Source organism: Franconibacter sp. IITDAS19 (genome assembly GCF_023079515.1).
Taxonomy (GTDB): domain Bacteria; phylum Pseudomonadota; class Gammaproteobacteria; order Enterobacterales; family Enterobacteriaceae; genus Franconibacter; species Franconibacter pulveris.
Window position 1 is genome coordinate 903,823 of the sequence record NZ_JALJCP010000001.1, and the last position, 55,175, is coordinate 958,997.

Annotated in this window: 58 protein-coding genes and 1 tRNA gene (2 of these 59 only partly in view); 28 read left to right on the forward strand and 31 right to left on the reverse strand. The window is 56.0% G+C overall.

Features of this window, described 5'->3' with window-relative positions:
* The 5 genes in view from lolC to cobB are tightly spaced (at most 15 nt apart) and all read left to right on the forward strand, a layout consistent with a single transcriptional unit that may run on beyond the window.
* Positions 1-874: the 3' portion of a lipoprotein-releasing ABC transporter permease subunit LolC gene (gene lolC, locus MT962_RS04420; RefSeq protein WP_024556725.1), read on the forward strand. The gene continues 326 nt to the left of window position 1, outside the view; the window shows 874 of its 1,200 coding nt (coding positions 327-1,200); its start codon lies beyond the left edge, outside the window; it ends in the stop codon at positions 872-874.
* On the forward strand, positions 867-1,571 hold the full coding sequence (lolD, locus tag MT962_RS04425) for a lipoprotein-releasing ABC transporter ATP-binding protein LolD (protein ID WP_024556726.1): 705 nt from the start codon (positions 867-869) through the stop codon (positions 1,569-1,571). Before lolC ends, lolD begins: the two co-directional genes overlap by 8 nt.
* Before the next feature lie 2 nt (positions 1,572-1,573).
* Positions 1,574-2,815 carry a lipoprotein-releasing ABC transporter permease subunit LolE gene (gene lolE, locus MT962_RS04430; RefSeq protein ID WP_029592537.1) on the forward strand — a complete coding sequence of 414 codons (1,242 nt, stop codon included), beginning with the start codon at positions 1,574-1,576 and terminating at the stop codon, positions 2,813-2,815.
* Positions 2,816-2,830: 15 nt separating this feature from the next.
* Complete coding sequence (nagK, locus tag MT962_RS04435) at positions 2,831-3,742, forward strand: N-acetylglucosamine kinase (protein WP_247364711.1); 912 nt, start codon at positions 2,831-2,833, stop codon at positions 3,740-3,742.
* Positions 3,743-3,756: 14 nt separating this feature from the next.
* Positions 3,757-4,578, forward strand: a complete 822-nt coding sequence (gene cobB / locus MT962_RS04440) for a Sir2 family NAD+-dependent deacetylase (RefSeq protein WP_247364714.1) — start codon at positions 3,757-3,759, stop codon at positions 4,576-4,578.
* Between the two features lie 117 nt (positions 4,579-4,695).
* On the opposite strand, the gene potD is transcribed toward cobB, so the two are convergent.
* From potD to potA, 4 genes are read right to left on the reverse strand one after another with little or no spacing between them, the layout of a single operon-like run.
* Complete coding sequence (gene potD / locus MT962_RS04445; protein ID WP_024555899.1) at positions 4,696-5,742, reverse strand: spermidine/putrescine ABC transporter substrate-binding protein PotD; 1,047 nt, start codon at positions 5,740-5,742, stop codon at positions 4,696-4,698.
* Entirely contained in the window at positions 5,739-6,530 is a 792-nt protein-coding gene (gene potC / locus MT962_RS04450; protein WP_024555898.1) for a spermidine/putrescine ABC transporter permease PotC, read from the reverse strand. Before potC ends, potD begins: the two co-directional genes overlap by 4 nt.
* Positions 6,527-7,384, reverse strand: a complete 858-nt coding sequence (gene potB / locus MT962_RS04455; RefSeq protein ID WP_024561780.1) for a spermidine/putrescine ABC transporter permease PotB — start codon at positions 7,382-7,384, stop codon at positions 6,527-6,529. The genes potC and potB overlap by 4 nt, the downstream gene beginning before the upstream one ends.
* A complete protein-coding gene (gene potA / locus MT962_RS04460; RefSeq protein WP_247364715.1) occupies positions 7,368-8,486 on the reverse strand; it encodes a spermidine/putrescine ABC transporter ATP-binding protein PotA in 1,119 nt (372 codons plus the stop codon). The genes potB and potA overlap by 17 nt, the downstream gene beginning before the upstream one ends.
* A 467-nt stretch (positions 8,487-8,953) precedes the next feature.
* On the opposite strand from potA, the gene MT962_RS04465 reads away from it, so the two are divergent.
* Both MT962_RS04465 and pepT read left to right on the forward strand, forming a co-directional pair.
* Positions 8,954-10,408: a sugar porter family MFS transporter gene (locus MT962_RS04465; RefSeq protein WP_247364718.1), complete on the forward strand. Its 1,455-nt coding sequence runs from the start codon at positions 8,954-8,956 to the stop codon at positions 10,406-10,408.
* A gap of 157 nt (positions 10,409-10,565) precedes the next feature.
* Positions 10,566-11,792, forward strand: coding sequence for a peptidase T (pepT, locus tag MT962_RS04470; RefSeq protein WP_247364721.1), 1,227 nt, complete (start codon positions 10,566-10,568; stop codon positions 11,790-11,792).
* A 107-nt stretch (positions 11,793-11,899) separates the two neighbouring features.
* On the opposite strand, the gene MT962_RS04475 is transcribed toward pepT, so the two are convergent.
* The 10 genes from MT962_RS04475 to rluE all read right to left on the reverse strand — a co-directional run bounded on the left by MT962_RS04475 (position 11,900) and on the right by rluE (position 23,068).
* Complete coding sequence (locus MT962_RS04475; protein WP_188723311.1) at positions 11,900-13,021, reverse strand: cupin domain-containing protein; 1,122 nt, start codon at positions 13,019-13,021, stop codon at positions 11,900-11,902.
* A gap of 49 nt (positions 13,022-13,070) precedes the next feature.
* Positions 13,071-14,576 (reverse strand): two-component system sensor histidine kinase PhoQ, encoded by a 1,506-nt coding sequence (phoQ, locus tag MT962_RS04480; protein WP_024555892.1) that lies wholly within the window; start codon positions 14,574-14,576, stop codon positions 13,071-13,073.
* On the reverse strand, positions 14,577-15,248 hold the full coding sequence (phoP, locus tag MT962_RS04485) for a two-component system response regulator PhoP (RefSeq protein ID WP_024555891.1): 672 nt from the start codon (positions 15,246-15,248) through the stop codon (positions 14,577-14,579).
* An 88-nt stretch (positions 15,249-15,336) separates the two neighbouring features.
* Positions 15,337-16,260 (reverse strand): haloacid dehalogenase-like hydrolase, encoded by a 924-nt coding sequence (locus MT962_RS04490; RefSeq protein ID WP_247365103.1) that lies wholly within the window; start codon positions 16,258-16,260, stop codon positions 15,337-15,339.
* 62 nt (positions 16,261-16,322) lie between these two features.
* Positions 16,323-17,693, reverse strand: a complete 1,371-nt coding sequence (gene purB, locus MT962_RS04495; protein ID WP_247364732.1) for an adenylosuccinate lyase — start codon at positions 17,691-17,693, stop codon at positions 16,323-16,325.
* 19 nt (positions 17,694-17,712) lie between these two features.
* On the reverse strand, positions 17,713-18,342 hold the full coding sequence (gene hflD / locus MT962_RS04500; RefSeq protein WP_024561530.1) for a high frequency lysogenization protein HflD: 630 nt from the start codon (positions 18,340-18,342) through the stop codon (positions 17,713-17,715).
* A 30-nt stretch (positions 18,343-18,372) separates the two neighbouring features.
* Positions 18,373-19,482, reverse strand: coding sequence for a tRNA 2-thiouridine(34) synthase MnmA (mnmA, locus tag MT962_RS04505; RefSeq protein WP_024555887.1), 1,110 nt, complete (start codon positions 19,480-19,482; stop codon positions 18,373-18,375).
* A gap of 193 nt (positions 19,483-19,675) precedes the next feature.
* Complete coding sequence (locus MT962_RS04510; protein WP_247364738.1) at positions 19,676-21,625, reverse strand: methyl-accepting chemotaxis protein; 1,950 nt, start codon at positions 21,623-21,625, stop codon at positions 19,676-19,678.
* 310 nt (positions 21,626-21,935) lie between these two features.
* A complete protein-coding gene (locus MT962_RS04515; protein ID WP_024555885.1) occupies positions 21,936-22,385 on the reverse strand; it encodes an NUDIX hydrolase in 450 nt (149 codons plus the stop codon).
* Positions 22,386-22,414: 29 nt separating this feature from the next.
* Entirely contained in the window at positions 22,415-23,068 is a 654-nt protein-coding gene (gene rluE / locus MT962_RS04520; protein WP_071788420.1) for a 23S rRNA pseudouridine(2457) synthase RluE, read from the reverse strand.
* A 115-nt stretch (positions 23,069-23,183) separates the two neighbouring features.
* On the opposite strand from rluE, the gene icd reads away from it, so the two are divergent.
* From icd to MT962_RS04535, 3 genes are all read left to right on the forward strand, one after another.
* Positions 23,184-24,434, forward strand: coding sequence for an NADP-dependent isocitrate dehydrogenase (gene icd, locus MT962_RS04525; protein ID WP_024555883.1), 1,251 nt, complete (start codon positions 23,184-23,186; stop codon positions 24,432-24,434).
* Positions 24,435-24,605: 171 nt separating this feature from the next.
* Positions 24,606-25,043 (forward strand): IS200/IS605 family transposase, encoded by a 438-nt coding sequence (tnpA, locus tag MT962_RS04530; protein ID WP_024560873.1) that lies wholly within the window; start codon positions 24,606-24,608, stop codon positions 25,041-25,043.
* 761 nt (positions 25,044-25,804) lie between these two features.
* Entirely contained in the window at positions 25,805-26,041 is a 237-nt protein-coding gene (locus MT962_RS04535) for a DUF4282 domain-containing protein (RefSeq protein ID WP_024558005.1), read from the forward strand.
* 89 nt (positions 26,042-26,130) lie between these two features.
* Here the strand turns inward: MT962_RS04535 and MT962_RS04540 are convergent, their stop codons facing one another.
* From MT962_RS04540 to MT962_RS04550, 3 genes are all read right to left on the reverse strand, one after another.
* Positions 26,131-26,481 (reverse strand): DUF3147 family protein, encoded by a 351-nt coding sequence (locus MT962_RS04540; protein ID WP_024558006.1) that lies wholly within the window; start codon positions 26,479-26,481, stop codon positions 26,131-26,133.
* 173 nt (positions 26,482-26,654) lie between these two features.
* Positions 26,655-26,999 carry an anti-adapter protein IraP gene (gene iraP / locus MT962_RS04545; RefSeq protein WP_024558007.1) on the reverse strand — a complete coding sequence of 115 codons (345 nt, stop codon included), beginning with the start codon at positions 26,997-26,999 and terminating at the stop codon, positions 26,655-26,657.
* Between the two features lie 336 nt (positions 27,000-27,335).
* Positions 27,336-27,803, reverse strand: a complete 468-nt coding sequence (locus MT962_RS04550; RefSeq protein ID WP_247364744.1) for a multidrug/biocide efflux PACE transporter — start codon at positions 27,801-27,803, stop codon at positions 27,336-27,338.
* A gap of 101 nt (positions 27,804-27,904) precedes the next feature.
* On the opposite strand from MT962_RS04550, the gene MT962_RS04555 reads away from it, so the two are divergent.
* Positions 27,905-28,804, forward strand: coding sequence for a LysR family transcriptional regulator (locus MT962_RS04555; protein ID WP_024558009.1), 900 nt, complete (start codon positions 27,905-27,907; stop codon positions 28,802-28,804).
* A gap of 48 nt (positions 28,805-28,852) precedes the next feature.
* Here MT962_RS04555 and MT962_RS04560 read toward each other — a convergent pair whose 3' ends face one another.
* On the reverse strand, positions 28,853-29,812 hold the full coding sequence (locus MT962_RS04560) for a VirK/YbjX family protein (protein WP_247364748.1): 960 nt from the start codon (positions 29,810-29,812) through the stop codon (positions 28,853-28,855).
* 987 nt (positions 29,813-30,799) lie between these two features.
* Between MT962_RS04560 and MT962_RS04565 the strand changes: the two genes are divergently transcribed.
* The 3 genes from MT962_RS04565 to MT962_RS04575 all read left to right on the forward strand — a co-directional run bounded on the left by MT962_RS04565 (position 30,800) and on the right by MT962_RS04575 (position 33,724).
* A tRNA-Ser gene (locus MT962_RS04565) sits at positions 30,800-30,873 on the forward strand.
* A gap of 193 nt (positions 30,874-31,066) precedes the next feature.
* The gene (locus tag MT962_RS04570; protein ID WP_247364751.1) at positions 31,067-33,466 is read left to right on the forward strand and encodes a phosphoketolase family protein; all 2,400 of its coding nucleotides are present in this window, start codon (positions 31,067-31,069) and stop codon (positions 33,464-33,466) included.
* Between the two features lie 102 nt (positions 33,467-33,568).
* Positions 33,569-33,724, forward strand: a complete 156-nt coding sequence (locus tag MT962_RS04575; RefSeq protein WP_167541496.1) for a hypothetical protein — start codon at positions 33,569-33,571, stop codon at positions 33,722-33,724.
* Between the two features lie 209 nt (positions 33,725-33,933).
* Here the strand turns inward: MT962_RS04575 and MT962_RS04580 are convergent, their stop codons facing one another.
* Positions 33,934-34,113: a general stress protein gene (locus MT962_RS04580; RefSeq protein ID WP_024558012.1), complete on the reverse strand. Its 180-nt coding sequence runs from the start codon at positions 34,111-34,113 to the stop codon at positions 33,934-33,936.
* A 335-nt stretch (positions 34,114-34,448) separates the two neighbouring features.
* Complete coding sequence (locus MT962_RS04585) at positions 34,449-34,697, reverse strand: DUF883 family protein (RefSeq protein WP_024558013.1); 249 nt, start codon at positions 34,695-34,697, stop codon at positions 34,449-34,451.
* A 184-nt stretch (positions 34,698-34,881) separates the two neighbouring features.
* Between MT962_RS04585 and MT962_RS04590 the strand changes: the two genes are divergently transcribed.
* Both MT962_RS04590 and MT962_RS04595 read left to right on the forward strand, forming a co-directional pair.
* Positions 34,882-35,079: a hypothetical protein gene (locus tag MT962_RS04590; RefSeq protein ID WP_024558014.1), complete on the forward strand. Its 198-nt coding sequence runs from the start codon at positions 34,882-34,884 to the stop codon at positions 35,077-35,079.
* Between the two features lie 195 nt (positions 35,080-35,274).
* Entirely contained in the window at positions 35,275-35,949 is a 675-nt protein-coding gene (locus MT962_RS04595) for a hypothetical protein (RefSeq protein ID WP_247364754.1), read from the forward strand.
* Here the strand turns inward: MT962_RS04595 and MT962_RS04600 are convergent.
* Positions 35,903-36,241: a cupin domain-containing protein gene (locus tag MT962_RS04600; protein WP_024558016.1), complete on the reverse strand. Its 339-nt coding sequence runs from the start codon at positions 36,239-36,241 to the stop codon at positions 35,903-35,905. The two genes, MT962_RS04595 and MT962_RS04600, sit on opposite strands and share 47 nt — an antisense overlap.
* A gap of 145 nt (positions 36,242-36,386) precedes the next feature.
* The gene (locus MT962_RS04605; RefSeq protein ID WP_247364757.1) at positions 36,387-36,878 is read right to left on the reverse strand and encodes a hypothetical protein; all 492 of its coding nucleotides are present in this window, start codon (positions 36,876-36,878) and stop codon (positions 36,387-36,389) included.
* Positions 36,879-37,851: 973 nt separating this feature from the next.
* On the opposite strand from MT962_RS04605, the gene MT962_RS04610 reads away from it, so the two are divergent.
* A complete protein-coding gene (locus MT962_RS04610; RefSeq protein WP_024558018.1) occupies positions 37,852-38,259 on the forward strand; it encodes an ASCH domain-containing protein in 408 nt (135 codons plus the stop codon).
* Positions 38,260-38,296: 37 nt separating this feature from the next.
* Positions 38,297-38,503: a hypothetical protein gene (locus MT962_RS04615; RefSeq protein WP_024558019.1), complete on the forward strand. Its 207-nt coding sequence runs from the start codon at positions 38,297-38,299 to the stop codon at positions 38,501-38,503.
* A 441-nt stretch (positions 38,504-38,944) separates the two neighbouring features.
* On the opposite strand, the gene MT962_RS04620 is transcribed toward MT962_RS04615, so the two are convergent.
* Entirely contained in the window at positions 38,945-39,184 is a 240-nt protein-coding gene (locus MT962_RS04620; RefSeq protein ID WP_024551786.1) for a DinI family protein, read from the reverse strand.
* A 197-nt stretch (positions 39,185-39,381) separates the two neighbouring features.
* On the opposite strand from MT962_RS04620, the gene MT962_RS04625 reads away from it, so the two are divergent.
* Together MT962_RS04625 and MT962_RS04630 are read left to right on the forward strand one after the other, a co-directional pair.
* Positions 39,382-39,918, forward strand: a complete 537-nt coding sequence (locus MT962_RS04625) for a hypothetical protein (protein ID WP_024559590.1) — start codon at positions 39,382-39,384, stop codon at positions 39,916-39,918.
* Positions 39,919-40,188: 270 nt separating this feature from the next.
* A complete protein-coding gene (locus MT962_RS04630) occupies positions 40,189-40,494 on the forward strand; it encodes a hypothetical protein (protein WP_024558021.1) in 306 nt (101 codons plus the stop codon).
* Here MT962_RS04630 and MT962_RS04635 read toward each other — a convergent pair.
* Positions 40,487-41,065 (reverse strand): hypothetical protein, encoded by a 579-nt coding sequence (locus MT962_RS04635; RefSeq protein ID WP_247364760.1) that lies wholly within the window; start codon positions 41,063-41,065, stop codon positions 40,487-40,489. The two genes, MT962_RS04630 and MT962_RS04635, sit on opposite strands and share 8 nt — an antisense overlap.
* Positions 41,066-41,141: 76 nt before the next feature.
* On the reverse strand, positions 41,142-41,489 hold the full coding sequence (locus MT962_RS04640; RefSeq protein WP_247364762.1) for a DUF488 family protein: 348 nt from the start codon (positions 41,487-41,489) through the stop codon (positions 41,142-41,144).
* Positions 41,490-41,763: 274 nt separating this feature from the next.
* Between MT962_RS04640 and MT962_RS04645 the strand changes: the two genes are divergently transcribed.
* A complete protein-coding gene (locus MT962_RS04645) occupies positions 41,764-42,471 on the forward strand; it encodes a CTP synthase (protein WP_247364764.1) in 708 nt (235 codons plus the stop codon).
* 33 nt (positions 42,472-42,504) lie between these two features.
* Here MT962_RS04645 and MT962_RS04650 read toward each other — a convergent pair whose 3' ends face one another.
* Positions 42,505-43,689: a CynX/NimT family MFS transporter gene (locus MT962_RS04650; RefSeq protein WP_024558025.1), complete on the reverse strand. Its 1,185-nt coding sequence runs from the start codon at positions 43,687-43,689 to the stop codon at positions 42,505-42,507.
* 102 nt (positions 43,690-43,791) lie between these two features.
* Here MT962_RS04650 and MT962_RS04655 point away from each other — a divergent pair, with 102 nt between their 5' ends.
* The 5 genes from MT962_RS04655 to MT962_RS04675 all read left to right on the forward strand — a co-directional run bounded on the left by MT962_RS04655 (position 43,792) and on the right by MT962_RS04675 (position 47,877).
* On the forward strand, positions 43,792-44,592 hold the full coding sequence (locus tag MT962_RS04655; protein ID WP_024558026.1) for a helix-turn-helix transcriptional regulator: 801 nt from the start codon (positions 43,792-43,794) through the stop codon (positions 44,590-44,592).
* 202 nt (positions 44,593-44,794) lie between these two features.
* Positions 44,795-45,619: an ABC transporter substrate-binding protein gene (locus MT962_RS04660; RefSeq protein WP_024558027.1), complete on the forward strand. Its 825-nt coding sequence runs from the start codon at positions 44,795-44,797 to the stop codon at positions 45,617-45,619.
* Position 45,620: 1 nt separating this feature from the next.
* Positions 45,621-46,439, forward strand: coding sequence for an amino acid ABC transporter ATP-binding protein (locus MT962_RS04665; RefSeq protein ID WP_188723328.1), 819 nt, complete (start codon positions 45,621-45,623; stop codon positions 46,437-46,439).
* Positions 46,436-47,185, forward strand: a complete 750-nt coding sequence (locus MT962_RS04670; protein WP_024559596.1) for an amino acid ABC transporter permease — start codon at positions 46,436-46,438, stop codon at positions 47,183-47,185. The genes MT962_RS04665 and MT962_RS04670 overlap by 4 nt, the downstream gene beginning before the upstream one ends.
* Positions 47,182-47,877: an amino acid ABC transporter permease gene (locus tag MT962_RS04675; RefSeq protein ID WP_247364767.1), complete on the forward strand. Its 696-nt coding sequence runs from the start codon at positions 47,182-47,184 to the stop codon at positions 47,875-47,877. Before MT962_RS04670 ends, MT962_RS04675 begins: the two co-directional genes overlap by 4 nt.
* Here MT962_RS04675 and MT962_RS04680 read toward each other — a convergent pair.
* Complete coding sequence (locus MT962_RS04680) at positions 47,857-48,303, reverse strand: DUF441 domain-containing protein (protein WP_024559598.1); 447 nt, start codon at positions 48,301-48,303, stop codon at positions 47,857-47,859. The two genes, MT962_RS04675 and MT962_RS04680, sit on opposite strands and share 21 nt — an antisense overlap.
* 86 nt (positions 48,304-48,389) lie before the next feature.
* Positions 48,390-48,884, reverse strand: coding sequence for a YbaK/prolyl-tRNA synthetase associated domain-containing protein (locus tag MT962_RS04685; protein WP_024558032.1), 495 nt, complete (start codon positions 48,882-48,884; stop codon positions 48,390-48,392).
* A 436-nt stretch (positions 48,885-49,320) separates the two neighbouring features.
* Here MT962_RS04685 and MT962_RS04690 point away from each other — a divergent pair, with 436 nt between their 5' ends.
* Positions 49,321-49,494 (forward strand): general stress protein, encoded by a 174-nt coding sequence (locus MT962_RS04690; protein WP_024551796.1) that lies wholly within the window; start codon positions 49,321-49,323, stop codon positions 49,492-49,494.
* 46 nt (positions 49,495-49,540) lie between these two features.
* On the opposite strand, the gene MT962_RS04695 is transcribed toward MT962_RS04690, so the two are convergent.
* The 3 genes from MT962_RS04695 to yeaG all read right to left on the reverse strand — a co-directional run bounded on the left by MT962_RS04695 (position 49,541) and on the right by yeaG (position 54,619).
* On the reverse strand, positions 49,541-51,097 hold the full coding sequence (locus MT962_RS04695; RefSeq protein ID WP_247364768.1) for an EAL domain-containing protein: 1,557 nt from the start codon (positions 51,095-51,097) through the stop codon (positions 49,541-49,543).
* A 227-nt stretch (positions 51,098-51,324) separates the two neighbouring features.
* Positions 51,325-52,626, reverse strand: a complete 1,302-nt coding sequence (locus MT962_RS04700; RefSeq protein WP_071788488.1) for a YeaH/YhbH family protein — start codon at positions 52,624-52,626, stop codon at positions 51,325-51,327.
* 58 nt (positions 52,627-52,684) lie between these two features.
* On the reverse strand, positions 52,685-54,619 hold the full coding sequence (gene yeaG, locus MT962_RS04705; RefSeq protein WP_024558034.1) for a protein kinase YeaG: 1,935 nt from the start codon (positions 54,617-54,619) through the stop codon (positions 52,685-52,687).
* A 433-nt stretch (positions 54,620-55,052) separates the two neighbouring features.
* Here yeaG and MT962_RS04710 point away from each other — a divergent pair, with 433 nt between their 5' ends.
* Positions 55,053-55,175 carry the 5' portion of a MipA/OmpV family protein gene (locus MT962_RS04710; protein ID WP_024558035.1) on the forward strand. Its footprint extends 624 nt past the window's final position, so only the first 123 of its 747 coding nucleotides appear in the window; it begins with the start codon at positions 55,053-55,055; its stop codon lies beyond the right edge, outside the window.

Below are 55,175 nucleotides of genomic sequence, written 5' to 3' on the forward strand. Positions count from 1 at the left end.
GTCGGTGGGTGTCATGCTGGGCATCGACCCGCAACAGCAGGATCCGCTGACGCCCTGGCTGGTCAACGTTAAGCAAAGCGACTTAGCGCCGGGCAAATATAACGTCATTCTGGGCGAACAGCTGGCCGGGCAGCTTGGCGTTAACCGCGGCGATCAGATTCGTGTGATGGTGCCTTCCGCCAGCCAGTTTACGCCGATGGGGCGCGTGCCCAGCCAGCGTCTCTTTACCGTTATCGGCACCTTCGCCGCCAACAGTGAAGTGGACGGCTACCAGATGCTGACGAACATTCAGGACGCATCAAGACTGATGCGCTACCCGGCAGGCAACATCACCGGCTGGCGCTTGTGGCTCGATGAACCGCTGAAAGTCGACGAGTTGAGCCAGCAGGCGCTGCCTCAGGGCACGGAGTGGAAAGACTGGCGCGAACGTAAGGGTGAGCTTTTCCAGGCGGTACGCATGGAGAAAAACATGATGGGGCTGCTGCTGAGTCTTATCGTCGCCGTCGCCGCGTTTAACATCATCACGTCGCTTGGCCTGATGGTGATGGAAAAGCAGGGCGAAGTCGCGATACTGCAAACCCAGGGGCTGACGCGCCGCCAGATAATGGCGGTGTTTATGGTGCAGGGCGCGAGCGCCGGGATTATCGGCGCGCTGCTCGGCGCCGTGCTTGGCGCGCTACTGGCCAGCCAGCTTAATAATTTAATGCCGATTATCGGCGCGTTTCTTGACGGCGCGGCGCTGCCTGTCGTTATCGAACCTTTACAGGTAATTGGCATTGCTCTGCTGGCGATGGCGATTGCGTTGTTATCCACGCTTTACCCCTCCTGGCGCGCGGCCGCCACCCAACCCGCTGAGGCTTTACGTTATGAGTAAGACTGTGCTGTTACAGTGCGACAATCTGTGCAAACGCTACCAGGAAGGCAAAGTGCAAACGGACGTGTTGCACAATGTCAGCTTCAGCATGAATGCGGGCGAGACGATGGCGATTGTCGGCAGCTCCGGCTCCGGCAAAAGCACCCTGTTGCACCTGCTGGGCGGGCTCGACACGCCCACCTCCGGCGATGTGATTTTCAACGGCCAGTCGATGAGCAAGCTCTCTTCGGCGGCGAAAGCGGAACTGCGCAATCGCGAGCTGGGCTTTATCTACCAGTTCCACCATTTGTTGCCGGACTTCACCGCCCTGGAAAATGTAGCCATGCCGCTGCTTATCGGTAAAAAGAAAGGCGCGGAGACCGAATCGCGGGCGCTTGAGATGCTAAAAGCCGTCGGCCTCGACCACCGCGCCGGTCATCGTCCTTCCGAACTTTCCGGCGGCGAGCGTCAGCGTGTGGCCATCGCGCGCGCGCTGGTCAATAACCCGCGCCTTGTGCTGGCAGATGAGCCGACGGGCAACCTGGACGCCCGCAACGCGGACGCCATTTTCGCCCTGCTCGGCGAGCTGAATAAAACGCAGGGCACCGCTTTTCTGGTGGTGACCCATGACCTTCAGCTGGCGAAACGCATGTCGCGCCGTCTTGAGATGCGCGACGGCCATCTGAACACAGAACTGACCCTGATGGGGGCGGATTAAGCATGTCGCCCTTATCGCTGTTAATCGGCCTGCGCTTTAGCCGCGGCCGCCGTCGTAGCGGCATGGTGTCGCTGATTTCCATTATCTCCACTATCGGCATCGCGCTTGGCGTGGCGGTGCTGATAGTCGGCCTGAGCGCTATGAACGGCTTTGAGCGCGAGCTGAATAACCGCATTCTGGCGGTTGTGCCGCACGGCGAGATTGAGCCGGTGAATCAGCCGTGGAACGGCTGGGGCGACGTGCTGCAACGAGTCGAGAAGGTAAAAGGCGTCGCTGCCGCCGCGCCCTATATCAACTTTACCGGGCTGGTGGAAAGCGGGGTGAATCTGCGCGCCATCCAGGTGAAAGGGGTGGATCCGCAGCAGGAGAAGCGCCTTAGCGCGCTGCCGAATTTCGTGCAGAACAACGCCTGGCAGAGCTTTAAAGCGGGCGAGCAGCAGATAATCCTCGGCAAAGGCGTCGCCGATGCGCTGAAGGTGAAGCAGGGCGACTGGATCTCCATCATGATTCCCAACGCTGACGCTGCGCATAAGCTTCTGCAGCCAAAGCGAGTCCGCCTGCATGTGGCCGGCATTCTGCAACTGAGCGGCCAGCTTGATCACAGCTTCGCCATGATCCCGATGCAGGACGCGCAGCAGTATCTGGAGATGGGTGACAGTGTCACGGGTATCGCCATTAAAGTTAACGATGTGTTTAACGCTAACAAGCTGGTGCGTGATGCAGGGGAAGTGACCAACGCTTACGTTTACATCAAAAGCTGGATTGGCACCTACGGCTATATGTACCGCGACATCCAGATGATCCGCGCCATTATGTATCTGGCGATGGTGCTGGTGATAGGCGTCGCCTGCTTCAATATTGTCTCTACGCTGGTGATGGCGGTAAAAGACAAGAGCAGCGATATTGCGGTGCTGCGTACATTAGGTGCAAAGGATGGCCTGATCCGCGCTATTTTCGTCTGGTACGGACTGCTGGCCGGTCTGCTTGGCTCGGTAAGCGGCGTGGTCGTAGGCGTGCTCGCCTCCTGGCAGCTCACGGGCATTATTCGTTTTCTTGAAACGTTGCTCGGCCATCATTTCCTCTCCGGCGATATTTACTTTATCGACTTCCTGCCGTCGGAACTGCACTGGCTGGATGTGGTTTATGTGCTGGTGACGGCGCTCTTGCTGAGCCTGCTGGCGAGCTGGTACCCGGCTCGGCGCGCAAGCCGCATCGACCCGGCGCGCGTGCTGAGCGGACAATAACTTTCAGGAGCGGCTATGTACTACGGCTTCGATATAGGCGGCAGCAAAATAGCCCTTGGCGTCTATGACGAGAACCGGCGGCTACAGTGGGAAAAGCGCGTCGCCACGCCGCATAGCGGCTACGCGCAGTTCCTCGCCGCTCTTCGCGAACTGGTGGAAGAGGCCGATAGCCGCTTTGCTGTTGTCGGGCGCGTCGGCATCGGCATTCCCGGCATGCCGATAACCGATGACGGCACCCTCTACGCCGCCAATCTCCCCGCCGCCAGCGGCAGGCCGCTGAAGGCAGATTTATCTTCGCTGTTAGGGCGCGAAGTGCGCATGGAGAACGACGCCAACTGCTTTGCGCTGTCGGAAGCCTGGGACGACGAATTCCGCCGCTACCCGCTGGTGATGGGGCTTATTCTCGGCACCGGCGTGGGCGGCGGCATTGTTTATCACGGCAAAGCGGTAAGCGGACGCCGCTTTATTACCGGCGAGTTTGGCCATATGCGGTTGCCTGTTGATGCGCTGGATGTCATCGGGCGCGATACGCCGCTTATACGCTGCGGCTGCGGTAAAACCGGCTGCATGGAGACGCTGCTTTCCGGCGGCGGCTTTGCATGGCTGCATCAACACTTCTACCATCAATCATTAAGCGCGCCCGACATTATCCACCGCTGGCAACAGCACGATGCGCAGGCGCGCGAACATGTAGAGCGATTTGTGGACCTGCTGGCGGTCTGCCTGGGCAACCTGCTGACCGCCATTGACCCGGATCTGCTGGTGCTGGGCGGCGGCCTGTCGAACTTTACTTACCTTGTGGAGCAACTGCCGCAACGGCTGGCGCCGCATTTATTGCCGGTGGCGAAAGCGCCGCGCATTGAAGCTGCCCGGCACGGCGATGCCGGCGGCATGCGCGGTGCGGCTTTCCTGCATCTGACCGATTAACTTCCGGAGTGGTTATGCTATCGCGTCGTCAACACCGGCTCAGCCGGTTTCGAAGGAATAAGCGTCGGCTGCGCGAGCGGTTGCGCCAGCGTATTTTTTTCAGAGACACAGGGGTGCCGGAAGTGATGGAAAAACCAAGAGTGGTGGTGCTGACAGGCGCGGGGATTTCAGCGGAATCGGGCATTAAAACCTTCCGTGCGGCGGATGGCCTGTGGGAAGAGCATCACGTGGAGGATGTGGCGACGCCCGAAGGTTTCGCCCGTAACCCGGCGCTGGTTCAGCGCTTTTACAACGAGCGCCGCCGCCAGCTTCAGCAGGCGGAAATCCAGCCCAACGCCGCGCACCTGGCGCTGGCGCGTCTTGAGCAAGCGCTGGGCGACCGCTTTTTGCTGATAACGCAGAATATCGACAACCTGCATGAAAGAGCGGGCAACGAAAATGTGCTGCACATGCACGGCGAGCTGCTGAAAGTGCGCTGCGCGCGCAGCGGGCAGGTGCTGGCGTGGACAGGCGACGTAACGACGCAGGATAAGTGTCACTGCTGCCAGTTTCCTTCGCCGCTGCGCCCGCACGTGGTCTGGTTTGGCGAAATGCCGCTCGGCATGGATCGCATTTATGAAGCGCTGGCGATGGCGGATGTCTTTATCGCTATCGGCACGTCCGGCCACGTCTACCCGGCGGCGGGTTTTGTTCACGAAGCGAAGCTGCAGGGCGCGCATACCGTTGAACTCAACCTTGAGCCAAGCCAGGTCGGCAGCGAGTTTGAAGAGAAACATTACGGACTGGCAAGCCAGGTGGTGCCGGAGTTTGTAGATAAGCTGCTAAAAGGGCTTTAAACGGCGGCGTGCAATAAGGTGGGGCGCTGCGCGCCCACCCGACAAAACATCCTGCGTTGCCAGCAGTGCAGGGCGGGTGCGCAGCGCGCCACCCGCCACGGTTGCCGCCGCTAAGGCTTAGCGACCCGCCTTCAGCTTCTGGTAATACGATTCGTAAATCGCGCTGGCGTCGCCGACGTCATTCTGCCATTCGCCGTTCTTGATAGTCGCGTCATCCGGATAGAGCGTTTTATCGTTCGCCACCTCTTTATTCAGCAGCTTGCGCGCTTCCAGGTTCGGCGTCGGGTAGCCGATGGTTTCCGCTACCTGTTTCGCTACGTCCGGGCGCAGCAGGAAATTGATGAGCTTCAGCGCGCCGTCGACGTTTTTCGCGTTAGCGGGAATGGCGAGGCTGTCCATCCAGAAGATGCCGCCTTCTTTCGGCCAGATAACGTCAAGCGGCGTACCGGCCTGGCGCGCCACAAAGGCGGAGCCGTTCCATACCATCCCCACGTTGACTTCGCCTTCCATGTATGGGTTGGCCGGGTTATCGGAGTTAAACGCCGCCACGTTAGGCATCAGCTTTTGCAGCTCTTTGTAAGCCGCTTCAATCTCTTTCGGGTCGGTCGTGTTGCCGGAAAGGCCCAGCTTGCGCAGCGCAATCTGGAACACTTCGCGGGCGTCGTCGGTCAAAAGCAGGCTGCCTTTGTACTCCGGCTTCCAGAGATCCGCCCAGCTGGTTACGGTTTTCGGATCGACCGCGTCGCTGTTAACGCCGATCGCCGTCGCGCCCCAGATATAGGGGATGGAGTAATCGTTAGCCGGGTCGAACGGCTTGTTCAGCATGGCCGGATCGAGGTTATGGAAGTTGCTGAGTTTGCTTTTGTCGATCTTCTGGATCATCCCTTCCTTGCGCATCTTGTCGACAAAATAGGTGGAAGGCACCACCAGATCGTAAGCACCCTCTTTGTAGGTTTTCAGCTTGGCGTACATGGTTTCATTCGATTCATAGGTCGAATAGATAACCTTAATGCCGGTCTCTTTGGTGAACTGTTCAAGCAGGCCCGGCGGCACGTACTCGGTCCAGTTGTAGAAATAAATCGTTTTGCTGTCATCAGCGTGCGCGGCGTTCATGCCGAGAGCCAGAGCGCCCGCCGCAAGCAGGTGGCGTGACCATTTCATCATTTTAACGTCCCCTGAATTTTCGTTTTATCACGAAGGATGAGCTGGCTTGCAAGCACAAGCGCCAGCGAGAGTACCAGCAAAATGGTGGCGAGCGCGTTGACTTCCGGCGACACGCCAACCTTCACCATGGAATAGATCTTAAGCGGTAAAATTTCATAGCCAGGACCTGTTACGAACGAGGAGACCACCACGTCGTCCATCGACAGGGTAAAGCTCAGCAGCCAGCCTGCGGCCACGGCGGGCATCGCCAGCGGCAGGATAATTTTGCGCAGAATAGTCACTTCGCTCGCGCCCAGATCTTTCGCCGCTTCCAGCATCTTCACGTCGAACCCTTTCAGGCGCGAGTAAACCGTCACCACCACAAAAGGCAGACAGAAGGTGATGTGCGAGAAGAGCAGGGACCAGAAGCCCAGCGAAACGCCCAGCAGCATAAAGAGCACCAGCAGCGAAATTGCCATCACGATATCCGGCGACATCATCACCACAAACAGCATGCCGCTGACGAACGGCTTGCCGCGAAAGCGGTAGCGGTAGAGCGCTACAGCGGTCAGCGAGCCGATAAGCGTGGCGAACGTCGCCGAAAACACCGCCATGGTGAGTGAGTGTTGCGCCGCCTGCAGCAGGCTGTCGTTGTTCATCAGCAGGCTGTACCAGTGAGTGGTGACCCCCTGCCAGTTGATGCCGAAGCGCGAGCTGTTGAACGAGTTCACGATCAGAATAATGATCGGGATATAAAGGTAAGCATAAATGGCGGCCATAAAACCGCCCTTGAGCAGTCGGCCAATCATTCCAGTTCCACCTTCTTATTAAGCAGGCGCGCGGCGCGCCAGTAAAAGAGCAGCATCAGCCCCATGACTGCGGTCAGCGTAATGCTGGTGGCCGAGCCAAAAGGCCAGTCGCGGATATTCAGGAACTGGCTCTTAATCACGTTGCCGATAAGCAAGTTTTTCGCACCGCCCATCAGGTCCGAAACGTAAAACAGTCCCATTGCCGGGAGCATTACCAGCAAGCAGCCGGCCACAATGCCCGGCATGGTCAACGGAATGATGATGCGAATAAAAGTTTGCAGCTTGCCAGCGCCGAGGTCTCTCGCGGCCTCCAGCAGCGGCTTATCCAGCTTTTCAATGCTGGAGTAGAGCGGCATCACCATAAATGGCAGCAGAATATAGACCAGGCCGATAATGACGGCGGAGGGGGTATACATAATGCGCATCGGCTCATCAATCACGCCGAGCCAGAGCAGAAAGGTGTTGAGATACCCTTTGGTGCTAAGAAATATCTTCAGCCCGTAAATGCGAATTAGTGAGTTCGTCCAGAAAGGAACAATCAGCAGAAACAGCAGCAGCGGGCGCACTTTTTCCGGCAGCTTCGCCAGAAACCAGGCGAAGGGGTAGCCGAGCGCCAGACAGGCGAGCGTTGCCAGCAGCGCCATATTCAGCGAGTGCAGCAGCACCTGGAAGTAGAGCGGGTCGAGCAGACGCGCGTAGTTATCCAGCGTAAAGACCAGCTTGACGAAATTCGCGTCGTCGCGGGTCAGGAAACTGGTTGCGATAATCATCAGGTTGGGCAGAAAAACAAACAGCAGCAGCCAGCCGACGATCGTGGCGATCACCACATTCTGGAATTTACGCGAGCTCTTCATCGGCCAGCACCACCTCCCAGCTCTCGACCCAGGTGACCGCCATTTTTTGGTTTAGCGAATGGTCAACATCGGGGTCGTCTTCATTGAAGAATTCGCTCACCTGCACCATTTTGCCGTTTTCCAGCTCCAGCACGGATTCCAGCGTCATGCCTTTGTAGTTGCGCTCGCGCACGTAACCTATCAACCCTTCCGCGTCGCAGGCGCCGTTAATCTCCTCAACGCGCAAATCTTCCGGGCGCAGCAGCACCTTCAGGCGCTGGCCTTTTTCGACGGCGAACGGCACGGTGATAAAACATTCACGCCCTTCCACGTCCGCCCGCACGCGATAGTCTGCGAGCGGCTCCAGTACGGTGGCGTCGAAGATATTAATCTCGCCGATAAAGCTCGCCACGAACAGGTTCTTCGGCTCTTCGTAAATTTCACGCGGGCTGCCGTCCTGCTCAATGCGCCCGTCGCGCATCACGACGATGCGATCGGACATGGTCAGCGCCTCTTCCTGATCGTGCGTTACGAACACAAAAGTGATGCCGAGCTTACGCTGCAGCGCCTTAAGCTCATTCTGCATCTGTTTACGCAGCTTATAGTCGAGGGCGGAGAGCGATTCATCAAGCAGCAGCAGGCGAGGTTTATTCACCACGGCGCGGGCAATCGCCACGCGCTGCTGCTGGCCGCCGGAAAGCTGGTGCGGTTTACGTTCGGCGAACGCTTCCAGTTGCACCATTTTCAGCGCTTCGGTAACGCGCGGGGCGATTTCGCTGGCCGGGGTTTTCTGCATGCGCAGGCCGAAAGCGACGTTTTCAAACACCGTCATATGCGGAAAGAGCGCGTAGCTCTGGAAAACGGTATTGACGTGGCGGTGTTCCGCCGGCACCTGAGTAATGGACTGGCCTTCGAGGGTTATCTCGCCCGCGTCGACATTCTCCAGCCCGGCGATAAGCCGTAACACGGTGGTTTTGCCGCAGCCGGAAGGCCCAAGGAGTGTCAGGAATTCGCCATGATTAATGGTGAGGGAGAAATCAGAAATGACGTGCTTACCATCAAAGCTTTTTTCAATGCCCGCCAGTTGCAGCAGCGGGGAAAGCGCGCGTGGTTGTGTATTCAATTTTTAACTCTGTCCCGTTAAGAACGCACCGGGAAGCTGACCGGATGCGGGGTTTGTGATGAACCACCTTAGGGTTTGGCACTTAATTAAGGGCAGGCATTCTACGGCAAACTATTGAAATCGCCAATGGTTGTGACGGTTTGCGGCTGTTACCTGCCGCAAAAGCGGGGCGCCGCCGCACAGAATGGCGTTTTCCGTTTTCCGCGACGCTTGCCTGGCGCAAAAAACAGAACCAGAAAGCGTCTGATAGCACCCTTACGCTTCTTCTTTTCGCTAAAAGCCTGGCACGCTTCACGGCTTTCGTCTGGTATGTCCTGCACCTAAGAGGATTCTGGGATTTAGTGATATCCATCACATAAATCTATTGAAAGCGAGGCGCTGCCTATAATTCATAAGGAACGTTAAATAATACAGGCGCCTGCGCTTCGGGTTTCGCCAGACTAAAGCCTTAACAGGGAAGGAATACTATGGAAACAAACGATTACGACAAAGAAACACCTGAACAGGCTTCAGGCGACAGCGTCCGCCAGCGCCTCTTTTTTGTGGTGCTGGTGGCGACAATGGGCTCGCTGGCATACGGGTACGATACGGGCATTATTTCCGGCGCGCTGCCGTTTATGACATTGCCGGCGGCGCAGGGCGGGCTGGGGCTGAACCCGTTTACTGAAGGTTTAGTGACCTCCTCTTTGATTTTCGGCGCCGCGCTGGGGGCGTTTCTGAGCGGCTATCTCTCCGACCGCTTCGGCAGACGCATTACCTTACGCAGCCTTGCGCTGCTCTTTGTGTTAGGCGCGCTGGGCACGGCGCTGGCGCCAACGGTCAATATCATGATCGTGATGCGCTTTTTGCTTGGCGTCGCGGTAGGCGGCGGCTCCTCTACCGTACCGGTTTTTATCGCCGAGATAGCCGGGCCGCGCAAACGTGCGCCGCTGGTCAGCCGTAATGAGCTGATGATTGTCTCAGGCCAGCTCGTGGCCTATATCGTTAGCGCGCTGATGAGCTATCTCTTAAACGATCCGCATCTGTGGCGCTATATGCTGGCGCTGGCGATGGTGCCGGGCGTGTTGCTGTTTATCGGCACTTTTTTCGTTCCTGCTTCGCCGCACTGGCTGGTTGCCGAAGGCCGGGTCAAAGATGCCTTACGCGTATTGAAGACCCTTCGTGAACACCCGCGCGAAGTGCAAAAAGAGATGTCGGATATGAAGCAGCAGGCCCGCGAATCGCAACAGGGGCCTTCAACAAAGGAATTGCTGAAACAAAAATGGGTGCTTCGTCTGGTGTTGACCGGCGCCGGTATGGGGTTTGTTTTACAGTTCACCGGCGTCAACGCCTTTATGTATTACACGCCGATCATTCTTAAAACCACCGGCATGGGCACCAGCGCATCCATCGCGGCGACGATTGGCAATGGCATCGTTTCAGTGCTGGCGGCGATTGCGGGCATTAAGGGCGTCAGCCGTTTTGGCCGACGTCCCATGCTGATGACTGGTCTGACAATCGTTATCTGCGCGCAGATAGCGCTAGGTTGCGTACTGGTATTTATGCCGCAGGATATGACGCAGAGCCTGCTGGCGCTCGGCTGCATCCTGGTCTTCCTGTTCTTTATGCAAATGTGTATCTCACCGGTTTACTGGCTGCTGATGTCTGAGCTATTCCCGATGAAGGTCCGCGGCGCGCTCACCGGCACGGCGGTCTCTTTCCAGTGGATCTGCAACGCCATTGTGGCCTTCGCCTTTCCTCCACTGCTGGCGGTGGCGGGCAATACCACTTTCTTTATCTTTGCGCTGATTAATATCGGCTCGCTGATTTTTGTCGCCATGGCGCTGCCGGAGACCCGCGGGAAATCCCTTGAGCAAATCGAAACCGCGATGCGCCAGCGCTTTGGCGAGCAGGAGCGCGCAGCCGCAGGCGAAACCGCCTGAAATAAAAAGGTGGCGTAGCCGCCGCTCTGGATGCTAAAGAGAAACAGATTCAGCGGAGGATTATTTCCTCCGCCGTCCTGCTAAAAGTGACCTGACGCAATAACTCTGTGTTGCGGGTTATTGATAATGAGGTCACAAAAATCAAGAGGGTGACACTATGGATAAATTACTCGAGCGGTTTCTGCAGTATGTCTCTCTGGACACCCAGTCAAAGCCTGGCGTGCGTCAGGTGCCGAGCACAGAGGGGCAGTGGAAGCTGCTGCGGTTGCTGAAAAGCCAGCTTGAGGAGCTGGGACTGGTGAACGTCACTCTCAGCGAGCACGGCACGGTGATGGGAACGCTGCCTTCCAACGTGGCGAAACCGGTGCCGCCGATTGGATTTATTTCCCACGTCGATACCTCCCCTGACTTCACCGCCAAAAACGTTAACCCGCAGATCGTGGAAAACTACCGCGGCGGTGATATTGCGTTAGGGACAGGCGAAGAGATTCTCTCGCCGGTGATGTTCCCGGTGCTTCATCAACTGCTGGGGCATACGCTGATTACCACCGACGGCAAAACGCTGCTGGGCGCGGATGATAAAGCGGGCGTGGCGGAGATAATGACCGCGCTGGCGACCCTCAAGCAAAAAAATGTGCCGCATGGCGATATCCGCGTGGCGTTCACCCCGGATGAAGAGGTGGGTAAAGGGGCGAAACATTTTGACGTTGAGGCGTTTGACGCCCGCTGGGCTTACACCATGGATGGCGGTGGCATAGGCGAGCTGGAGTTTGAAAACTTTAACGCCGCCTCGGTTACCATCAAAATTGTCGGTAACAACGTGCATCCCGGCACCGCGAAAGGGGTGATGGTGAATGCGTTGTCGCTCGCCGCTCGCCTGCATGCCGAAGTGCCTGCCGATGAAAGCCCTGAGTGCACTGAAGGCTATGAAGGTTTTTATCATCTCACGAGTATCAAAGGCACCGTTGACCGGGCGGAGATGCACTACATCATTCGCGACTTTGAGCGTGGCGGTTTTGAGGCGCGTAAGCGCAAGATGATGGAGATCGCCAAAAAAGTCGGCAAAGGGTTGCACCCGGATTGCTATATCGAACTGGCGATAGAAGACAGCTACTACAATATGCGCGAGAAGGTCGCAGAACACCCGCACATTATCAGCATTGCCGAGCAGGCGATGCGCGATTGCGATATTGAACCGATAATGAAGCCGATTCGCGGCGGCACCGACGGCGCGCAGCTTTCTTTTATGGGCTTACCCTGCCCGAATATTTTCACCGGTGGGTATAACTATCACGGCAAGCATGAATTCGCGTCGCTGGAAGGCATGGAGAAAGCGGTAGCGGTTATCGTGCGCATTGTTGAGTTAACGGCGCAGCGCGCGTAGCTTTACCTGTTTCCCGAAGTCGCGACGGGCGGCGCGTTGCTTAACCGCCCTGTAAAGGCTGTGCCCCTCACATCTTCGGGAAAGGGTAAGGGGCAAAAGCCAGCTGCTTAATCTTCGAAATACCAGTAGCCGCTGTTAACCAGCGCCGCCAGCGTGGCGAGGAAGGATGGGTCTTCCAGCGCGTCGGCAAACAGCGCGTCGCTCAGCACCACATGGTTTGCCAGCGCGTTAAGCGCCGGGCGATGCGGGCTGTCGATTTTCTCGCCGTTAACAAACACCTCTTCGCCGATGCGCAGTACGCGCAGGCCGCCCAGACGCACCAGCTTGTCGCCCTGCTTCAGGGCATCGTAAATCTCATCTGGCTGATAAGGCGGTTCCGGCGGCGCAACGTCCAGTTCGTGACGCGACTGGGTGATGAACTCGCCAAACCAGGCGTTGAAATGCTCCGGCTGATCAATCAGCTCAAGCATCATGCCGCGCAGCTTATCCAGCTCCGCCGGCACGATATCCGCTGGCTGCGCGCGCAGCGGCACATCCGGGTCGCTGTAACGCTGGCCGCCCAGTTCACGCTGCAGTACGTAATCCGCAAAGCCGCTGATAAGCTCCCGGCCGCTCGGCGCGCGAAAGCCAACAGAGTAGTTGAGGGAGTTTTCCAGCGAATAGCCTTCATGCGGAAAGCCCGGCGGAATATAAAGGATGTCGCCTGGCTCCATCTCTTCATCAATGATTGCATCAAACGGATCCACCTGCAGCAGGTCCGGGTGAGGGCAATGCTGCTTCATCGGCGTCTTTTCACCCACGCGCCAGCGGCGGCGGCCGGCGCCCTGAATGATAAACACGTCGTACTGATCGAGATGCGGACCGACGCCGCCGCCCGGCACAGAGAAAGAGATCATCAGATCGTCGATGCGCCAGTCGGGCAGGGCGCGGAAAGGGCGCATCAGCGCGGCCGTGGGTTCATGCCAGTGATCCACCGCCTGCACCAGCAGCGACCAGTCGTTTTCGCCTAAGTGATCGTAGCTTTCAAACGGCCCGTGGCTCACCTGCCATTTGCCATCAAGATGGCTCACCAGGCGGCTGTCCACTTCGTTTTCCATCGCCAGCCCCGCCAGCTCATCCGGGGAAATGGGGTCGATGAAGTTTTTAATGCCGCGCTTGAGCACTACCGGGCGTTTTTGCCAGTAGCGTTCAATAAAGTCGGGCCAGTTTATTTCTACGTGATAGTCCATATTGTGTTCCGCAGGCTCAGAATATGAGTCGGATTATAACGGACGCTGCTCACTCTGCGTGGCTGTTTAGGTTGTTTTTTCGCGAACTGGCGGAAGCTTCGCCAGCTATCGGCTGCTGACGGGCGAAAATCACCTCCATGCGCGCGCCGCCAAGCTCGCTGTCGCCGGTCAGGATCTCCCCGTCGTACTGCTCAACGATTTCGCGGGCGACCGACAGCCCCACGCCCTGGCCCGGGCGCAGCGTATCAACGCGTTGTCCCCGGTCAAAGACCAGCGCCCGTTTGCTGTGCGGAATGCCCGGCCCGTCATCCTCTACTATCAGGCGCAGCTGGTCATCGCTCTGACGGGCGCTCACTTCAACGAACTCCAGGCAGTATTTGCAGGCGTTATCCAGCAGATTGCCCATCACTTCCATAAAGTCGTTCTGCTCGCCGATAAAGGTTATCTCCGGCGAGATATCAAGCGTGATAGTGACCCCTTTGCGCTGGTAAACCTTGTTCAGTGCGGAGGTGAGGTTGTCCAGCAGCGGCGCGACGGAATGCAGCTCGCGGCTCAGCAGCAGACTGTCGCTGCGCATACTGGCGCGGTGCAGGTAATAACCGATTTGCTGTGAAATACGGCTTATCTGTTCAAGCATCACCGGCTCCGCTTTTTCCACATCCAGCTTGCCGGTGCGCAGCGAACGCAGCGTGCTTTGCAGCACCGCCAGCGGCGTTTTCAGGCTGTGCGTCAGGTCAGTCAGCGTATGACGGTATTTGTCGTAGCGTTCGCGCTCGCTTTTCAGCAGCCGGTTGAGGTTGCTGACAAGGCTTGTCAGTTCACGCGTCGTTTCAGGATTGAGCCGGTCACGGTGATGCTCTTCCAGCTCGCGCACCTCGCCCGCCAGCGCCTCGATAGGCCGTAAGCTCCACCAGGCCGCCAGCCAGAGCAGCGGAATCACCAGCAGCAGGTTGGCCATTAGCACATAGATAAACCAGTTCCAGACGGTGTAGCTGCCTTTGAGCTCCATCGGAATGGTATCCACCACCACCACCGTCAGTGCGGGCATTCTGGCCGTAGCGGGGTACTGGTTAACCGCCACCGAGTGGGTCATCTCGTTATCATCTTCTTCGCGGCGAAAATCGCTGAGCTGTTTTTGCAGGGAGTGGTTGGCGCCGAGCAGGTCGCTACTGGCGCGAAAGTTGGCCTCCAGCTCGTGGAAGCCGTTGGCGGTAAGCCAGTCGGGGCGAATTTTCTTGATAAGCCAGGGCAGGTTGCGCTGCGCCCAGAGCAGATGGCCTCTCTCATCGTAAATCAGCGCTATCGTCGGGCTCTGGATATCCAGATTTTCCGGGATCTCAACGCTAAGCCGGTTGTTTTGCCAGCTGGCGAGGGTATAGAACAGGTTGCTTTCGCCGCGCAGCAGGCGAAAGGTGGTTTTGTCGAAGCTCACGCTGTAGCCCACCAGCGCTACTGCGCCATAGGCAAGAGAGAGCACCAGCACCACGGCGGCGGTAGCCAGCAAAAAGCGGACCCGCAAGGAGAGCGGCAGAATATGCCGCAGCAGCGTTTTCATCTATCGCAGGTCGAAGCGGTAGCCCTGGCCGCGTACGGTGGTTATCACCTCGCCGGCGTGCTCTGCCTGAATCTTCTTACGCAGGCGGCCCATCAGCACGTCGATAGTATGGCTTTCACGCAGCTCGGCGTCCGGGTAAAGCTGAAGCATCAGCGACTCTTTGCTCACCACTTTGCCGACGTTGCGGATAAGCGTTTCCATAATGGTGTACTCAAACGCAGTGAGCTTGACAGGGTTATCATGGATGGCGAGTTCACGGCGGGAGAGATCGAGCTGAAAGGGCGGCAGGGAGATAATCTGCGAGGCAAGGCCGCTGTTACGGCGCAGCAGCGCTTGCATGCGCGCCACCACCTCTTCAATATGAAACGGTTTAGTGACGTAATCATCCGCCCCGGCGCCCAGCACCTCCACTTTATCCTGCCAGCCTTCGCGGGCGGTGAGCACCAGCACCGGCAGGGTGACATCGTGGTTGCGCCAGCGTTTGATAAGGCTCAGGCCATCTTCGTCAGGCAGCCCTAAATCCACGATGGCGATATCGGGCAGGTGTTCGTTGAGGAAATAATCCGCCTCTTTCGCGTCTTCCGCGGCATCGACCTGATGACCCAGTTCGCTCAGCTGCACCTTAAGATGGTGACGCAGCAGGGCGTTATCCTCCACAACCAGCACGCGCATCGTGAATCCTCTTATATCAATTGCATAAATAGTGTAACGCTAATTATGCCGCCAGCGTGATAAACATTCTTTAAACCGCCGGGGCGGCTTAGCGCAGCACCGAGCGGGCGATACGGCTGTAAGTGTGGCGTACGCCGCGTATTGCCACGCTATAGGTGAAAATGTTTTCCGGCAGGGCGAGTCCGAGCCAGCCGGTATCGCCGATATGGTGAAGATCCGCGCCTGCCATCTTGCTCATCAACGCCATCTGGCGGATGGTTTCGCGTTCGCCCCCTTCCTGCGAGGTGCCGATGGCGGTCATCGCCAGCGCCCCCTGCTGGTGGGTGAAATCAATGAGCTTCGCCACTTTCTCCTGCGACATGCCGGGGATCGTGCCGGGAGCCGGAAGCAGCACCACGTCGGCGCCATTTTCAACAAACAGCGCGATATCCCGCTCGCTGATAAGCGCGCTGCCGCTTTCGCGCACAATCCCCGCGCCGTGCATTTTCCCGGTAATCAGCACCAGCTTGTCGCCCACCGCATCGCGAATCGCTTTCAGCGCATCGGCGATGGCCTGGTTGCTGACGCCGTTGTTAGGGTTGCCGGTAAGCACCACGATGCGCGCGCCCATCTCATACAGCTTTTGCGCGTTTTCCACCGTTGCGGCGCGCCCGGCGGTCATTTGCCAAAAATCGTTATGCTCCGTGGCGTAAGCCGGGTCTACCGCTTCCAGGTTAACGCCAATCACCCGGCCGGTCAGGCGCTTAAGCTCGCGTAGCGTCTCTTGCGGCGCGATGCCTTCCGGCAGCCCGGCGATATGCGGCGCCTGTACGTCAAAAAGGTTGAGCAGCAGAATATCGGCGCCCTGGCTCGCCGCCAGCTCGGCGTTGGTGATGGTGTTAAGCAGCGGCTGGGTCGCCCCAATGCACTCGCTGACCAGAATGCGGCCCTCGCTGGCGCGAATAGCATAGAGCAGCTCTGCTTTTTCTATGTTCGCCAGTTCAGAGGCGCTGAGATCGAGATAGCGTTTCATCATCCTTCTCCTTTTAGACAGACAGGCAAAAAAAACGCCACCCGAAGGTGGCGCATGCTGGCTTACTTGAGGTCGTCCACCATCTGAATGGCGCGGCCGAGATAGTTGGCCGGGGTCATCGCCTTCAGGCGGGTTTTTTCTTCCTCCGGCAGCTCAAGGCTGTCGATAAACTGCTTCATGCCTTCGGCATCCACGCGTTTGCCGCGGGTCAGCTCTTTAAGCTTCTCGTACGGCTTCTCGATGCCGTAACGGCGCATAACGGTCTGAACAGGCTCCGCCAGCACTTCCCAGTTGCTATCCAGCTCTGCCAGCAGGCGATCGCGGTTCACTTCCAGTTTGCTTACGCCTTTAAGCGTCGCCTGGTAGGCGATGAGCGCGTAACCCACGCCGACGCCGAGGTTGCGCAGCACCGTGGAGTCCGTGAGGTCGCGCTGCCAGCGGGAAACCGGCAGTTTGCTCGCCAGGTGTTGCAGCACGGCGTTGGCCAGCCCCAGGTTGCCTTCGGAGTTTTCGAAGTCGATCGGGTTAACCTTGTGCGGCATGGTGGAAGAGCCTATCTCGCCCGCGATGGTTTTCTGCTTAAAGTGGTTGAGCGCGATATAGCCCCAGACGTCGCGATCGAAATCGATAAGAATGGTGTTAAAGCGCGCGATGCAGTCGAACAGCTCGGCGATGTAATCGTGCGGTTCAATCTGGGTGGTGTACGGGTTCCACTGAATGCCGAGCGAGGTGACAAACTCTTCGCTGAACTGATGCCAGTCCACTTCCGGGTAAGCGGCGATATGGGCGTTATAGTTGCCTACCGCGCCGTTGATTTTACCGAGGATCTCCACCTGTTCCAGCTGGCGGAACTGGCGCTCCATGCGGTAAGCGACGTTCGCCATCTCTTTACCCATAGTGGACGGGGTGGCGGGCTGGCCGTGAGTGCGAGAAAGCAGCGGGATATCGCGATACTGGTGCGCCAGGTCTTTCACCGCATCGATGATTTTGCGCCAGTAAGGCAGCACTACCTCTTCGCGGGCGGTTTTCAGCATCAGCGCATGGGAGAGGTTGTTGATGTCTTCTGAGGTGCAGGCGAAGTGAATAAACTCCGACACCGCATGCAGTTCCTGTACCTGCGCGACTTTCTCTTTAAGAAAATATTCCACCGCTTTAACGTCATGGTTAGTGGTGCGCTCAATGGTTTTGATGCGCGCGGCGTCTTCTTCACTGAATTGAGCAACGATTTTATCAAGGTAATCGTTTGCTTCTCTGGCAAAAGCAGGAACTTCCTTGATCGCTGCGTGCGCGGCCAGCTTTTGCAGCCAGCGGACTTCAACCTGTACGCGGAATTTCAGCAAACCAAATTCGCTGAAAATAGCGCGCAGCGCGCTGACTTTATCGCCATAGCGTCCATCAACGGGGGAAACGGCGGTCAGTGAGGATAATTCCATAATTCACAACTCCGGGAGGTTAACAATGAGCAAGAATCTGTTTCGCCTGGGTCACCAGACGATTACGGGAAAACATTAACTGCAGGCGGCCACCGCCTGTCTGACGCCACAGCACGGCGGCGCGAATGCCCGCCAGCAGGCAGGCGCGCACTTTGGCCTGCACCTGCGGGCTTTGCAGCACGGCGGGCGACCCCATCACCTGAATACGCGGGCCCAGCGGGCTTACGACATCCACATAAATCCCCGCCATGGCGCTTAGCAGGGTCTCGGATTCAAGGTCGAAGTGTTCAAGCTGGCGCTGCAGGCCAGCGATGCGTTCGCCAAGGGTCTCCATCGCCCCTTTGCTGCTTTCAAGCTTACGTTCCAGCACCATCAGGCTTAGGGTGTAGCGCGTCAGTTCGGCGCTGAGCCCCTGGCGGCTGCTGGCGTTGAGCACGCCGATAAGGGTTTCGAGGCCAGTGCGCAGGTTCGCTTCGTTGCCGCCAAAAACGCCGAGCGTGGAGGCGGGGTTGAGATCGATAACGCTGCTAAGCGAAACACGCATCGCTTCGCTGTCGCAGTGTCCCTGATGCGCCAGCTGTTGCACCAGACGGGCGGACTGACAGATGCCAGCCAGCGCCAGCGTAATATCATAATAATTCTTCGCCACACTTCCTCCTTTACGTGCGCTGTTTACCCGTTACACAGGCAGCGGCAGGCGCTGCTCGATGATGCCGCCGCCGAGGCAGACTTCGCCCAGGTAGAAGACGGCGGACTGGCCTGGCGTCACGGCGGCGACCGGTTCGTCAAAGCGCACTTCGATTCGCTCATCGTCAAGCGGGCGAATAGTGCAGGGAATATCCGTCTGGCGGTAGCGCGTTTTCACGGTGCAGCGCAGCTCAGCCGTCAGCGGCTCGCGGTCCACCCAGTGCAGTTGCTGGGCGATGAGCCCGACCGACATCAGGCGCGGGTGGTCATGGCCTTGCGCAACGATCAGGATATTGTTTTCAACGTCTTTATCTACAACGTACCACGGCTCTTCGCCGCCATCTTTCAGACCGCCAATGCCAAGCCCTTTACGCTGGCCCAGGGTGTGATACATCAGTCCCTGATGTTCGCCGATTTCATCGCCGTCGACGCTGACGATTTTACCCGGCTGCGCTGGCAGATAGCGGCCCAGGAACTCGCGGAATTTACGTTCGCCGATAAAGCAGATGCCGGTAGAGTCTTTCTTCTTCGCCGTTACAAGACCCAGCTCTTCGGCAATCTGGCGCACTTCGGGTTTTTCCAGTTCGCCCACCGGGAACAGGCTTTGGGCAATTTGTTCATGCCCCAGCGTATAGAGGAAATAGCTCTGGTCTTTGTTGCCGTCGAGACCGCGCAGCAGGCGGCTTTTGCCGTCAACATCCGCCCGGCGCACATAGTGGCCGGTGGCGATATAATCCGCGCCTAAATCTTCGGCGGCGAATTCCAGAAACGCTTTGAATTTGATCTCTTTGTTGCAGAGGATATCCGGGTTCGGCGTGCGTCCCGCTTTATATTCCGCGAGGAAATGTTCGAACACGTTATCCCAGTATTCTGCGGCGAAGTTCACCGTGTGCAGTTCAATACCGAGCTTGTCGCACACCGCCTGCGCATCGGCCAGGTCGGCGGCGGCGGTGCAATACTCCTCGCCATCATCCTCTTCCCAGTTCTTCATGAACAGGCCTTCCACCTTATAGCCCTGTTGTTGCAACAGGTAGGCGGAAACGGAGGAATCAACGCCGCCGGACATTCCGACGATCACTTTTTTCTGGCTGTTATCAGACATTGCACCACTCACGACTTAAAACAAAGGCGGCGTATTCTAGCACGCACTGACCGCGCAGACACCCCCTGCGCGCACCGCCGTGCCCGCGCAGGCCAAATTAAAGCCCTTAGCGGCAATAATTGCGAATAGCGCGGCGGCAGAGGCGTGAAGAGACGGGAAGGGGACGGGGGCCTGAAAAAGGCCCCGCGTCGTATTACGCGAAGCGTTCGTCGAGCGTGAACTGTTCGACGGTTTGCGCGAGTTGCTGAGCCTGTTCTTCAAGCGAGCTGGCCGCTGCCGCCATCTGTTGCACCAGCGCGGCGTTTTGCTGGGTGACGCCATCCATTTCATTGACGGCGATGGTCACCTGGCTTATGCCTTTAGACTGCTCATCCGAGGCGCTGACGATTTCGCCAATAATGGTCTGCACCGAATGCACCGCCTGCGTCATCTCCTGCATAGTTTTGCCCGCGTCGTTAACCAGCTGAACGCCGTTTTCCACACGCTGGCTGGACTCTTCAATAAGTGCGGCTATCTCTTTCACCGCGCTGGCGCTGCGCTGCGCGAGATTGCGCACTTCCGAGGCCACCACGGCGAAGCCGCGGCCCTGTTCGCCGGCGCGCGCCGCTTCCACCGCCGCGTTAAGCGCGAGGATATTGGTCTGAAACGCGATGCTGTTGATCATGGTGGTGATATCGCCGATTTTCTTCGCGCTGTCGTCTATCTGCGCCATGGTCTGCACGACCTGGCCTACCAGCGCTTCGCCCCGGCTGGCTATTTGGGTGGCGTTAGCCGTCAACGCCGTAGCCTGATGCGCGTTATCGGCGTTGTGCTTCACGGTGGCGCTGATCTGCTCCATGCTGGCGGCGGTCTGCTCCAGCGCCGACGCCTGCTGCTCGGTGCGGGAGGAGAGATTAATGTTGCCGCTGACAATCTCGCCCGCGCCTTCGCGCACCGAATTGCTGGCCGCTTTGATTTGCCCGACCATCTGGCGCAGCTGCGCCTGCATGGTGTGCAGCGCAAAGAACAGGCTGCCGCTATCGCCAGCTTTTACTTCGATAGCGTTATCAAGTTTGCCTTCCGCCACCGCCAGGGCGATGGTGGCCGCTTCCCGTGGTTCGCCGCCGAGCGGTTTAAGCACTTTACGGCTGAAGACTATCCCCAGCAGCGCGCTCACCAGCAGAATGCTCACCACCATCAGGATAATGGCGTTTCGTAGCTGCTGGTTGGCGGCGGCCATTACCTGGCTTACCGGCGCCACGACGCCCAGATACCAGTTATCGGTGCTGTTGCCGATGCTCACCGGCTGCCAGGTGACTAACGCATCTTCGCCAAGGACAGGATCGCGCTGCTCGGCGACTTTCGCGCTAAAACCTGCGGTATCGCCGGGAAACGGTTTGCTGGTGAGCTTTTTATCGGGATAGGAGATAACCTTACCGGCAGTTGAGAGCAGCACGGCGTAGCCGCCGCCTTCCCACGGCTTAATCTGATTCACTCGTTGCTGTAACGAGGCCAGCGAAATATCGGACGTCACCACCGCCTGTAATTTACCTTCGACCATAATCGGCGCCGCGACCGACGTGAGCAGCGTTGGCACGCCGTTATAGGCGTAGCTGTAGGGTTCAATCAGGGTATCCTTCTGCGTTTTTTGCGGGATCAGGTAATAATCCCCCTGGCCAGGCGTTGAGTAGGAGAGCAGAGGATGAAATTGATAATGGCCCGCCTGGTCGTGATCCACAAAGAAGGCGTAGCGGCCTTTTGGCGCCTGACCTGGCTTGTCGGCGAAATCCGCATCGCGCCCGTCAAAGGCGTTTTCTTCAAAAATTACTGACACGGAGAGGTAGTCAGGGTTATCGCGCAGCGCGGATTCCAGCAGTGTGTTGGCAACGTTGCGGTCGGTGATACCGGCGCGGGGCAGCGCCGCGATGCTGTGGCCGAGGTTATGCGCCACATCGCGGGCGTAGTTGAGCTCCTGCTGGATTTTAAGCGCTTCGCTGCGGGCTATCTGCTGTAAATAACTTTCCGCCAGCGATTTTTGCTCAGCACTGGATTGCCAGCTCAGTACCCCGATAGTCATCACAAAGCCCAGCGTGATGGTTAAGGCGCCTGTCAACAACATCTGCGCCCGGGTACTCATTTTCCTGAAAACATATTCTCTGGCCATCACGGCTCCTCAGGGTAAACCTTTATCAAGTCATTGCCATTCCTTATCAATAAACGCCTCCCTGTTACCGTTCTATCGGCGGCTGTTTTTTGTCCTTTAGCAGCGGCAAAGCGGCGGTGGGTGGCGTAATAAAGAGGCGTTTAGCGGGCAAAGCAGCAGGCAAATACAGGGGATGGTCGCGTGATGAACGAACGTGCTGATTGTAGCGCTGGTACGCAGCACGTTTAGCTGGCGTTAAATATTTCCGAAAGAAATAAAAAAGTGGACGAAACGGTGTTTAACGCCCCGGGCGGGGCGAGATAACGTGCGCTCAGTGAAACGGCCAGTTAAAGGCGCCAATCAGCGACAGCGGATAACGCTCGCCGCGCTGCCAGGTGCGGATGCTTTCCGCCACCAGCGGCGAGCGCAAATTATCCGCGTTCAGGATCTCATCGGCGCTGACCCAGCGGCAGCAGTCAATATCGCTGTCGTGCGGCTGTGTCGGCACGCAATCCTCAAGCTCAATGCTGAAGAGAAAACGCAGGAACGGCGTATTATCCGGCGCGAGCCACTGATGCAGACGTAAAAAATGCTGCGGTTCGGCTGTAATGCCCGTCTCTTCCCACAGCTCGCGGCGCGCCGCTTCCTGCAGCGTTTCATCCGCTTCCAGATGGCCTGCCGGCTGGTTCCACAGCGCTTTGCCGTTAATGGTTTCCTCAACAACAAGAAATTTGCCCTTCGCGTGCACAATGCAGGCGACCGTAACATGCGGTTTAAACATTCGCGTTTCCTTTTTCAGAGCGCCATTTTTCAGAGCACGACTTCGCGCCAGTCGCCGTTGGCAAGGTTATCCAGGGTATATTCGCCCATCGCATAACGGATCAGGCGCAGCGTGGGAAAACCGACATGGGCGGTCATCCGGCGGACCTGCCGGTTGCGCCCCTCGTAAAGGGTGATTTTAAGCCACGATGTGGGAATTGACTTACGTTCGCGTATCGGCGGGTTGCGCGGCCACAGCCAGTGTGGCGCGTCGACAAGCTCCACGCCAGCGGGCAGGGTAGGGCCATCGTTGAGCGTGACGCCGTTTCTGAGGGCGCTCAGCGCTTCATCGGTCGGCTCGCCTTCCACCTGCACGTAATAGATTTTGCCGGTGCGTTTGCCAGGCTGCGTGAGCGTTGCCTGCAGGGCACCGTCGTTGGTCAACACCAGTAACCCTTCGCTGTCGCGATCGAGGCGGCCTGCGGCATATACGCCTGGCACGGGAATGAAATCTTTCAGCGTTTGCCGGCCCGCCTCATCGGTAAACTGCGGCAGCACATCGTAGGGCTTGTTAAAGAGAATCAGGCGCTTCGGCCCTTCAGACGGGCGCTGTCGAGCGCGTTGACGTGTGCTGAAACGCTTAAGCTGGTGATTTTTCGAAGAAGTTTTTTGCATACTATTTTCAGATGTTATGGATTGCCGCATTATAGCTGAATCACAATAGCGTGGCATGGGGCACGACATTGAGTTAGTATTGACACGCCTATTACAAATCATTAACAAAATGAGTCACAACCAGAAGCGCTCGAAGGAGAGGTGAATGGAAAGCAAAGTAGTTGTTCCGGCGGAAGGTCAAAAGATCACAGCGCAAAACGGCAAGCTGAATGTTCCCAATAACCCGATTATTCCTTTTATCGAAGGGGATGGCATCGGTGTGGACGTGACGCCGGCCATGCTGAAAGTCGTGGACGCCGCGGTTGAGAAGGCTTACAAGGGCGAGCGTAAAATTTCCTGGATGGAAATTTACACCGGTGAGAAATCGACCAAAGTTTATGGCCAGGATGTCTGGCTGCCGCAGGAAACTCTCGATCTGATTCGTGAATATCGCGTAGCGATCAAAGGCCCGCTGACCACGCCGGTCGGTGGCGGCATCCGCTCTCTGAACGTGGCGCTGCGCCAGGAGCTGGATCTGTACGTTTGCCTGCGTCCGGTGCGCTACTACCAGGGCACCCCGAGCCCGGTAAAACACCCGGAACTGACCGATATGGTTATCTTCCGTGAAAACTCTGAAGACATTTACGCGGGCATCGAGTGGAAAGCGGACAGCGCTGAAGCGGACAAAGTTATCAAATTCCTGCGTGATGAGATGGGCGTGAAGAAAATTCGCTTCCCGGAACATTGCGGCATCGGCATCAAGCCGTGCTCCGAAGAAGGCACCAAGCGCCTGGTGCGCGCGGCGATTGAATACGCTATCACCAACGATCGCGATTCCGTTACCCTGGTGCACAAAGGCAACATCATGAAGTTCACCGAAGGCGCCTTCAAAGACTGGGGCTACCAGCTGGCTCGCGAAGAGTTCGGCGGCGAGCTTATCGACGGCGGCCCGTGGGTGAAAATCAAGAACCCGAACACCGGCAAAGAGATTGTGGTGAAAGACGTTATCGCCGACGCCTTCCTGCAGCAGATCCTGCTGCGTCCGGCGGAGTATGACGTTATCGCCTGTATGAACCTCAACGGCGACTACATCTCCGACGCCCTGGCGGCGCAGGTTGGCGGCATCGGCATCGCGCCGGGCGCGAACATTGGCGACGAATGCGCGCTGTTTGAAGCAACCCATGGCACCGCGCCGAAATACGCAGGCCAGGACAAAGTGAACCCGGGCTCCATCATTCTCTCCGCAGAAATGATGCTGCGTCATATGGAATGGTTCGAAGCGGCTGACCTTATCGTGAAAGGTATGGAAGGCGCTATCAACAACAAGACCGTGACCTATGACTTCGAACGCCTGATGGAAGGCGCTAAGCTGCTGAAATGCTCAGAGTTTGGCGACGCGATCATCGCGAACATGTAATCCGCCTGGCGGGTTAACGAAGAACGGGAGCCACTGCGCTCCCGTTTTTTATTGTCAGCCCTAAACCACCTCCTGAGGAGGTGGTGATTGTCCCTGTAAGGCTATAGCCTGAAGAAAGCCCATGCCGGAATATTTCTCCTTACTCACCACAAGTAAGAGGGAAAAACCAACATGGGCCTTTACAGAAGTTCATCACATGTATTCTGGCGCTGCAAATATCATATCGTCTGGACACCCAAGTATCGTTTCAAGATCCTGACGGACAAGATTGGTAAGGAGTTGTACCGGACAATCTATATTCTGTGCAACATCAAGGACTGCGAAGTGCTGGAACTGAATATTCAGCCTGACCATGTTCATCTGGTGGTTATCGTACCGCCCAAACTCTCTATTTCAACGCTCATGGGTGTTCTGAAAGGGCGCAGTGCAATAAGGCTCTATAACAGGTTCCCGCACATAAGAAAGAAGTTGTGGGGCAATCATTTCTGGGCGCGAGGATACTTTGTGGATACGGTTGGTGTGAACGAAGAGATTATCCGGCGATATGTGAGGCATCAGGACAAAAAGGAACAGGAACTCGACATGCAGATGGAGTTACTACAGAACTAATCAACCGGTTAGCAGCGGCCCCCTTTCAGGGGGCTCACTTTAAAGCCACCTCCTCTGGAGGTGGTTTTTTACTTGCATTCGAAAAAGGGCCCGGGGATAGCGTTGCTCCTTCGTTTATCGTTGACCGCAGGCGGGCATTCTTTATAAACGAATCGTCACCAGGATGCTTTTTCGCCGTTGCTGAGGATTGACATTAGCCAAATCAGGCTAATAATTCTGCAATCTGGTAAAACCCGTGTATCAGAACGCATCGGCACGAGTTTGTCTCCTGTTGCATGCGGACCACTACAACCAGCTGTGGTCTATCGAATGGTTTCCGGCACGGAATAAAGCTGCATGTGTGTTAATCGCCAGCTCTCAACGGGCTGGCTTTTTTTATGACCGTGTTGCTTGCTGCCACTCTCATCACGCGCTAAGGCTGAGTCAGTGCCGTCGGCAAGCCGGGTATCATACGGTGCATTAATTATCGAAAATTAGCCCTTTTGTTGGGCCACTGGCGGAACGCCAGAACAGGCCTGGAGCCATTATTTGTCATTAAAAAAGGGTTTCCGGCCAGGCGTAGACGCTACTTCAGCGCAGGAAATTTATTTTAGGATGCTTTTGTATCAACGTGTTGTGCGCATTTATATTTTTTCCACGCATGGATAATAAGACCGGACAAAACATATTATTCCGCGTTTGTGAATCCCCGGAATTGAGGGTTGTAGGATCAGGCGTGAAGCAATACGATGTTTTCTTTTTAAAATCAGGATGATTTCAGAATGTTTAGTTTTGATAAGTTAATAACCCCAAGAATTATCAGTGCGCTTTACATAATCACGCTTGCATTCTTAGTGATTGCAGCGGTATTAACCTTTTTTACTCGTGGATTTAACGCCGCCGGTATCATGTTGCTGATTATGGCTGTCTTCGCCCGTATCTTTTTTGAGTGCATCATGGTGACATTTAAAAACAATGAGTACTTGCGACGGATAGCAGAATCTCTGGAAAAAAAATGATACCAACCGCCTACGGGCGGTTTTTTTATGACCGTCACGATAAATAAGTTCGTATGTCTCCAATCAATAGAGGCAAAAAAACTCAGCGCTTATAGCAAGTGTATGCCAAACCTTTTCAGCAAGGCTGCCCAGCCGATAAATACCAGCATGGTCGTCGCACAACTGGCCGCCAGGGTAAGCCAAAACCCAAGCCGCTGGTAAAGAAAAGGAAACAGAATAAACATGGGTAGGGTTGGCACCACATACCAGAACGTGTACCAGGCATGGTTGGCAATTTTTAGCTGGCTTTGCCCTTCAAGTTTCATCCAGACAAGGACCAGAACCGTGACCAGCGGCAGCGCAGCGATGAGGCCGCCGAGGCGATCGCTGCGTTTAGCAACCTCAGAGATTAAAACCACAAGCCCTGCCGTAATTGCATATTTAGTGATGAGCCACAGCATCCCGTTCCTCCAGACATAACGTTAACGGCAGCAGGATAATATGCATCCTCAGGCATAATTATGAGCGCCCCTGAGATGAGTGTTAGCTGTAAGCGTAAGTATAAGCAAGCGTGTTTAGTGATAAAACATCAGGCATAAATCAGCAGAGGTAATTTAAAGGCATGGCGAGTTATTTAAGAGCTTTTATTGTCACCCGGTAAGGAAGGAATTTCTTGCAGCGCTTCAAGGTTTATTTCGGGGTCTTTTGTATCCAGCAGCGTGGTTATGGACAGCAATTCATTAAACTGGGTGAGCAGAAGTTCTGCGTCTGTTTTAAGGGGGCTGTCTGAGGAGTCCAGGGCTGCGTTAATTGCTTTTTTTACGCTTTCAATCATCTCGTCGGTGCCGCCCTGTTTTCCCAACGTTAAAAGCATGGCGCTGAGGAGCAGGGATTGAGCTTCAACTTGTGCTGTGAGTAATTTGGCTTCCGCATCCATTTTGGAGATCTTTGCAATCATACTAATAATTACATTTTTCATCACTGCCTCCTGTTTTTTAGACATACTAACCCTTTCAATGTCAGAGGCAATATCAGTAAGTCTTAAACAGGATCCGCGTTGCATTTAAATGAAGCAGAGGAAACGCTCTCATTGCGCAGTACTTGTTTATCCTGCACTTACCCTTCGCCTGAATGAAACGGCAGTCTTTTCATTAATCCGGCTGTGAAATAAGTGAAATGATTGTGCGGGGAGCCTGGGCGCCGGTTGACATCCTTGTCTTTACATCGCTCACCCCGTTGCCTTTCACCTGCTGTGTTCTGATTACAAAGGACGATTGCGGTGAATAAAAAGGACATTTCTGCGCTTCATTTTCGTTCATGCGGTCGCGTCTTTGCGGCTTCTGTTTCTGCGACGTTGCATCAGCCGCGCCCGCAGGATGTCGTATACCCAGTTATAAAGCATGGCGTAGGGCAGGAAGAAGAGAATGAAACCTATCTCCAGCAGGAACGCTTCTGTCAGGGAAATACCCAGGAAACCGGCGGCGATGGATACGCCAATCACGATAAACCCGCACTCAAAGCCTGCCGCATGCAGCGCGCGCACTTTTGCCGTGCGGGCGACCCGGTGCGCCGGCCAGAGTCTGTCGAATATCGCGTTATAAATAACGTTCCAGATCATGGCGGCAGTAGCCAGCAAAACGGTCAGCCCGCCCATTTCCATAACCTTGCGTCCCATCAGCCAGGCGGCGGTGGGAGCAAGAATGAGTGTGGCGATGCCTTCAAAGCAGACGGCATGGAATACGCGCTCCGCAAGGGCGCGCTTTTCAGGTTCGGAAGTTTGCATTTTCGTTCGCCTTTTCGTGTAGGATTAATCAACAAGGGTTCCGATTTTATCGATGATGATGATAACTTAAAGATAGGATCCATCGATAAAAGCGATACTTCATGCGTTACTCCCCTGAAGCTCTGACCGCCTTTGTAGAAACGGTTGCCGCCGGGTCGTTTTCTGCGGCGGCGCGAAGGCTGCGTAAAAGTCAGTCCACTATCAGTACAGCCATCGCCAATCTGGAGGCAGACCTTGGCGTGACGCTGTTTGACCGTTCTGCCAGGCAACCGGTGCTGACCGAGCAAGGCCATCAGGTATTTGGCTACGTTCAGGCGATTCTTGCCGCCAGCGAAAGGCTGGACGAGCTGGCTATCTCCTTAGCCGGCGAGACGGAACCGCGCCTGTCGTTCGTGCTTTCCGACACCCTCGATCCAAAAGTACTGGAAAACTTACTCGCCCGTTTCGACAGCGCCTTTCCCCATACCGAATTCGAGTGTCTGATTGGGGAAGATGAGGACGTTATCGATCTGCTGCAGAAAGGGCGCGCGCAAACAGGCTTAATTGAGGCAAGGGAGAGTTATCCGGTCGACATCGGCTTTAGCCGCCTGCCGCGCCAGACCCATATGGCTATCTATGTCGCTGCGCGCCATCCGCTGGCGCAGCGCAGGCAAATTACCTTTGATGAACTTCATGCCTGGCGCGAACTGCAGCTGAATACCTATCTCGAAAGGCCTGACAACCTCTGCCGCGGGCCGGTATGGTCGGCGCCAAACTATCTGATGCTGCTCAGCATGGCGGTACAAGGCTTTGGCTGGTGCACCTTGCCCTGCGCGCTGGTGGCGGAATTCGCCGCGCCTGGTAGCCTGGTCACGCTGCCGGTGCCAGGCTGGCCGCGGGCGTTATCCATTGACCTGTTATGGAACAAGCGAACGCCGCCCGGGGTGGCGGGAAGATGGTTACGTCAGTATTTACTTTATGAAAGCGCCCAGGAAGACGCGCCGCCTGAAGCAGGCCGTTGAAACTGGCCCTTTGCTTGAAGGACAAAGCTGGAGAACGCCTTGTCGTTATCAGGCGCGTGAAACAAACCGAGCGCTTAACTGCGCGCTCATACTATCCAGCAACTGAAAGCGGCGACGGTACTCCGCGCGTTTTTTGCTGGGAATGCTCTCCAGCGTTTTTCGCTCCAGTTGCAGCGGCAGACGCCAGCGAAACGCGCCTTCACGCACGCTTTCCACCGATTCCCAGAATTCGTCGTAGCTGGCATGGAAATGGCGGCCTTTGCTGAACCGGTAACGCAGCGCGCGAAACACATGCCCGTTGTTGCTGACGCCATAGATGGCGCGGATATCCGTAAGCGCCGCCAGTTGCCAGAGAAATTCCAGCAGCAGCCGTTTAGGAAACAAACCATAGCAGGCGCGCGTCGCTTGTTTAATCATTTCATGTGCAACGTTGCGGCGCGGCCCTTGTAAGCCGCCGATAACCAGTTGCCACTGCTTTTGCCGACGCGTGACGCTGAACGTCAGGCTGGCAAGCAGGGTCTGGTTTGCATCGCGTAGCCAGAGCGTGCATTCGCCTTCGCGCTCCGCCTTTCTGGCGCAGGAGGCGCTAAGAGTGAAGGCGGTTTCTTCTTTGCCCGGGAATTGCAGCAGCGGTGTCTCTGACATTGCCGTAAACGCGCTGGCGAGAGACGCCGGCAATGTGCTGAGAAACTGGTAATGGCTGACAATAGCATCAGCCCGCTGGCCCGCCGACAAACCGCGAACAAGATAAAGACGGTGTGTTTTGCCAGGCAGCGTAATTTGCGACTGGAGCAGTTGCCCAAAATCGGCCCGCTGCGCGAGGCCGGAAAGCATCCGGCGCGTAGAGGGGTAGAAGAGCAGGGAGCGAAGCAAAAATTTTAGTCGGTAATCCCATTTGCTCCATACAGGGCCGGGGATACATTTCCCGGTGACGAGCGCGGTAATGAGGTGCTCGCCCGGCTGCGGCGCGCAGGCAAAAGGCAGGTTGCTGTCAGTCAAAATAATCATCTCGTTCTGGGTTTGCGATGATTATAAGGACAGCCATTTAATAGCTTAACAGAAGCCGTAAATAATCCGCGGGGCCGTTTAGGGTTTATTTAGAAATAGCTATAATGGTCGGGCAGGCAAAGATGATTAAATCATTTTCTTTTTTTAACTCAGCGAAAACAATGGATTACTAAATTTTAGGTTTCATTGTGAATGTGGCGGGTTTTACGTGTGGTTTTGCATGAAGGCGTGCATGAAAATAACACATTCGCGATGGCGTTTTTATTTTCGTCGAAATCCCCGCGCCGATAATACCCTTTTTAGCATGCATTTATTTCAACATATCCTAAACGGCGCATTAATAGAGAAAAAAATAAAAGGCGGTACAAAAGAGTAGCCCACCAGCAAATACACCTGACAGCAGACGTTGCCTGCCCGTTACGCCATCTGCCGGTCGCCGCCTGTTTTCGCCTGCGGGCAAACCAGCCAGAAATGACGGTGCGGGATTGGCGCTGTAGAGGATCGGGTGCGATACGCCATGAAGCAGCAAAACTACTCCCTGAGGAGTAGAAATGCATTAGTAGAAAGCAATAAAATGTAAAAATGGTTAATTAAATTAATATTCGACACATTAATTTGAGTTAAGTATTGAATATCTGGCGTAACTCTCTATGTTTAATTTGTCGGTTTTCCTCTCTTGTTTAGAGTTATTCCTGATATTGCCCGCCTGCTCAGGCGGGTTTTTTTTTGCTTTTCTTTACCGTTGACCAATAAATAAGCGCAATCCTGTACGCATTATAATTTCATGTACAGTTTCAGGCGGGGGTAAAATAAAAAGTAGTGCGGCTATTTGCGCTTTGCTGTTTCTTAAGACATGCTTATCGATATGAAGTCAATCTGTTCATTAACCAGCCCCCTGTTAACGTTATAACGACAGTGGGTTAGCGGATTATTTGCGTGATGATTAAATCGATTAATGATGCTTAATTCCGAAATGGTAAATTTATTCCGCCGGTAGCTCACCAGGTAAGAGTAACTGTCAACTGAGCAGGGGGTACGAGGTTCGAGTCCTCGCCGGCGGACCCCTTTAGCGACGCTTCGCCACGCAGGCAGACGCCCTTGCGCAGCAGCGTGCAAAAGAGAACGTTTTATCCGCTCCGTTGAATCGCCGCCATTTTTTCGCCAGTCCGCCATTCTTCTAGTAGGGTTAAAGCAGTATTTAAATGCGCAGGGGCGAGCGCCCCTCGTCTGCATAACCACTACCGGAGGGAAAGCATGACGCAACCATCTTCACCGTCAGCCGCTAATGAAGAACTGCAGTTGCTCGACCGTTACTGGCGTGCCGCCAATTATCTGTCCGTTGGGCAAATCTACCTGATGGATAACCCCCTGCTGCGCGAGCCGCTGCGTCCCGAGCACATCAAGCCCCGCCTGCTCGGCCACTGGGGCACTACGCCGGGGCTTAACTTTATCTATGCGCACCTCAACCGGGTCATTCGCCACCGCTCTCTTGATATGATTTACATCTGCGGACCCGGTCACGGTGGGCCGGGAATGGTGGCGAACACCTGGCTTGAAGGCAGTTATAGCGAGATCTACCCGCACATCAGCGAAGATGCCGCGGGCATGCAAAAGCTTTTTAAGCAGTTCTCCTTTCCCGGCGGCATCCCAAGCCACGCAGCGCCGGAAACCCCGGGCTCCATTAATGAAGGCGGCGAATTAGGCTATTCGCTTTCGCACGCCTTTGGCGCGGTATTTGACTATCCGGATCTGATTGCCGCCTGTGTTATCGGCGACGGCGAAGCCGAGACCGGGCCGCTGGCTTCAGGCTGGCATGGCATTAAGTTCCTCAATGCCGCGCGCGACGGCGCGGTGCTGCCCATTTTGCACCTTAATGGTTACAAAATAGCCAATCCCACCCTGCTCGGACGCGCCAGCGACGACGACCTGCAACAACTCTTCAGCGGCTATGGCTACGAGCCGTTTTTCGTCAGCGGCAACGAGCCGGAAAAAATGCATCGGCAGATGGCGCAGACGCTGGACCAGGCGCTGGACAACATCCGCCGCTATCAGCAACAGGCGCGCAGCGGCGGCGAGGCGCAGGCTATCCCGCGCTGGCCGATGATCATTCTGCGCAGCCCTAAAGGCTGGACGGGACCGCAAACGGTCGATGGCAAAAAAGTGGAGGGTTTCTGGCGCGCGCATCAGGTGCCTGTCGCCTCCTGCCGGGAGAACGACGAACATCGCCAGATCCTGGAAACGTGGATGCGCAGCTATCACCCCGAAGATCTTTTTGACGAGCAGGGTAGGCTTAAGCCTGAGCTGCGGGCGCTGGCGCCAGAGGGCGATAAACGCATGGGCGCAACGCCCTATGCCAATGGCGGCAGGCTGCGGCGCGAGCTGCAAACCCCGGCTATCAGCGATTATGCCGTGGAGGTGACGACCCGGGGCGAGCCGCAGGTGCAGTCTACCGAAGTGCTGGGCAGTTACCTGCGCGATATCTTCACGCGCAACCAGGATAACTTCCGCCTCTTCGGCCCGGATGAAACTGCCTCCAACCGCCTCAGCAACGTGTTTGAAGTGACCAACCGCACCTGGCAGGAGCCGGTTGAGCCTTACGACGAGCAGCTGGCGCCGGATGGCCGCGTCATGGAAATTTTGAGCGAGCACCAGTGTCAGGGCTGGCTCGAAGGCTATCTGTTAACGGGCCGTCACGGCCTGTTTAACTGCTACGAAGCCTTTATCCATATTGTCGATTCGATGTTCAACCAGCACGCCAAATGGCTGAAGGTGACCCGCAAGCTGCCGTGGCGTGAGCCCGTCTCTTCCCTTAACTATCTGCTCTCCTCCCATGTCTGGCGACAGGACCATAACGGCTATAGCCATCAGGATCCGGGCTTTATGGATCATGTCGCGAATAAGAAAGCGGATATTGTGCGCATTTATCTGCCGCCCGACGCTAACACGCTGCTGTGGGTGGCGGACCACTGCCTGAAAACCTGGGACCGCATTAACGTCATCGTGGCCGGCAAGCAGCCTGAGCCGCAGTGGCTGACCATGGAAGAGGCGGTGAAGCACTGTGAAGTGGGGCTTGGCGTCTGGCCCTGGGCGGGCAATGAGCAGCAAGGCAAAGAGCCGGACGTGGTGATGGCCTGCGCAGGTGATGTGCCGACCATGGAGACGCTGGCCGCCGTCGATTTGCTGCGTCATTATCTGCCGGACCTGAGCGTACGGGTGGTTAACGTGGTGGATTTGATGGCGCTACAGACCCAGGAGCAGCATCCGCACGGCCTGAGCCAGGAAGCGTTTGATGCCATCTTTACCAAAGATAAACCGGTTATTTTCGCTTTTCACGGCTACCCGAGCCTTATCCACCGCCTGACTTACCTGCGCAATAACCATCGCAACTTCCACGTTCGCGGCTTTATGGAGGAAGGCACGACCACCACGCCTTTCGATATGACCGTGATGAACGAGCTCGACCGCTTCCATCTGGCCCAGGCAGCAATTCTGCGCGTTGACAAATTACAGGGGCAGGCGGATGAGATCCTGGATGAGTTGCAGGAAAAGATAGCCGCTCACCATCGTTATGTTCGGGAATATGGCGAAGACTTGCCGGAGGTGCGCGGCTGGAAGTGGCCTTCGCAGCAGGGCAGCGGCAACGCGCCAGAATAACTGCGCAAGCCAGGCGATGCCTGGCTTTTTTACCAGGCCCCGTTAGCGGGCAAAACGAGCTTCTCAGCTACACTTATTTCTCCAACATGCCAGGAGGTTTATATGGTCGACAAAGATTCCAATACGCATCGTAAAGAGGAAGGCGAGGCGAGCAAAGGCTTGCCCGAGGCGGCGCCGAAGGGAGGCAACGCTTATGAGGAAGACGACACGCTAAGCCATGACGACCACCGCAAGCCGCAGCGTACAGAGGACGAATAATCGGCAATAGCGACCGGCGCGGCGCGGCGACAATAGCTGCGCTTGCGTACGGTACGATGGCGAGCATCAAATTAAGTTATGGATGAGGCGGCGAGAAGAGGGGGATCGAACAAGCAGGCGCCCATAACGTTAAAGCCTCTCCCTGGAGGTTTTATCCAGGAAGAGGCTTTATACACTTTCTTTCCCTGAAAGGTAGCTATTTAGCGCACTTAGTCAGACTTACGTCCGCCGCCATGGCTATTCTGTCCACCTTTCTTACCTGCTTCAGAGGCTTTTTCGCGGTCATTAGCGAAGTTACCGCCGCTGTGCTGACCACCTTTTTTACCTGCTTCAGAAGCTTTCTGACGATCTTCTGCGAAGTTACCAGAACCACCACGATGTTCGGCCATATAAACCTCCAGATTTTCTTTTCTTCCAGGAAAGTAAAAGTAGCGTTAAATGCTACTGCATCGTTGCTACACGATTAAATATAGAAGCTGATTGCGCTTAGGGAAGTAAGAATAATCTGCATCGGCCATTATCTTGTTTTTCTTTTAAATACAAATAGATAACCGTGATGGTACAGGCTGTAGAATATATCTTTTTCGCGCTTAAAAACGACGTAAGAGGGCATGAGTTCATGAAAGACGTCAGATAACAAAAACTTATGAATTGACGGGGGAGAAAGAAAAGAGAAGACAGCGGGACGGGAAAAGAAGCAGGGCCGCATGGCGGCCCTGAGAAATTATTTACGCGCCAACAGGTAACCCAATACGACACCTGCGGCGGCTGCAATGGCCAGGCCGCTTAACGGGTTAGACGTCACCTGATCGCGTACGGTGTCAGCCGCATCGCGCACGGCGTAACTTGCCTGGTTTGCATACCGGCGCGCGGCGCCTTTTGCTTCATCATGATGGCTGTTGGTTGCGCGCCCGTAAGCTTCCTGGGCCAGACCTGAAACTTCTTTCAATTTATCGTCGGCTTTACCAAACATCTTTCCCTCCTGAAACGTTACTCGGTAAGTTTTAAGTGTAGCAGAGGGACAGACGCAGCCAGGGAAACCAGGATTTATGAACCTTTTTAGATGGCTGGAACAGGAGTCGATCCGGCTCACGTCCCGGTGCTTGTACGCAGTTCTATACTGCCGATAAAAAGAACCTGCGCTAACGGAGGTAAGTATGGAAGAGGGATTTTACTGGGTGCTTTACGCCGGGACCAAGCTGATTGCCTGGTACGCTGATGAAGAAACGCTGGATTATTTGACCGGGGAGCGCATCAGGGGCGTCTGGCATTTTACGGGCGCTTCCGATTTTATTGCCACCCGTCAGGAAGCCACCGTGTTGAGCGGCCCGCTGATGCCGCCAGCAGACAGATAAGCCAGCCGGTTGCTCCCGCATTGTCGCTACCGCTTAATGCTGAGTCTAAAAATGGCCGCGATACGATAATATTATTTGGCAAAAAGCGGCATTAAGCAGCATTTTATTAAAGTTATGCTCTATATTACGCACTTATCGCGAACCTCTGAGCAGCAACATCAGTACAATTAAGCATTTACTTAATTGCGAATAGTTATGGCATTTGTTTTAAAAAATATTCTCGCGTTTTTCGCCTCTGCTTTTCTTGTCGTTATCACCCTCAGCGCGTTGTATATCGATATCGCCTGGTTACAGGATGGGATTAAAGAAATGTCCGCCACTGAAATTGTGCAGGAACTCATGCTGGCGGCTACGGTGATGCTGTTTCTCAGTTATGGATCCCGCCCAGGTGAAATCAGACAAGGCGCCGTGCTGATCGCCGGTTTTTTTGGCTGTATGCTGATTCGCGAAATGGATTTTCTCTTTGACCAAATCCGGCACGGCTCATGGGTTTGGTTCGCGCTTCTCACCGCGCTTCTGAGCATCGGTTACTGCGCCAGGAAGCCTGTTGATACGGTGCGCCAGCTGGCTCGCTTTATGCGCCATCCCGCCTACGGCATGATGTTTTCCGGCTTGCTCTGCATTCTGGTTTTTTCCCGTCTTTTCGGCATGCATTTTCTCTGGCAGCAGCTGATGCAGGAAGGGTATGACCGGTTGGTCAAAAATATGGTGGAAGAAGGCGTGGAATTTTTCGGCTATGCGCTTTGTCTCTCTTCCACCTGTTGGTATTTTTTTGCAGGCGCGTGGGCGAGAGGAAAATTTGCCGACGCGCCATCAGGCACCGTTATGCAATATCAATACGATCGCCACGCGTCGTCGGGTGGGAAATAACCACAAACTCCACTGCATGTTGGCTGAGATTTTGCGCCTGATGCTTTGCCTGCGGCGGAATTTCAATGCCCTGATGCGCGCTAAGGGTATGAAGTTCCCCCTCCAGCTCCATGGTTAACTCACCGCTCAGCACCAGAAAAAATTGCCGCGACTGGCAATGATAATGACGAACCTCTTTTGTCACGGGCGGCATACGCTCGTGAATAATGCTCATATCCGATCGTTTGAGCAGATGCCAGCCGTCGCATTGTTCTCCCCAGTGATAATGCTCCGCCGTTGCTTTAGAAATCATCTTTCGCTCGCCATCTTAAAAAATGTGACGTTACGCTTTTCGCGCAGGGACGTCCAGCAAGCGGGCATTACAAGAAATGGCGGGTTGCAAAAAACGAAACCGCCCAAAGGCGGTTTTCATTCGATGTATCGCAATAACCCGTTTTTTACGCATGCTCGGATTTATCGGGGCCGCAAAGCATAATGGGTTCGCCCTCTGCAAGGCGTTGCTGAAAATAACGCTTCATCGTTTTGCTAATCCCGGCGCCGCACCACATAAAATGATGCTCATAGCGACGGGTCGCGACAGCAGGCATGGCCGCCGGCTGAGGCGATATTTCGACACGGAAGCCGAGCCCCGTCAGTCGGATGGCTTCCAGCCAGATTTCGGTTTCATCGTTGACGCTTACGGCCTCCAGAAAAAGCGGGGCCGCTTTTTGTCTGCCAATTGCCTGTATGTCGCGCAGCGCCTGCTGCATAACAGCACGATGAAACAAGGCTTTTCTTAACGCGCTGCCGGGAGAATGCTCTTCATGCAGCAGAACGTTGAGTGGTTTCAACAAATAATTTACGCAATCCTCGCTGCTGTAATCACGCATCATTCGCCGTAAATATTTATCCAGCGCGACATCATCAGCAAAGCTGAGCAGCATCAGCAACTCTTCCTGCCGATAACTCCAGCCGCTGTGGTGATAACGGCGAGGGGCATAAATCAGATTATAAATTTCGCGTAAGGTATCGCCGCGAGAAGTCAGGACAAGGATATGGTTAATTCTGATGTACTGGCTCCAGCTATATCCGCGCTTAAGATCTTCAGCGCGCGTGATTAAACCTGCACGCTTCCAGTTTTTAAGCGTAGTCGGCAATACGCCTGTCATGGCGCATACCGTTTCGGTATTAAGATATTTCATAGAGACCTTAGTCAGGAGGAATACAGGAAGTATTCCAGAACTCTTAGTCTGGCTGAATTTGAACCAATTTAACAGGCAAAAAGCCGGTTAATTTGCGTTAGGTTGTTATTTGCCGTGTCGCACATGCAATTTTGCGAGCGTAATCTCTTAATTACCCACCTTAAATATTCTGCAACCGGTTTCGGATAAATTTGTCAGGAAAAGTCAGTGTTTTTTACGGCTATGCGCTAAGGCGGATTGAGTTTTATTAGACCTTTTATTCAGACGAAAGTGCGATTTACCGTTGTGCCTTAAATTACTCCAGGTGATTATTTGTCCCTGTTATTAATAAGGGTAGAACCAGCGCGGCCCCATTCCTTTTTAACGGTAACGCTTTAGAGCAATCTTTCAGGCGGCAGATTAAAAAAAAGCCCGCACAGATAACGAGGCGGGCCAGAAATACTGGAAGCAATGTGAGCAATGTCGTATCGAATACCTGAGTGAAACACTCAACTACTCGATACGCAAAATATAATCATTCTCATTTTCGTTGTAAACCTTTTTATGCCCCTGAATGTGTTGTGCCTTAACAGGACCCGGTTAAAACCCACGGCCGCGCGAGTGACGGCGAGCGCCTGCATCCGATAGCTCACGCCCTTATATTTCGTAGGTGAATAGTCAACCAGCCTGCGGTTTAATGAGCGTTTTACGTTTTGTTCAGGCAAAGGGAATGACAAATAAGATGACAGAGGACGCGCTGCGCCAGAAATACCCTCACGCTTTCTGGTGGTCGTTTGGCGACTCCGCCACGATGGCCGATGAGCTGGCAGCACTGGTAATCTCCGGTAAGAAAAAGGCGACCTGCTGCTCACTGGCTGCCTTTGAGCAGGAGCAACTTCGTCCGTGGGTGGGAAGCTATCACATTGTGCTCAATGGCGCGCGACAGCCAGCATGCGTAATTCGTACGGTCGCTATGCAGCTTATCCGCTTTTGCGATGTTACGGCTGAGCTGGCGCAACAGGAAGGCGAGGGCGATTTAAGCCTGCGTTACTGGCAGGATGCGCACCGGGCGTTCTTTGAGCGTGAAGGGACGTTTGCGCCTGCCATGGAGTTGGTTTTTGAAAGGTTTGCGCTTATCGAGACGCTGTAAGTTAACGCCCAGGGCTTTCAGACTGCGGGAGAAAACGATGCTGGAAAACTATTACGGCGAACGAGCCACTGATGAGCAAAGAAAACGGCTGCTGGCTGTCGCGGCGGCGCTGGAGATCGCTAAATCTTCGGTGGGCGCGGGAAACGGCATCTCCGGCGCGCGAACCGAATATGATTTGCAGTCGGTCGCCACAGAGATAGCGACGCTTGCAGATGCCATTCAGGCGGCGCTTGAAAAGGCGTAACGCCTGGCCAACAACAGCGAAAAAAAACCCGGCCAGGCCGGGAGAATACACGGGGTCTTTTTTGTTTGTCTCTGGAGTATAGCGCCCGGGTGAGGATTGTCTGCCCACCATAAATGGCAGGCTGCCGTTACCACCAGCCGAGTCCTACGCCCGCCCAGGCGATAGCCGCCACCACAATCAAAATCAGCGTTGTCTTTCTCATTCTTATGCTTCCTTGTTCTGTTTACCCAAAGGAGGCGCTTTTATGCCATTAAAGAACAAACCCCTGCAACCCGTAAGGGCAGGAATAGCCTTGCCGCGCACGTTTTTCGCCGCGCGAGAAACAAATCAGCAGGGGAAACAGCAATTGCAGGAAGCGAATCAACAGAGGCAAACAGCAAAGGCGGGAGCAAAGCGAGGCCCGCCATGGATTATCAGCGAAGAGAAGCCGAAGCGCGCAGATTACTCGCTCACCAGCCACATATCCGCTTCCTCGAACATCTCTTCCAGCATGCGGTTGAGCTTTTCGCGGTCATTTTTGCTGGCGTCGGAGTTCAGGCCGTTAGTCTGCATCGGCTTTACGCGCACGTCTGCGTCAGGAAATATGCGGTGAACGCGGCGGGTCAGCTCGTTCAGGATAATCTCCTGGGCGCCGGGCAGACCGGCAACGTTACGTTTGTCATAGACAAGTTCAACAAACATTAAGGGAACCTCTGGTACTGGGTTTATATACAGCGGGAATGCACTATAAACGCGCGCATCGCAAAGGTAAAGATGGGAATGCAACCTCTTTTTTAAAGCGCGCGCCGTCGCCTGTTTTTTCATTTCTTACTCTGCGCTTCGTCCTGGCGGCTATAAATAGAGAGAACGCTAATGACTTGTCGTAAGGAGCGGTACCGATGAATATTGCTTGTCTGGGATGGGGATCGCTTATCTGGAAGCCGGGCCCGCTGCCGGTGGCGGGAGCGTGGCGGCAGGACGGGCCGCTGTTGCCGGTGGAGTTCTCGCGCATGAGCGACGGCGGCGAACTGGCTACCGCTATCTGCCTGAATGCGCCGCGGGTACAGGTTTTTTGGGCGCAGCTTGCGTTGAATTCTCAGGAGGAGGCGATTCTCGCGCTGCGAGAAAGGGAGGCCATTCCGCCAGAGCGAAAAGATGGCACCGGTCTGCTGCTCATTCATCACGAAGGCGCAGGTGAGCTTGCCAGCTGGGCGCGCGAGCGCAATATCGATGCGCTTATCTGGACGGCGCTGCCGCCGCGGGTGGGGCACAACGAAGGGCAAATCCCGACGGCGGAACAGGCTGTCGCGTATCTTGATAGCCTGCAGGGCGAAGTGCGGGAGCACGCCCGCGCCTATGTCGAGCAGGTTCCGGCACAGCTTGAAACGCCATACCGGCGCGTCATCCGTGAGCGGCTGGGCTGGGATAAAGCCTGAAAGCTCAACGTTGCTTTTCGCGGCGTGCCAAAAAAATGCCCCGCAGGGTGCGCGGGGCAACGTTAACTCAGTAAATTTGAGAATGGCGTCCTGTGGTTCAACGACAGAACCCGTTGAGCGTAAAACAGCCACCCTCTGCAAAAATGGAGAAATAGTGAATTTTGTCGCCGGGCGAGAAAAAAATGCGGCCTGCGGCGCACGCATTATTTACAAGAGCCTTTAGGAATGTTCTGATCGTCGCGTTCTTTTTCTGTTCTTGTGAGTGAAGCAATGTTCCAGTTAAAACCGGGCTCGCTTGCCATGATTATTGGCGCGCGCACCGCCGCCGGGCGGGTGAATATCGGTAAATCCGTTGAGCTTTTTGCGCTGTGCCAGCCTGGCGAGCGCTTTATCAATCCCGTAAACGGCGTAACAACCCAGATGCCGCAACAGGGCGGGCGGGCGCTGTGGCTGGTGACCGGCGACGTGGTGGCGTTTGACCGGCAGCACGGCTTTGCCTTTGTGCGCGCCGAACATTTGATGCCGCTGGAGGGCGATTTTTCCCCGGCGAAAGAAGAGACGCTTTCCCTCAGCTAAGGCCGAGCAGCGTATCCAGCGCCGGCATTCGCGCGTTCTGCCACCAGAGGTAGGCGCGATACCATTCGCTCTGGCTGTCGGAAACCAGCTGCTCCACGCTCCAGCTGCGGTTCAGCACCGCATGCAGACTGACGCAGGAGCGCATCATGCCATACAGCAGCCAGCCGGCGCCCAGCCCTACGCTCAGCAGCGCGAGCGACGGCGTCAGCATGCGCGACTGCACCAGCAACATCGCCATAAGGCCCACCTGAAGCGCGAGCCGTACGCTCAACGCGCTGGCGAAAAACTGCCTTGCACGGTCGGGGCTGAAAAAACAGGGATTAGTCAGGCTGCGGCGAAACCGCGCCTGGCGGGAGCCGTCCTGCGCGCTCTGGCTGCCCAGATATTCAAGCGGGATCAGCACCAGTCCCGATTCGGTGAGCTGGTGCAGGCGTATCGAGACCGCCAGCGGAAAAATCAAGCCCATCGCCAGCAGGAAAAACAGCCCCGCTGAGACGCCATTTTGCAATAAATTCAGGCAGACAAGTCCGCCCAGCACCACCAGTCCGGTTTGCCACCAACGCGCCGCCATCTCTTTCTCCTCCATCGAACCTTTCTCAGTATGGCAGCGCCAACACGTCGTGAGGCTAATTCTTTTGTCGCAGCGACTAAGCCAGTTCGCGTAAAAAATCTGCCAGCACCTGGGCGTGATTTTGCGTTGCGTCCCGCGCGCTATAAAGCAATGTCAGCCTCTGCTTGCGGGCGAGGGCGGCAAGCCGCCGGGCCGCCTCTGGCGAAGCCTCAAGTTCGCGGCGATACGCTTCGCGGAAAGCGGCGAAATCAATGGCTTCGGCGTGAAACGCCTTGCGCAGTTCGGCTGAAGGGGCGATCGTTTTGCACCATTCATCGCACTTCAGCGCCGCTTTCTTTACGCCACGCGGCCAGAGCCGGTCTACCAGCACGCGGTAGCCGTCCTGCGGGTCCGGCGCTTCATACACTCGCTTTGTTACGATCATTTACCTTTTCTCCGCTCGCCTCCTGCCTGCGCGAAAGCGTGTCGAGAACAACGGGTTTATCGAGACTGTCATAGCGGACACAAAACCCCATCAGGCAGGCGCTTACCAGAATGTGACTTTTCATCACGCCATGTTACTCCCCGCCATCGTCAGGGCACAAACGGCAATCTGCCTGATAAGCCTGCTATTTTTTGGTGTTGTTAGCTTGCGCGCAGATCTGTATGCTGAGGTTCCTTATGTTGTGCATCACCGATCTCTGCATAAGGAACTCCTCATGGAAAGCTCTCCCCTGAAATCCACTCTGCGTATCGCTCTGGTTGGCGACTATAACCCCGACGTGCTGGCGCATCAGGCTATCCCGCTGGCGATAGACGACGCCGCCGCGGTGCTGGAGGTGAACGCCGACTACGACTGGCTCGCCACGCCGGATGTCGCAAGCACGGAAGACCTGGTTGGCTATGACGCCATCTGGGTAGTGCCAGCAAGCCCTTATAAGAACGAAGAGGGGGCTTTTCACGCTATCCGCTACGCCCGCGAAAACAGCGTGCCGCTCCTTGGCACCTGCGGCGGTTTTCAGCACGCCATTATCGAGTACGCTCGTAACGTCATGGGCTGGGACGACGCCGCGCATGGGGAAACGCACAGCGAAGGGCGGCTGGTGATCGCGCCGCTGACCTGCGCGCTGGTGGAAAAAAGCGACGCCATTGAGCTTCGCCCCAATACGCTCATCGCGAAAGCTTACGGCAGACTGGAAATTGAAGAGGGCTACCACTGTAACTACGGCATTGCGCCGCTGTTTGCCGGGGCGCTCGAACAACAGCCGCTGAAGGTCACCGGCTGGGACAGCGAAGGGGAGATTCGCGCAGTTGAACTGGTGACGCACCCGTTCTTCGTCGCCACGCTGTTTCAGCACGAACGCGCGGCGCTGGCCGGGCGTCCCGCGCCGCTGGTGCAGGCCTTTTTACGCGCCGCCCAGCGTTAAGATGGTAAAGCCAGGGGCGCGCCCCTGGCCCGGTTAGCCGACGTGAATCTCTCTGTCGCGTCCGGCTAACGCGCCAAAGATCGCCATGATTATCGACAGCAGCGCGCAGAGGATAAGCGGCAGGCTCCAGCTTGCCAGTAAATCATGCAGTTTCCCCATGACTGGCGGGCCGCCCGCCGCCAGCAGATAGCCCACCGATTGCGCCATACCCGAAAGCGCCGCCGCCTGATGCGCTGAACTGGCGCGCAGGCCGATGAATGTCAGGCCCAGGATCATGGTCGCGCCGGAGCCAAACCCGAACAGCACAACCCACAGGCTGGCATGACCCGGCATTAACCACAGCCCAAGCGCGCTTACCGCGCAAAGCAGCGATACGCCAACGGCGAGGCCTCGCGGGTCTCGCAAACGCGAGAGGATAATCGGCACCGCGATACCGGGCGCCGCCGTCGCCAGCTGTAACACGCCGTGCAGCGAACCGGCCTGCGCCTCGCTGTAGCCCTGGCTTATCAGCATGCTGGGCAGCCACCCTATCACCACGTAATAAATAAGCGAGTTAAGGCCGAGAAAGAGCGTTACCTGCCAGGCGAGCGGCGAGCGCCAGAGCGCGCGCTGTTCACGCGGCGCCGGGCCGCGCACCGTCGAGGCGCTTTTTTGCCGCAGCTGCGGCAGCCACAGCAGCATCGCCAGCAACGGAAAGACCATCAGCGCCAGTAACGCGCCGCGCCAGCCAAAACCGAGCGCGGCCACCGGTACCACCAGCGCCGAACCCAGCGCCGCCGCCGCGCCCATCGTCAGGGAATAGGCGCCGGTGAGCCGCGCCACCTGGCCTGGAAAATCGCGCTTGATCATGCCCGGCAGCAGGACGTTGCCAATCGCAATGCCGCAGCCGATGACGGCGGTGCCAAGGAATAACCCGGCCGCGCCGCCCGTTGAGCGCAGCGCGATGCCGGCGCAAATCAGCAGCATCGCGCCAAATAAACTGCGCTCCATGCCAAAGCGGCGCGCCAGGCCTGCCGCCAGCGGCGAAACCACGGCGAAGGCGAGCAGCGGCAGCGTGGTCAGCACGCCCGTGCTGGCGGTAGAGAGCGTAAACGTGTCGCGAATGGCGTCCAGCAGCGGCGCCGCGCCGGTAAACGTCACGCGAAGCGTGGTGGCGAGAGTCAAAATGCCCGCCAGTAAAAGCAGGGCGCGGGGACGGGCAAGCGTCGTGGAAGTCATCAGGCTTTCTCAGCAAAAAAACGAGATGCAGAGCATAGCGCTTCTTCGCCTGAATGGAATCAAGCTAAAATGCCAGATAATCGCTAAATTCGGACAAGCGCAATGGAACAGGGATTAGAACTTGAGGGGTACAACCCGGACCTTCACCACGACCTGGCGGTGGCGTTTCGCATACGCGTAGGAGAAAGCGAGCAAGAGATCCCCTTTCACCAGCACCGTAAAGGGCAGCTTATCCTGGCGCTGCACGGCGGCATCGCCTGCGAAGTGGAGCAGGGCGTCTGGATGGTGCCACCGCAGTACGCGGTCTGGCTGCCGGGCGGCCTTGCCCACAGCAACCGGGCTACGGCGCAGGCCCGGCTCTGCTTTTTGTTTATCGAACCGGGCGCGGTTAAGCTGCCTGAAACCTGCTGCACTCTGAAAGTCTCCCCGCTGGTGCGCGAGCTTATCCTGACGCTTGCAGAGCGTCGTAAAACACAGAGCGATACCGGGGAGACCGCACGGCTGGTGCAGGTGCTGTTCGATGAGCTTCCCCGCCAGCCGGTTGAGCAACTCCAGTTGCCGGTTTCCCGACACCCTAAAATTCGCGTCATGGTCGAAGCGCTGGCGGCGCGGCCGGACGACCGGCGTACGCTTGCCGCATGGGCGGCGCAGTTCGCCATGAGCGAGCGTAATCTGGCCCGTCTGGTGGTGAAAGAGACCGGGTTAAACTTTCGCCGCTGGCGCCAGCAGCTACAGCTCATCGTCGCGCTGCGGTTGCTGATTAATGGTCAACAGGTCACTCAGGTGGCGCAGGCGTTGGGCTATGACTCCACCACTGCGTTTATCACTATGTTTAAAAAAGCGCTGGGCCAGACGCCGGGGCGTTATCTGCGCGACACGCAGGCGCTGTCCTCTTTTTCATAAAAAACGACTGCCAGCCGGGGAAGTTTTCTCCGTCTGGCAGTGGGTTATGCTGCTTTGCGCCCTGCCATAAGCGTTTCCTTTTGAGCCGTTGCGCTTAATAACATTTGCGCATATCTATTGCCGATTAAGGAATTTCCAGGATACCGCGCGCTGTGGGAACGTAGAGAGGACGTAATAACTACAGGGATATCAAGGAAAACCTATGGCAGCCGTACTTAACACACAGAAAAAGATCGTGGCGCTGGCCCTGCTGGCGCTGGCGGGCTTCACCGGCGCAGCGCAGGCCGACCAGCTCGCCGAAATTAAAAAAGCGGGCGTGGTAAAAGTGGCGACCTTTGACGCCAACCCGCCGTTTGGCTCGATTGACCCCAAAACCCATAACATTGTTGGTTACGATGTCGATTTCGCAAACGCGCTGGCGAAAAGCCTCGGCGTGAAGCTGGAGCTGGTGGCAACCAACCCGGCGAACCGTATCCCGCTGCTGCAGTCCGGCAAGGCGGATCTCATCGTTGCGGATATCACCATTACGCCGGAACGGGCGCAGGTGGTCGATTTCTCTACGCCCTATTTTGTGACCGGTCAGCAGTTCCTGGTGCCGGCGCGGTCGCCCGATAAGCTTGATGCCTACAGCAAAGCCCGTATCGGCGCCGTGAAGGGAACCACGGGCGAGCAGGCGCTGCATCAGCGCTTCCCGCAGTCGCGCGTCCTCTCTTATGACGACATCCCGCTGGCGCTGACGGCGCTGCGCAACGGCAATGTGCAGGCCATCACCCAGGACAGCACCATTCTGGCGGGGCTGCTGGCGCAAGCGCCGGACAAGGCGCAGTTTAAAATCCTGCCGGATTTGCTCAGCAAAGAGGATATCGGCGTAGGGGTGAAAAAAGGCGAGCCGGCGCTGCTGAAAGCGGTGAATGACGAGCTGGTGAAGCTTGAACAGAGCGGCGAAGCGGCGAAGATTTACGATACCTGGTTCGGCCCTGCGACCAAAACGCCGCAACCGCGTAATTTCAAAATAGAAGCGAAGTAATATGGCGTTTTTTTCTCAGTCCGCGGCCCGAGCCGCGGATTTTTCGCATTTGCAGCAGGCAAGCGTTGAGTTTCGCGACGCGACTAAACGATACGGCGACAACCGGGTGCTGAACGGCATCAACCTCAGAGTTAACCCGGGCGAAGTGGTGGCGATACTTGGCCCTTCCGGCTCCGGTAAATCGACCCTCATCCGGCTGATTAATCAGCTTGAGCCGCTAAGCGAAGGGGAGATTTATATCGACGGCAAACCCACGCGCGGGCTGAGCGGACGGGCGCTGCGCGCGCTGCGAAGCCGCGTCGGCTTTGTTTTTCAGCAGTTCAACCTTTACGCGCATTTGACGGCGCTGGAGAACGTCACGCTGGCGTTAACCCATGTCCATGGCTGGAAGCCGCAGGCAGCGACAGCGAGAGCGCTTGGCCTGCTGGCGCAGGTAGGCTTGCAGGATAAAGCCGGCGAGTTGCCCGCACAGCTCTCCGGCGGACAGCAGCAGCGTGTGGCCATCGCGCGGGCGCTCGCCAGCGAGCCGCAAATTATTCTCTTCGACGAGCCGACCTCAGCGCTCGACCCGGAGATGATAGGCGAGGTGCTCTTTGTGATGAAAACGCTGGCCCACAGCGGCATCACCATGATTGTGGTAACGCACGAGATGCAGTTTGCGCGGGAAATCGCCGACCGGGTGGTGTTTATCGATGGCGGGGAGATCCTGGAGCAGGCGCCGCCGCAGCAGTTTTTCACCGCTCCCGCGCATCCTCGCGCGCAGCGCTTCCTGCAAAAAGTGCTCGACCCGCTGCACCTGGAGCGTAAGGACCTCGCATGAATCTGCACCTTGACTGGCATGGCGTGCTGAGCGGGCAACCGTTGCAGTGGCTTATTTCCGGTTTTCTTACCACCCTCTGGGTAACGCTTGCGGGCATGCTGCTCGCCACCCTGCTTACCGTGCTGTTGCTGGCGCTGCGGCTGGCTGGCGGGGCGGCAGGACGCGGGCTGGTGGCGGCATGGGTCTCGCTGTTTCGTAATACGCCGCTGCTGGTGCAACTGCTGTTCTGGTATTTCGCCGCCTGGAATTTTCTTCCGCAGGCGTTTCGCGGGGTGGTTAACGATGAGCATGCGTGGAGCATTTTGCCCGGCGATGTCTGGTGGTTTACGCCGGAGTTTCTCTGCACGGCATGGGCGCTGGGGCTCTTTAGCGCGGCTTTTCTGGTAGAGGAGATCCGCGCGGGGCTTCAGGCTGTCGCAAAAGGGCAGGTTGAAGCGGCGCGCTCGCAGGGGTTTAGCGAACTGGCGATTTTTCGCTGGATTTTGCTGGCGCAGGGGCTGCGCAACGCCTGGCAGCCGGTGGTGGGGCAATACCTCAACCTGATGAAGCTCTCTTCGCTGGCAACCGGCATCGGCTTTGCCGAGCTCACTTACCAGGTGCGGCAGATTGAAAGCTACAACGCCCACGCGCTGGAGGCGTTCGCCATCGGCACGGCGCTCTACCTGCTGCTCGGGCTGGCGATGGGCTGGCTTTTTGCCTGGTTTGGCCCGTCAGGCGGCGAACGTAAGCAAGGGAGGGCGGCATGATGGAAAACATCACGGTAATCGCCGATAACCTGGACTACCTGCTGTGGGGCCGGATGGCGCAAGGGGAGCCGGGCGGTGTGCTGCTGACGCTGCTGATGACCCTCGGCGCGGCGTTATTGGCCTTTCCCGGCGGCATCGCGCTTGCCTGTCTGGCCTGGCGCTACGGCGGCGCGGTGCGGCGAGGTTTGTTCGTGTGGGCAGAGTTAATCCGCGGCATTCCGCTCATCTTCGTTATCTTCTGGCTCTGGTTTCTGCTGCCGATACTAACGGGGGGAGAGATGCCGGGGGCGGTGACGGTAACGCTGGCGCTGGCCTGGTTTACTTCCGCTTCGGTGATGCATACCACGCTCGCCGGGCTGGAAGCCTTGCCGAAAGGCCAGCGCGAAGCGGCGCTGGCGGGCGGGTTCAGCAGCGGGCAGATGCTGCGGTTTGTTTTGCTGCCGCAGGGGCTGCGCAATGTATTGCCGTCGTATATCGGGCTGCTTATCGCGCTGCTGAAAGACACGTCGCTCGCCTTTATCGTCAACGTGCCGGAGCTCACCACCGTCGCCGGGCAGGTTAATAACCGCGTGCAGGTCTACCCTGCGGCGCTGTTTATCTTTACCGGCGTGGTCTATTACCTGCTGTGCAGCGCGCTCGGCCTGCTGGTTTCACGACGCTTTTCGCGCCGTTCACTGGCGACCAATCAGTAAAGAGACTAACCCCGCAGCGATCAGTGGCCCGACCGGCACCCCCCGGAACAGGGCCACGCCTAATACGGTGCCCACCAGCAGACCCGCGACAATGGTGGGCTGGCCGCTCATCAGCGTGATGCCGCGCCCGCCAAGCCAGGAGACAAAAATCCCCACCGCGATAGCCACCAGCGACTTCCAGTTCAGGAAAGCGTGAAACAGCGTGGAGGCGGGTAACGTGCCGCTGGCGATGGGGGCCAGCACGGCGACGGTAAGAATGATAATGCCCAGGGTGAGCCCCTGTTTTTCGATCCACGGAAACGCCTGCTGCAGCGGCGTCATGCGGATGACTATCAACACCAGAACGGAAATCGCAACCGTGGTGTTATGGCTGATAAAGCCGAGCGCCGCCAGCGCCAGCAAAATCAGCAGCGTGCTGTCAAACATACCAGCTCCTTGCTGAGCCTTTTTAAGAGAAACACAGAAAAGCCGCAGCGGGGGTTTTTATCGATTCGCGCTGCAGCGTTAAGCGATTAGCTGCGGCGAAATGCCACCAGCTCCGGGCGGGCGATACGCAGGTAGTCGGCGGTATCCATGACAATGGATTTTTCCAGCAGACCGGCGTTAAAAGCGATTTCATCAAACCGCTCGAAAATAAGCGGGTCGGCGACCAGCTTCAGGTTCGGGTGGAAGCTGAAGGGTGGAATGGCGCCAAAGACGCAGCCCGTTAGCGCATCCACCTCTGCCGGGCTTGCGAGGGAGGCTTTCAGCCCGCCGACATGTTGCGCCAATAAGGTCAGGTCCGCCTGCTGGTCTGCTGCCAGAATCGCCAGCACGTGCTGCTTTACGCCGTTGCCCTTGATCTTGCATACCAGCGCCTTAGCGCCCTGGCCCAGGGCGGTGCCGCGAAGCAGTGAAACCGCTTCGCATTTGCCCATTGGCTCATGTTCCATTACCCGATAACGCGCTTCGTTATCTTTTAGCAACTCCACCAGTTGTTCATGCACCGCCACGCCTCTGTCTGTCATTATTTTTCCGTCCGTTGCTGACTGATTATTGTGCTGTTTACGATACGCAGCGCGCCTGAGGTTTGCAATATTCCCGTAACGGGCAAAAGAAAATACCTTCCAAAATAAAAGAGATGGCGAAATGAGCGTAAGAAAATGACCTGACACGTTTGGCTTACCTGAGCGAACTGTATTATCGTGGAATGGCTGGCGAAAATAACGCTTTTGCTATGGGCAAACATTATTTTTGCAGGCCGGGCATGCCATTCAAAACGGTAACGGAATAAATCAGGAGGGTTTCTCTCTTATTTATAGCAAGCGGCGCAGGACGGCAATAAAAAGGAGCGGCGGCGAGCGCTTTTATTTCACGCTTCAGCCTGACGGTTAATAAAGCTTTATTGACTTCATCGATGCGTCATCTGTCCAGGTAACAAAATCGGGTTTCCGGAGGTAGGATATGGCAGAACATCGTGGCGGTTCGGGCAACTTTGCCGAAGACCGCGAAAAAGCTTCTGAAGCGGGCCGCAAGGGCGGCCAGCGCAGCGGCGGCAACTTTAAAAACGACCCTGAGCGCGCTTCCGAAGCGGGCAAAAAAGGGGGGCAGCATAGCCACGATAAGGACCGTAAGTAAATCCTCAAGCGTGGGAAAACAACAGCAGCCTTTCAGGCTGCTGTTTTTATTTATCAGATATAAGAAATTGTTGCAGCGAGATTTTATCGAGCGGCCGGGAATACCACCAACCCTGGCCGTAGCTTTGAGGGAAATGTGAACGTAAATAATTAACCTGTTCCGCTTCTTCGAGCCCCTCGAAGACAACTTTCTGCGGCATCGATTTAAGCAGCAAGATCAAATTAACCAGCAACGTTTTATTCAGCGAGTGGGTGGTAATAGAGTCGCTAAGGCTTTTATCTATTTTTATCTCATCCACGTCCAGTTGTGAGAGCCAGGAAATAGTCGAGTACCCTGTGCCAAAGTCATCCAGCGCGATAAGAAAACCCGCGCGTTTAAAGCGGGCGATAGCGCAGGACATATTCTCCAGATCTCCGCCCTGGCGTTCGGTTATTTCCAGAATTACCCGGCCAGGCGTTACGCCCTGCAGGCGGGCTTGTTCGCTAAGAAAATGCAGATAGTCATCGGCCAACAGGTCCATCAGGCTTATGTTGATACTTAACGTAAAAGGGTGGCGCTGCATTAGCTCGCGCATCTCGCTGAATGCCCTGGCGGTGACGTACTCGGTTATCTGGCGCATCAACCCGGTTTCTTCCGCCAGCGGGATAAACACCTCGGGCGATATCGCGCCCATATCGTCATCTTCCCAGCGCAGCAGCGCTTCCACGCCGCTCATCGTGCCGCTTTGTATTTCAAAAACCGGCTGGTACACCAGGCTTAGCCGACCTTGCGCCAGCGCGCGCTGTAACCTCGCGGAGAGTGACGTTTTCTTACTGCGCCAGAAATGCCAGCACAGTGAAATAAGGGTGCCGGTAAAGACCGACATAAACAGAATAAAGCCAATAATAATCGGCGACTCGTTAAAAAAACCGGCGGCATGGGAGCCTGCGATGGCGCAGAGATCATAATGCGGGCTGCAGCTTTTTTTGACGATGTAATTCCAGCGGCTTTGCCCGTTAAGCGCCTGGCTTAATTCATCTGCGCCCCTGCCGACGGAAAAATAGCGTTCAGTGCCCGTTTTATTCATGGTCAGCGCGCTGAATAACGCGGTGTCGGGGTCGCTTTCAAAGCGCGAAAAAGCGAAGGGGGAGAGAAAAACGATAAGCCCGTGACGGCGCAGCGCCGTGGCTTCAACGCCGTTCGCCACGGGCAAATGCAAAAACGTGGCGCCGGCAAGCTGTTTTGTCGGTTCCCCTTTCTGCATAAGCGGTAACGGCGGAGAGACCCGTCCCCATAAAACAGAACAAATGAGGCCCTGCTGATTCACCCGTCCCACATCTTTAATTAACTGGTAATTCCACAGCAAAGAACGCAGACGACTGAGATCGGCCTCGCTGCACGGCGGCGTATTGTCGTTGCGGGCGTTCTGCTGCGCGATGCCCTGCGCCTGGCGCAACAGGTAAACGCTACGCTCAAGCACGGTCGTGCTGAACGCTTCCACTTTCGCTTCGCTAAGGCGCCATGCGATCGTCTGGGCGACGACCAGAATCAACGCCAGACTGGATAAAATGGCTAAAAGCGTAACCAGCATATGACTGAAGGTGAGATTAATCCGGCGAAGCATGAAGCATATCATCCTGAAGCGCAGCGTGATGGAGCCTGAAAAATTAGCACTATAACGAATGAAATGACCGGTGCAATTATTTATGCAGGTTATTGAACTAACATTAATTATCAGGGTGAACTTAACGCCAATTATTGCCATTTATTTAGCGATGCTTAAATAAGCCAGAGAGCAACGCTTAAATGGCTGATAAATAAAAGCCAGCGGGTTGGCGCTGGCTTTGGATGCTAATTATAGGCTTCGCTCGATTGTTTATGGAACAGTTCGCGGAATACCGGGTAAATATCTTCCTGGTCGCGAATATGCTGCATAGCGAAATTCTCGAACGTCGCCTGCAAATGTTCGTACTCGCGCCACAGGGTCTGATGCGCCCGGCGGGTAATCTCTATGTAGCTGTAATAACGCACCACCGGCAGGATTTTCTTCGCCAGAATTTCGTGACACAGCGGCGAATCGTCAGCCCAGTTATCGCCATCCGAAGCTTGCGCGGCGTAAATATTCCACTGCGCCGGATCGTAACGCTCCTTAACGACCTCATCCATTAACTTCAGGGCGCTGGAAACGATGGTGCCCCCCGTCTCCTGCGAGTAGAAGAACTCATGCTCATCCACCTCTTTCGCCTGGGTATGATGACGGATATAGACCACTTCGACGTTTTTATAGGTCCGGCTCAGGAAGAGATAGAGCAGGATATAAAAGCGCTTGGCCATGTCTTTGGTGGCCTGGTCCATCGAGCCGGAAACGTCCATCAGGCAGAACATGACCGCCTGGCTGGAAGGCTCCGGTCGTTTCTCATAGTTTTTGTAGCGTAAATCGAAGGTGTCGATAAACGGCACCCGCTCGATTTTCGCCCGTAGCTCGGCAATCTCTTTGCGCAGACGCTCCTCTTCCAGCAGCTGCGCGGGTTCGCTCTTCGCCACTTCATCCAGACTTTCTTCAAGCTCGCGCAGTTCGCGGCGCTTGCCTGCGGTCATCGCTGTGCGGCGCGCCAGCGAGTTTTGCAGCGAACGGACCACGCTGATGTTGGCCGGCACGCCGTTAGAGGTATACCCCGCGCGGTGGGTTTTGTACTCGTTAAGCTGTCGGTGTTGGTTTTTCTTCAGGTTAGGCAGGGCAAGGTCTTCGAACAGCAGATCGAGGTATTCATCTTTCGAAATCTGAAAGACAAACTCATCCTGGCCTTCGCCATCGGGGCTCGCCTGGCCCTGGCCGCTGCCTGAACCGCCGCCGCCGCCCTGCGGGCGTTCCACGCGGTCATTCTGCACAAAGTGGTCATTACCGGGATGAACGCGGTGGCGCAGGCCGCCGCGCCCCTGATGGAACATCGGTTCGCTGATATCTTCCGTAGGAATGGAGACGGACTCGCCGCTCTCCACGTCGGTTACCGAACGCTTGTTGATGGCCTCGGAAATCGACTGCTTGATTTGCGCTTTATAACGGCGCAAGAAGCGCTGGCGATTCACCATGCTCTTGTTTTTACCGTTAAGCCGCCGGTCAATAAAATAGGCCATATCTCCCCCAGACTGCATATATGCCAGCGCAGCAAAGCCGCAGGTCACGCCTGCGGCCTGTGTCGGACCGCTGTGGTTATGACGATTTACGTACGCGCAGATACCATTCGCACAGCAGGCGAACCTGCTTACGCGTATAGCCTTTCTCCATCATACGATCGACAAAATCGTCATGTTTTTTCTGCTCGTCGGTCGAGGTCTTAGCGTTAAATGAAATTACCGGCAGCAGCTCCTCGGTATTCGAGAACATTTTCTTCTCAATAACCGTGCGCAGCTTCTCGTAGCTGGTCCAGTTCGGATTGCGGCCGCTGTTATTCGCCCGGGCGCGCAGCACGAAGTTAACGATTTCGTTGCGGAAATCTTTCGGGTTGCTGATGCCCGCCGGTTTCTCAATTTTTTCCAGTTCCGCGTTCAGGGATTCACGGTCGAACAGCTGGCCGGTATCCGGGTCGCGATACTCCTGATCCTGGATCCAGAAATCCGCATAAGTGACATAACGATCGAAGATGTTCTGCCCGTATTCAGAATAGGATTCCAGATAGGCGGTCTGGATCTCTTTGCCGATGAACTCGGCATATTTCGGGATCAGATAGCCTTTTAAATATTCCAGGTAACGTTCCGCCAGCTCCTGCGGGAACTGCTCGCGCTCGATTTGCTGCTCCAGCACATAGAAGAGGTGGACCGGGTTGGCCGCCACTTCGGTATGGTCGAAGTTAAAGACGCGTGAGAGGATTTTAAAGGCGAAACGGGTCGAGAGGCCGTTCATCCCTTCATCCACACCCGCATAGTCGCGATACTCCTGGTAGGATTTCGCTTTCGGGTCGGTATCTTTCAGGCTCTCGCCGTCATAGACGCGCATTTTGGAATAGATGCTGGAGTTTTCCGGCTCTTTCAGGCGCGAAAGAATCGAGAAGCGGGCCAGCGTTTCCAGGGTGCCCGGCGCGCAAGGCGCGTGGGTCAGCTCGCTGTGGTTAAGCAGCTTTTCGTAAATTTTGATCTCTTCAGAGATGCGCAGGCAATAAGGCACCTTAACGATGTAAACCCGGTCAAGGAACGCCTCGTTGTTTTTGTTGTTACGGAACTGCACCCATTCCGATTCGTTGGAGTGCGCCAGGATAATGCCGTTAAACGGCAGGGCGGAGATCCCTTCGGTGCCGTTGTAGTTGCCTTCCTGCGTCGCGGTCAGCAGAGGGTGCAGCACCTTGATAGGCGCTTTAAACATCTCCACGAACTCCATGATGCCCTGGTTGGCACGGCAGAGCGCGCCGGAGTAACCGTAGGCGTCCGGATCGTTCTGGGCGTGGTTTTCCAGTTTACGGATATCCACTTTCCCCACCAGCGCGGAGATATCCTGGTTGTTCTCATCGCCCGGTTCAGTTTTCGCAATCGCGATTTGCTCAAGGATGGAAGGCCAGACTTTTACCACGCGGAATTTCGTGATGTCGCCGCCAAACTCATGCAGCCGTTTCGCCGCCCAGGGCGACATGATAGTGCCGAGGTAACGACGCGGGATCGAATACTCTTTTTCCAGGATCTGCGCATCTTCCTGCGGGTTGAACAGGCACAGCGGATGATCGTTGACCGGGCTGCGTTCGCCGTTGGCGCTCAGCACATAAATTGGTACGCGCTGCATCAGCGCTTTCAGACGCTCCGCCAGTGACGACTTACCGCCGCCCACCGGGCCGAGCAGATAAAGGATCTGTTTCTTCTCTTCAAGCCCCTGAGCGGCATGTTTCAGGTATGAAACAATCTGCTCAATGGCGTCTTCCATGCCGTAAAACTCCTCAAACGCCGGGTAACGTGCAATCACCCGGTTCGAAAAGAGACGGGACAGCCGTGGTTCCTGGGCAGTATCCACCATCACTGGCTCACCTATGGCCATCAGTAGCCTTTCTGCCGCGTTGGCATAAGCACTGCGATCTTGCCGGCAAACGGTAAGAAACTCCTGCAGTGTGAACTCTTCGTCCTTGGCAGCCTCATAACGCTGGCGATAATGATCGAATATATTCATGGCATGCCGTCCTTTCGTTTTAGCACAGGTTTAAGAGCCGTTCATATGAATAGTGGAGGCTCCCGGAAGACGTATTCTGAGTACAGCAACCCTTATGCCAACTGATGCGTTTTTGCGCGTTGCGCTGTGCTACTGCGGTCAGGGTAATGCACCTTCTTAAGTTAAAGCGTAGATGGCATTTATAAAACTTGCCTGGCGCTTTACGCGATTTTCAAATACATATCAATAACTCATCCTTAGCATTTCATTATCAACTTAAGCGGCAAAGCGCTGATTCATCAACGAGTCATAAAACTGCAAGTCGTTTGTCACGATGTTTTGTAAACCTGCCAGGTTTAGCGTGATGTAAAGAGTGATGAAAAATTTTGGGATGAGGGGGTTGCGCGGTTACACTTCACTTCGCTGATTATTTGATGAAAGGACGTAATGGATTGTGAGCAAATTCAAATTTCTGGCATTAGGCGTCGCGATGGCGTCAATGAGCGCTGCGGCGCTGGCTGAAGGCCCGCTGTCAATTGGCGTAGGGGCGGGCTGGGCGGACACCCCCTATAAAGAG

Excerpts from the sequence above, each read along its gene's own strand:
- lolD (WP_024556726.1), top strand. The coding sequence starts at position 867 with ATGAGTAAGACTGTGCTGTTACAGTGCGACAATCTGTGCAAACGCTAC.
- lolE (WP_029592537.1), top strand. The coding sequence starts at position 1,574 with ATGTCGCCCTTATCGCTGTTAATCGGCCTGCGCTTTAGCCGCGGCCGC.
- nagK (WP_247364711.1), top strand. The coding sequence starts at position 2,831 with ATGTACTACGGCTTCGATATAGGCGGCAGCAAAATAGCCCTTGGCGTC.
- cobB (WP_247364714.1), top strand. The coding sequence starts at position 3,757 with ATGCTATCGCGTCGTCAACACCGGCTCAGCCGGTTTCGAAGGAATAAG.
- potD (WP_024555899.1), bottom strand. The coding sequence starts at position 5,742 with ATGATGAAATGGTCACGCCACCTGCTTGCGGCGGGCGCTCTGGCTCTC.
- potC (WP_024555898.1), bottom strand. The coding sequence starts at position 6,530 with ATGATTGGCCGACTGCTCAAGGGCGGTTTTATGGCCGCCATTTATGCT.
- potB (WP_024561780.1), bottom strand. The coding sequence starts at position 7,384 with ATGAAGAGCTCGCGTAAATTCCAGAATGTGGTGATCGCCACGATCGTC.
- MT962_RS04465 (WP_247364718.1), top strand. The coding sequence starts at position 8,954 with ATGGAAACAAACGATTACGACAAAGAAACACCTGAACAGGCTTCAGGC.
- pepT (WP_247364721.1), top strand. The coding sequence starts at position 10,566 with ATGGATAAATTACTCGAGCGGTTTCTGCAGTATGTCTCTCTGGACACC.
- MT962_RS04475 (WP_188723311.1), bottom strand. The coding sequence starts at position 13,021 with ATGGACTATCACGTAGAAATAAACTGGCCCGACTTTATTGAACGCTAC.
- phoQ (WP_024555892.1), bottom strand. The coding sequence starts at position 14,576 with ATGAAAACGCTGCTGCGGCATATTCTGCCGCTCTCCTTGCGGGTCCGC.
- phoP (WP_024555891.1), bottom strand. The coding sequence starts at position 15,248 with ATGCGCGTGCTGGTTGTGGAGGATAACGCCCTGCTGCGTCACCATCTT.
- MT962_RS04490 (WP_247365103.1), bottom strand. The coding sequence starts at position 16,260 with ATGAAACGCTATCTCGATCTCAGCGCCTCTGAACTGGCGAACATAGAA.
- purB (WP_247364732.1), bottom strand. The coding sequence starts at position 17,693 with ATGGAATTATCCTCACTGACCGCCGTTTCCCCCGTTGATGGACGCTAT.
- mnmA (WP_024555887.1), bottom strand. The coding sequence starts at position 19,482 with ATGTCTGATAACAGCCAGAAAAAAGTGATCGTCGGAATGTCCGGCGGC.
- MT962_RS04510 (WP_247364738.1), bottom strand. The coding sequence starts at position 21,625 with ATGGCCAGAGAATATGTTTTCAGGAAAATGAGTACCCGGGCGCAGATG.
- MT962_RS04515 (WP_024555885.1), bottom strand. The coding sequence starts at position 22,385 with ATGTTTAAACCGCATGTTACGGTCGCCTGCATTGTGCACGCGAAGGGC.
- rluE (WP_071788420.1), bottom strand. The coding sequence starts at position 23,068 with ATGCGGCAATCCATAACATCTGAAAATAGTATGCAAAAAACTTCTTCG.
- icd (WP_024555883.1), top strand. The coding sequence starts at position 23,184 with ATGGAAAGCAAAGTAGTTGTTCCGGCGGAAGGTCAAAAGATCACAGCG.
- tnpA (WP_024560873.1), top strand. The coding sequence starts at position 24,606 with ATGGGCCTTTACAGAAGTTCATCACATGTATTCTGGCGCTGCAAATAT.
- MT962_RS04535 (WP_024558005.1), top strand. The coding sequence starts at position 25,805 with ATGTTTAGTTTTGATAAGTTAATAACCCCAAGAATTATCAGTGCGCTT.
- MT962_RS04540 (WP_024558006.1), bottom strand. The coding sequence starts at position 26,481 with ATGCTGTGGCTCATCACTAAATATGCAATTACGGCAGGGCTTGTGGTT.
- iraP (WP_024558007.1), bottom strand. The coding sequence starts at position 26,999 with ATGAAAAATGTAATTATTAGTATGATTGCAAAGATCTCCAAAATGGAT.
- MT962_RS04550 (WP_247364744.1), bottom strand. The coding sequence starts at position 27,803 with ATGCAAACTTCCGAACCTGAAAAGCGCGCCCTTGCGGAGCGCGTATTC.
- MT962_RS04555 (WP_024558009.1), top strand. The coding sequence starts at position 27,905 with ATGCGTTACTCCCCTGAAGCTCTGACCGCCTTTGTAGAAACGGTTGCC.
- MT962_RS04560 (WP_247364748.1), bottom strand. The coding sequence starts at position 29,812 with ATGATTATTTTGACTGACAGCAACCTGCCTTTTGCCTGCGCGCCGCAG.
- MT962_RS04570 (WP_247364751.1), top strand. The coding sequence starts at position 31,067 with ATGACGCAACCATCTTCACCGTCAGCCGCTAATGAAGAACTGCAGTTG.
- MT962_RS04575 (WP_167541496.1), top strand. The coding sequence starts at position 33,569 with ATGGTCGACAAAGATTCCAATACGCATCGTAAAGAGGAAGGCGAGGCG.
- MT962_RS04580 (WP_024558012.1), bottom strand. The coding sequence starts at position 34,113 with ATGGCCGAACATCGTGGTGGTTCTGGTAACTTCGCAGAAGATCGTCAG.
- MT962_RS04585 (WP_024558013.1), bottom strand. The coding sequence starts at position 34,697 with ATGTTTGGTAAAGCCGACGATAAATTGAAAGAAGTTTCAGGTCTGGCC.
- MT962_RS04590 (WP_024558014.1), top strand. The coding sequence starts at position 34,882 with ATGGAAGAGGGATTTTACTGGGTGCTTTACGCCGGGACCAAGCTGATT.
- MT962_RS04595 (WP_247364754.1), top strand. The coding sequence starts at position 35,275 with ATGGCATTTGTTTTAAAAAATATTCTCGCGTTTTTCGCCTCTGCTTTT.
- MT962_RS04600 (WP_024558016.1), bottom strand. The coding sequence starts at position 36,241 with ATGATTTCTAAAGCAACGGCGGAGCATTATCACTGGGGAGAACAATGC.
- MT962_RS04610 (WP_024558018.1), top strand. The coding sequence starts at position 37,852 with ATGACAGAGGACGCGCTGCGCCAGAAATACCCTCACGCTTTCTGGTGG.
- MT962_RS04615 (WP_024558019.1), top strand. The coding sequence starts at position 38,297 with ATGCTGGAAAACTATTACGGCGAACGAGCCACTGATGAGCAAAGAAAA.
- MT962_RS04620 (WP_024551786.1), bottom strand. The coding sequence starts at position 39,184 with ATGTTTGTTGAACTTGTCTATGACAAACGTAACGTTGCCGGTCTGCCC.
- MT962_RS04625 (WP_024559590.1), top strand. The coding sequence starts at position 39,382 with ATGAATATTGCTTGTCTGGGATGGGGATCGCTTATCTGGAAGCCGGGC.
- MT962_RS04630 (WP_024558021.1), top strand. The coding sequence starts at position 40,189 with ATGTTCCAGTTAAAACCGGGCTCGCTTGCCATGATTATTGGCGCGCGC.
- MT962_RS04635 (WP_247364760.1), bottom strand. The coding sequence starts at position 41,065 with ATGGCGGCGCGTTGGTGGCAAACCGGACTGGTGGTGCTGGGCGGACTT.
- MT962_RS04640 (WP_247364762.1), bottom strand. The coding sequence starts at position 41,489 with ATGATCGTAACAAAGCGAGTGTATGAAGCGCCGGACCCGCAGGACGGC.
- MT962_RS04645 (WP_247364764.1), top strand. The coding sequence starts at position 41,764 with ATGGAAAGCTCTCCCCTGAAATCCACTCTGCGTATCGCTCTGGTTGGC.
- MT962_RS04650 (WP_024558025.1), bottom strand. The coding sequence starts at position 43,689 with ATGACTTCCACGACGCTTGCCCGTCCCCGCGCCCTGCTTTTACTGGCG.
- MT962_RS04655 (WP_024558026.1), top strand. The coding sequence starts at position 43,792 with ATGGAACAGGGATTAGAACTTGAGGGGTACAACCCGGACCTTCACCAC.
- MT962_RS04660 (WP_024558027.1), top strand. The coding sequence starts at position 44,795 with ATGGCAGCCGTACTTAACACACAGAAAAAGATCGTGGCGCTGGCCCTG.
- MT962_RS04665 (WP_188723328.1), top strand. The coding sequence starts at position 45,621 with ATGGCGTTTTTTTCTCAGTCCGCGGCCCGAGCCGCGGATTTTTCGCAT.
- MT962_RS04670 (WP_024559596.1), top strand. The coding sequence starts at position 46,436 with ATGAATCTGCACCTTGACTGGCATGGCGTGCTGAGCGGGCAACCGTTG.
- MT962_RS04675 (WP_247364767.1), top strand. The coding sequence starts at position 47,182 with ATGATGGAAAACATCACGGTAATCGCCGATAACCTGGACTACCTGCTG.
- MT962_RS04680 (WP_024559598.1), bottom strand. The coding sequence starts at position 48,303 with ATGTTTGACAGCACGCTGCTGATTTTGCTGGCGCTGGCGGCGCTCGGC.
- MT962_RS04685 (WP_024558032.1), bottom strand. The coding sequence starts at position 48,884 with ATGACAGACAGAGGCGTGGCGGTGCATGAACAACTGGTGGAGTTGCTA.
- MT962_RS04690 (WP_024551796.1), top strand. The coding sequence starts at position 49,321 with ATGGCAGAACATCGTGGCGGTTCGGGCAACTTTGCCGAAGACCGCGAA.
- MT962_RS04695 (WP_247364768.1), bottom strand. The coding sequence starts at position 51,097 with ATGCTTCGCCGGATTAATCTCACCTTCAGTCATATGCTGGTTACGCTT.
- MT962_RS04700 (WP_071788488.1), bottom strand. The coding sequence starts at position 52,626 with ATGCAGTCTGGGGGAGATATGGCCTATTTTATTGACCGGCGGCTTAAC.
- yeaG (WP_024558034.1), bottom strand. The coding sequence starts at position 54,619 with ATGAATATATTCGATCATTATCGCCAGCGTTATGAGGCTGCCAAGGAC.